The sequence below is a fragment of the Streptomyces fulvoviolaceus genome, assembly GCF_000718165.1.
In the GTDB taxonomy this organism is placed as follows: domain Bacteria; phylum Actinomycetota; class Actinomycetes; order Streptomycetales; family Streptomycetaceae; genus Streptomyces; species Streptomyces fulvoviolaceus.
On record NZ_JOEY01000042.1, the window covers coordinates 1 to 56,867 of the forward strand.

At 71.4% G+C, this 56,867-nt stretch carries 50 protein-coding genes, 1 pseudogene and 1 riboswitch (1 of these 52 running past the window's edge); of the genes and pseudogenes, 30 read left to right on the plus strand and 21 right to left on the minus strand.

The annotated features are described in order from the left end of the window. Positions 1–117 precede the first annotated feature (117 nt). Positions 118–1,329, minus strand: a complete 1,212-nt coding sequence (locus tag IG08_RS0136960; RefSeq protein WP_030613265.1) for an MFS transporter — start codon at positions 1,327–1,329, stop codon at positions 118–120. A 121-nt stretch (positions 1,330–1,450) separates the two neighbouring features. Between IG08_RS0136960 and IG08_RS0136965 the strand changes: the two genes are divergently transcribed. After that, positions 1,451–2,629 carry an ROK family transcriptional regulator gene (locus tag IG08_RS0136965; RefSeq protein ID WP_030613268.1) on the plus strand — a complete coding sequence of 393 codons (1,179 nt, stop codon included), beginning with the start codon at positions 1,451–1,453 and terminating at the stop codon, positions 2,627–2,629. Here the strand turns inward: IG08_RS0136965 and IG08_RS0136970 are convergent. Further along, on the minus strand, positions 2,596–3,372 hold the full coding sequence (locus tag IG08_RS0136970) for an SDR family oxidoreductase (protein ID WP_030613271.1): 777 nt from the start codon (positions 3,370–3,372) through the stop codon (positions 2,596–2,598). The two genes, IG08_RS0136965 and IG08_RS0136970, sit on opposite strands and share 34 nt — an antisense overlap. 88 nt (positions 3,373–3,460) lie before the next feature. Next, positions 3,461–4,299 (minus strand): annotated as a pseudogene (locus IG08_RS63140) (sigma factor). Positions 4,300–4,440: 141 nt separating this feature from the next. Next, positions 4,441–4,571, plus strand: a riboswitch (FMN riboswitch). Positions 4,572–4,716: 145 nt separating this feature from the next. Between IG08_RS63140 and IG08_RS0136980 the strand changes: the two are divergent. The 9 genes from IG08_RS0136980 (at position 4,717) to IG08_RS0137020 (ending at position 12,083) form a co-directional block, all read left to right on the plus strand. Beyond that, positions 4,717–5,322 (plus strand): riboflavin synthase, encoded by a 606-nt coding sequence (locus IG08_RS0136980; protein ID WP_030613274.1) that lies wholly within the window; start codon positions 4,717–4,719, stop codon positions 5,320–5,322. Next, positions 5,319–5,960 carry a nicotinamide mononucleotide transporter family protein gene (locus IG08_RS0136985; RefSeq protein WP_030613278.1) on the plus strand — a complete coding sequence of 214 codons (642 nt, stop codon included), beginning with the start codon at positions 5,319–5,321 and terminating at the stop codon, positions 5,958–5,960. The genes IG08_RS0136980 and IG08_RS0136985 overlap by 4 nt, the downstream gene beginning before the upstream one ends. Then, positions 5,957–7,255, plus strand: a complete 1,299-nt coding sequence (locus IG08_RS0136990) for a bifunctional 3,4-dihydroxy-2-butanone-4-phosphate synthase/GTP cyclohydrolase II (RefSeq protein ID WP_030613281.1) — start codon at positions 5,957–5,959, stop codon at positions 7,253–7,255. Before IG08_RS0136985 ends, IG08_RS0136990 begins: the two co-directional genes overlap by 4 nt. Positions 7,256–7,276: 21 nt before the next feature. Beyond that, complete coding sequence (gene ribH / locus IG08_RS0136995) at positions 7,277–7,762, plus strand: 6,7-dimethyl-8-ribityllumazine synthase (protein WP_030613284.1); 486 nt, start codon at positions 7,277–7,279, stop codon at positions 7,760–7,762. 34 nt (positions 7,763–7,796) lie between these two features. Beyond that, positions 7,797–8,069, plus strand: coding sequence for a phosphoribosyl-ATP diphosphatase (locus IG08_RS0137000; RefSeq protein ID WP_018534786.1), 273 nt, complete (start codon positions 7,797–7,799; stop codon positions 8,067–8,069). Between the two features lie 54 nt (positions 8,070–8,123). Continuing rightward, positions 8,124–8,972, plus strand: coding sequence for an ATP phosphoribosyltransferase (gene hisG, locus IG08_RS0137005; protein WP_030613287.1), 849 nt, complete (start codon positions 8,124–8,126; stop codon positions 8,970–8,972). Between the two features lie 14 nt (positions 8,973–8,986). Further along, positions 8,987–9,442, plus strand: a complete 456-nt coding sequence (locus IG08_RS0137010; protein WP_030613290.1) for a PH domain-containing protein — start codon at positions 8,987–8,989, stop codon at positions 9,440–9,442. A 224-nt stretch (positions 9,443–9,666) separates the two neighbouring features. Beyond that, a complete protein-coding gene (locus IG08_RS0137015) occupies positions 9,667–11,001 on the plus strand; it encodes a hemolysin family protein (RefSeq protein ID WP_030613293.1) in 1,335 nt (444 codons plus the stop codon). Beyond that, positions 10,998–12,083, plus strand: a complete 1,086-nt coding sequence (locus tag IG08_RS0137020) for a hemolysin family protein (protein ID WP_030613295.1) — start codon at positions 10,998–11,000, stop codon at positions 12,081–12,083. Before IG08_RS0137015 ends, IG08_RS0137020 begins: the two co-directional genes overlap by 4 nt. A 64-nt stretch (positions 12,084–12,147) precedes the next feature. On the opposite strand, the gene IG08_RS0137025 is transcribed toward IG08_RS0137020, so the two are convergent. After that, positions 12,148–14,013 (minus strand): AAA family ATPase, encoded by a 1,866-nt coding sequence (locus IG08_RS0137025; RefSeq protein WP_030613298.1) that lies wholly within the window; start codon positions 14,011–14,013, stop codon positions 12,148–12,150. Positions 14,014–14,445: 432 nt separating this feature from the next. Next, positions 14,446–15,066, minus strand: coding sequence for a uridine kinase family protein (locus tag IG08_RS0137030; RefSeq protein WP_078655886.1), 621 nt, complete (start codon positions 15,064–15,066; stop codon positions 14,446–14,448). Between the two features lie 206 nt (positions 15,067–15,272). On the opposite strand from IG08_RS0137030, the gene IG08_RS0137035 reads away from it, so the two are divergent. From IG08_RS0137035 to IG08_RS0137045, 3 genes are all read left to right on the plus strand, one after another. Next, positions 15,273–16,622: a peptidase C39 family protein gene (locus tag IG08_RS0137035; protein WP_030613305.1), complete on the plus strand. Its 1,350-nt coding sequence runs from the start codon at positions 15,273–15,275 to the stop codon at positions 16,620–16,622. A 129-nt stretch (positions 16,623–16,751) separates the two neighbouring features. Beyond that, the gene (locus IG08_RS59395) at positions 16,752–16,898 is read left to right on the plus strand and encodes an SCO1431 family membrane protein (RefSeq protein WP_106981100.1); all 147 of its coding nucleotides are present in this window, start codon (positions 16,752–16,754) and stop codon (positions 16,896–16,898) included. Positions 16,899–16,961: 63 nt separating this feature from the next. Beyond that, positions 16,962–17,624: a TetR/AcrR family transcriptional regulator gene (locus IG08_RS0137045; protein ID WP_030613308.1), complete on the plus strand. Its 663-nt coding sequence runs from the start codon at positions 16,962–16,964 to the stop codon at positions 17,622–17,624. A 70-nt stretch (positions 17,625–17,694) separates the two neighbouring features. Here IG08_RS0137045 and IG08_RS0137050 read toward each other — a convergent pair whose 3' ends face one another. Continuing rightward, a complete protein-coding gene (locus IG08_RS0137050) occupies positions 17,695–18,948 on the minus strand; it encodes a glycoside hydrolase family 18 protein (RefSeq protein WP_030613311.1) in 1,254 nt (417 codons plus the stop codon). Between the two features lie 332 nt (positions 18,949–19,280). Between IG08_RS0137050 and IG08_RS0137055 the strand changes: the two genes are divergently transcribed. From IG08_RS0137055 to IG08_RS0137065, 3 genes are all read left to right on the plus strand, one after another. Beyond that, positions 19,281–20,453: an acyl-CoA dehydrogenase family protein gene (locus IG08_RS0137055; RefSeq protein ID WP_030613314.1), complete on the plus strand. Its 1,173-nt coding sequence runs from the start codon at positions 19,281–19,283 to the stop codon at positions 20,451–20,453. 388 nt (positions 20,454–20,841) lie between these two features. Continuing rightward, complete coding sequence (locus IG08_RS0137060) at positions 20,842–21,960, plus strand: Rv3169 family protein (protein WP_030613317.1); 1,119 nt, start codon at positions 20,842–20,844, stop codon at positions 21,958–21,960. A 13-nt stretch (positions 21,961–21,973) separates the two neighbouring features. Continuing rightward, a complete protein-coding gene (locus IG08_RS0137065) occupies positions 21,974–23,068 on the plus strand; it encodes a phosphotransferase family protein (RefSeq protein WP_030613320.1) in 1,095 nt (364 codons plus the stop codon). Between the two features lie 10 nt (positions 23,069–23,078). Here the strand turns inward: IG08_RS0137065 and IG08_RS0137070 are convergent, their stop codons facing one another. After that, positions 23,079–23,513, minus strand: coding sequence for a hypothetical protein (locus tag IG08_RS0137070; RefSeq protein WP_030613323.1), 435 nt, complete (start codon positions 23,511–23,513; stop codon positions 23,079–23,081). A 270-nt stretch (positions 23,514–23,783) separates the two neighbouring features. Here IG08_RS0137070 and IG08_RS0137075 point away from each other — a divergent pair, with 270 nt between their 5' ends. The 4 genes from IG08_RS0137075 to fxsA all read left to right on the plus strand — a co-directional run bounded on the left by IG08_RS0137075 (position 23,784) and on the right by fxsA (position 27,992). Continuing rightward, positions 23,784–24,224 carry an Lrp/AsnC family transcriptional regulator gene (locus IG08_RS0137075; protein ID WP_015661871.1) on the plus strand — a complete coding sequence of 147 codons (441 nt, stop codon included), beginning with the start codon at positions 23,784–23,786 and terminating at the stop codon, positions 24,222–24,224. 161 nt (positions 24,225–24,385) lie between these two features. After that, complete coding sequence (locus tag IG08_RS0137080; RefSeq protein ID WP_030613327.1) at positions 24,386–25,984, plus strand: amidohydrolase; 1,599 nt, start codon at positions 24,386–24,388, stop codon at positions 25,982–25,984. A 547-nt stretch (positions 25,985–26,531) separates the two neighbouring features. Then, positions 26,532–27,332 (plus strand): polyprenol monophosphomannose synthase, encoded by an 801-nt coding sequence (locus IG08_RS0137085; RefSeq protein WP_030613330.1) that lies wholly within the window; start codon positions 26,532–26,534, stop codon positions 27,330–27,332. A gap of 99 nt (positions 27,333–27,431) precedes the next feature. Further along, positions 27,432–27,992 carry an FxsA family membrane protein gene (fxsA, locus tag IG08_RS0137090; protein ID WP_030613333.1) on the plus strand — a complete coding sequence of 187 codons (561 nt, stop codon included), beginning with the start codon at positions 27,432–27,434 and terminating at the stop codon, positions 27,990–27,992. A gap of 110 nt (positions 27,993–28,102) precedes the next feature. On the opposite strand, the gene IG08_RS0137095 is transcribed toward fxsA, so the two are convergent. The 4 genes from IG08_RS0137095 to yczE all read right to left on the minus strand — a co-directional run bounded on the left by IG08_RS0137095 (position 28,103) and on the right by yczE (position 31,611). Next, positions 28,103–28,477, minus strand: a complete 375-nt coding sequence (locus IG08_RS0137095) for an RNA polymerase-binding protein RbpA (RefSeq protein WP_003977404.1) — start codon at positions 28,475–28,477, stop codon at positions 28,103–28,105. 268 nt (positions 28,478–28,745) lie between these two features. Then, a complete protein-coding gene (locus IG08_RS0137100) occupies positions 28,746–30,101 on the minus strand; it encodes an MFS transporter (RefSeq protein ID WP_030613336.1) in 1,356 nt (451 codons plus the stop codon). A 56-nt stretch (positions 30,102–30,157) separates the two neighbouring features. Then, on the minus strand, positions 30,158–30,925 hold the full coding sequence (locus IG08_RS0137105) for a glycerophosphodiester phosphodiesterase family protein (RefSeq protein WP_030613339.1): 768 nt from the start codon (positions 30,923–30,925) through the stop codon (positions 30,158–30,160). Next, positions 30,922–31,611 (minus strand): membrane protein YczE, encoded by a 690-nt coding sequence (gene yczE / locus IG08_RS0137110; protein WP_199820973.1) that lies wholly within the window; start codon positions 31,609–31,611, stop codon positions 30,922–30,924. Before yczE ends, IG08_RS0137105 begins: the two co-directional genes overlap by 4 nt. A 64-nt stretch (positions 31,612–31,675) precedes the next feature. On the opposite strand from yczE, the gene IG08_RS0137115 reads away from it, so the two are divergent. After that, positions 31,676–33,175 (plus strand): SCO1417 family PLP biosynthesis transcription factor, encoded by a 1,500-nt coding sequence (locus tag IG08_RS0137115; protein ID WP_030613343.1) that lies wholly within the window; start codon positions 31,676–31,678, stop codon positions 33,173–33,175. Between the two features lie 135 nt (positions 33,176–33,310). Here the strand turns inward: IG08_RS0137115 and IG08_RS0137120 are convergent, their stop codons facing one another. Both IG08_RS0137120 and IG08_RS0137125 read right to left on the minus strand, forming a co-directional pair. Further along, the gene (locus IG08_RS0137120; protein ID WP_030613346.1) at positions 33,311–34,879 is read right to left on the minus strand and encodes a P-loop NTPase family protein; all 1,569 of its coding nucleotides are present in this window, start codon (positions 34,877–34,879) and stop codon (positions 33,311–33,313) included. A 40-nt stretch (positions 34,880–34,919) separates the two neighbouring features. Then, a complete protein-coding gene (locus IG08_RS0137125; protein WP_030613349.1) occupies positions 34,920–35,114 on the minus strand; it encodes a hypothetical protein in 195 nt (64 codons plus the stop codon). A 258-nt stretch (positions 35,115–35,372) separates the two neighbouring features. Here IG08_RS0137125 and IG08_RS0137130 point away from each other — a divergent pair, with 258 nt between their 5' ends. From IG08_RS0137130 to IG08_RS0137150, 5 genes are all read left to right on the plus strand, one after another. After that, positions 35,373–35,765, plus strand: a complete 393-nt coding sequence (locus tag IG08_RS0137130; RefSeq protein ID WP_030613352.1) for an ankyrin repeat domain-containing protein — start codon at positions 35,373–35,375, stop codon at positions 35,763–35,765. Positions 35,766–36,065: 300 nt separating this feature from the next. Then, on the plus strand, positions 36,066–37,484 hold the full coding sequence (locus IG08_RS0137135) for a HEAT repeat domain-containing protein (protein ID WP_030613355.1): 1,419 nt from the start codon (positions 36,066–36,068) through the stop codon (positions 37,482–37,484). Between the two features lie 139 nt (positions 37,485–37,623). Beyond that, positions 37,624–38,757: a glycosyltransferase family 4 protein gene (locus IG08_RS0137140; RefSeq protein WP_030613358.1), complete on the plus strand. Its 1,134-nt coding sequence runs from the start codon at positions 37,624–37,626 to the stop codon at positions 38,755–38,757. Next, on the plus strand, positions 38,754–39,911 hold the full coding sequence (locus IG08_RS0137145) for a glycosyltransferase (RefSeq protein WP_030613361.1): 1,158 nt from the start codon (positions 38,754–38,756) through the stop codon (positions 39,909–39,911). Before IG08_RS0137140 ends, IG08_RS0137145 begins: the two co-directional genes overlap by 4 nt. Next, positions 39,908–40,765, plus strand: coding sequence for an SGNH/GDSL hydrolase family protein (locus IG08_RS0137150; protein WP_030613363.1), 858 nt, complete (start codon positions 39,908–39,910; stop codon positions 40,763–40,765). The genes IG08_RS0137145 and IG08_RS0137150 overlap by 4 nt, the downstream gene beginning before the upstream one ends. 66 nt (positions 40,766–40,831) lie before the next feature. Here IG08_RS0137150 and IG08_RS0137155 read toward each other — a convergent pair whose 3' ends face one another. From IG08_RS0137155 to IG08_RS0137175, 5 genes are read right to left on the minus strand one after another with little or no spacing between them, the layout of a single operon-like run. Then, positions 40,832–41,701 (minus strand): 5-oxoprolinase subunit C family protein, encoded by an 870-nt coding sequence (locus IG08_RS0137155; protein ID WP_030613365.1) that lies wholly within the window; start codon positions 41,699–41,701, stop codon positions 40,832–40,834. Then, positions 41,698–42,315 carry a 5-oxoprolinase subunit PxpB gene (pxpB, locus tag IG08_RS0137160; protein ID WP_030613369.1) on the minus strand — a complete coding sequence of 206 codons (618 nt, stop codon included), beginning with the start codon at positions 42,313–42,315 and terminating at the stop codon, positions 41,698–41,700. Before pxpB ends, IG08_RS0137155 begins: the two co-directional genes overlap by 4 nt. Then, positions 42,312–43,070 (minus strand): LamB/YcsF family protein, encoded by a 759-nt coding sequence (locus tag IG08_RS0137165; RefSeq protein ID WP_030613372.1) that lies wholly within the window; start codon positions 43,068–43,070, stop codon positions 42,312–42,314. Before IG08_RS0137165 ends, pxpB begins: the two co-directional genes overlap by 4 nt. Positions 43,071–43,090: 20 nt before the next feature. Beyond that, positions 43,091–43,912, minus strand: a complete 822-nt coding sequence (locus IG08_RS0137170; RefSeq protein WP_030613375.1) for a putative hydro-lyase — start codon at positions 43,910–43,912, stop codon at positions 43,091–43,093. Further along, entirely contained in the window at positions 43,909–45,210 is a 1,302-nt protein-coding gene (locus IG08_RS0137175) for an MFS transporter (protein WP_030613378.1), read from the minus strand. Before IG08_RS0137175 ends, IG08_RS0137170 begins: the two co-directional genes overlap by 4 nt. A gap of 130 nt (positions 45,211–45,340) precedes the next feature. On the opposite strand from IG08_RS0137175, the gene IG08_RS0137180 reads away from it, so the two are divergent. The 4 genes from IG08_RS0137180 (at position 45,341) to IG08_RS0137195 (ending at position 53,391) form a co-directional block, all read left to right on the plus strand. After that, a complete protein-coding gene (locus IG08_RS0137180; protein ID WP_030613380.1) occupies positions 45,341–46,042 on the plus strand; it encodes a GntR family transcriptional regulator in 702 nt (233 codons plus the stop codon). 159 nt (positions 46,043–46,201) lie between these two features. Then, on the plus strand, positions 46,202–47,728 hold the full coding sequence (locus tag IG08_RS0137185; protein ID WP_030613382.1) for a hypothetical protein: 1,527 nt from the start codon (positions 46,202–46,204) through the stop codon (positions 47,726–47,728). A gap of 109 nt (positions 47,729–47,837) precedes the next feature. Next, positions 47,838–48,728, plus strand: coding sequence for a hypothetical protein (locus IG08_RS0137190; protein ID WP_030613385.1), 891 nt, complete (start codon positions 47,838–47,840; stop codon positions 48,726–48,728). Between the two features lie 37 nt (positions 48,729–48,765). After that, the gene (locus IG08_RS0137195; protein WP_030613388.1) at positions 48,766–53,391 is read left to right on the plus strand and encodes a hypothetical protein; all 4,626 of its coding nucleotides are present in this window, start codon (positions 48,766–48,768) and stop codon (positions 53,389–53,391) included. Here IG08_RS0137195 and IG08_RS0137200 read toward each other — a convergent pair whose 3' ends face one another. The 3 genes from IG08_RS0137200 to IG08_RS0137210 all read right to left on the minus strand — a co-directional run. Then, on the minus strand, positions 53,392–54,942 hold the full coding sequence (locus tag IG08_RS0137200) for a GMC family oxidoreductase (RefSeq protein ID WP_030613391.1): 1,551 nt from the start codon (positions 54,940–54,942) through the stop codon (positions 53,392–53,394). Positions 54,943–54,992: 50 nt separating this feature from the next. Further along, positions 54,993–56,555, minus strand: a complete 1,563-nt coding sequence (locus IG08_RS0137205) for an APC family permease (RefSeq protein ID WP_030613395.1) — start codon at positions 56,553–56,555, stop codon at positions 54,993–54,995. A 145-nt stretch (positions 56,556–56,700) separates the two neighbouring features. Further along, positions 56,701–56,867, minus strand: the 3' portion of a protein-coding gene (locus IG08_RS0137210) for an aldehyde dehydrogenase family protein (RefSeq protein ID WP_030613398.1). It continues 1,300 nt past the right edge of the window; the window shows 167 of its 1,467 coding nt (coding positions 1,301–1,467); its start codon lies beyond the right edge, outside the window; the stop codon is at positions 56,701–56,703.

Below are 56,867 nucleotides of genomic sequence, written 5' to 3' on the forward strand. Positions count from 1 at the left end.
TCAGCGGATCAACGTGCTGTTCGCGATGCTCCGCGACGGCACCTTCTACGAACCCCGAACCCCACGCCTCGCTTGACGAAAGACATAGAGGCACCCCCCGCGACCTGGAGCGGGGTTTCAGGGCTGCCGGTCGGGAACCGCTGCGGCCGGCGGGCTGAGCTTCGGCCGGTCGCGGTCGCCCGCGCGCAGGACCCCCGCGAAGGCCACGAGCCCGCACGCGAGCACCGTCACGAGGCCGAACGACACCACCAGGCTGGTCGCCTGGGCCACCCCGCCGAGGAGACTGGGCGCGATCAGGCCCGAGGTGTACGTGATGGTCGCGACGCCCGCGATGGCCTGACTGGGGTTCGGGCCGCTGCGGCCTGCCGCCGCGAAGCACAGCGGTACGACCACGGCGATGCCCAGGCCCATCAGTGCGAACCCGCCCATCGCCACCGCCGGATGGCCCGCCACGACGATCAGCAGTCCGCCCGCCGCGGCGAGGACGCCTCCGGCGCGGACCGTGCCGACCGAGCCGAAGCGGTTCACCACCGCGTCGCCCGCGAGTCGGGCCACCGCCATGGTCAGCATGAAACCGGTCGTGCAGGCCGCGGCGAGCCCCGCCGAGCTGTCGAGCTGGTCGCGCAGATAGACCGCGGACCAGTCCAGGCTCGCGCCCTCCGCGAACACCGCGCAGAACCCGACCGCGCCGATGAGCAGCGCCGACTTGGGCGGCAGCGCGAACCTCGGCGGCGGCTCCTCGTCCTCGGCCGGCTGCAGGTCCAGTACCCAGCTGCAGGCCAGGATGCCGAGGAAGGTGAGGGTCGCCGCCGCCAGCGCGAAGTGCAGTCGGGCGTCCGCGCCGAGATGCGCGGCGAGCGTGCCGCCCGCCGAGCCGACCAGCGCACCCGCGCTCCACATGCCGTGCAGTGAGGACATGATCGACTTGCCCAGCAGGTTCTCGATCTCGACGCCCAGCGCGTTCATGACGACGTCGGCCATGCCGGCGCTGGCTCCGTACACGAACATCGCCAGGCACAGGGTGTACAGGTTCGGCGCGAGGGACGGCAGGACGAGGGACAGCGTCCACAGCGTGATCAGTCCGCGCAGGGCCGTACGGCTGCCGAAGCGGTGGCTGATCCGGGCGGCCAGCGGCATGGAGCAGGAGGCGCCGAACGCCGTGAAGGCCAGTGCGAGTCCCAGCTGCCCCGCACTCAGCGAGGCATGGTCCTGGATCCACGGCACGCGTGTCGCGAACGAACCGGTGACGGCGCCGTGCACGGCGAAGACGGCCGCCACGGCGTACCGGGCGCGCCGCACCTGCCCCTGCTCGTACTGCACTTCGCTCATTCTCCCGCCCCTTCGCGGTCTCCGGTCCCCACCGGCGACGTAAACTATCAGGAACCCTGCCTGATAGATAGACGATTAAAGGCCGCCCGGGTGCGGCTCGCTGATCTGGGAGGATCCCGGCATGCCCGCATCCCCGAGCACCGCCCGGGCCATCAACGACCGGCTCGCCCTGCGTCTGCTCCAGCAGGAGGGCCCGTTGACGGCAGGGCAGTTGAAGCAGCTCACCGGCCTGTCCCGGCCGTCCGTCGCCGACCTCGTCGAACGCCTCACCGCCGCCGGTCTGATCGCGATGGTCGGGGAGTCGGGCGAACAGCGGCGCGGCCCGAACGCGAAGCTGTACGGCATCGTCGCCGATCGGGCGTACCTGGCCGCACTCGACGTACGCATGGAGGGTGTCTCGGTCGTCGTGTCCGACCTGTTGGGGCGGGTGCTCGCCGAGTCGTCGGTACCGATCGGCGGTGACACGGGGACGGGACCGGCGGTCGAGCAGGCGGTGACCCTGGTCGAACGGGTGGCCAAGGAGGCGGGCGCCGACCGCCTCCACACCGTCGGCATCGGCGCCCCCGGCCTCATCGACCCGGCCACCGGCGAACTCCGTGACTCCTCGGGCCTGCCCGAATGGCACCGCCGTCTGGTCGCAACCCTCCAGGAACGCCTTCCGGAGGCCCGGGTCCACGTCGAGAACGAGACGAACCTCGCCGCGCTGGCGGAGCAGCGGGACGGGGCGGCGCGGGACCGGGACACGTTCGTGCTGCTGTGGCTGGGGCATGGCACGGGCGCGGCGGTGGTGCTCGACGGTTCGTTGCGGCGGGGGGCTTCCGGCGGGACCGGGGAGATCGGGTTCCTGCCGGTGCCGGGGACGGCGGGCCTGCCCTCGGCGACAGCGTGCGACGGGGGGTTCCACTCCCTCGCGGGGTCGGCGGCGATCGCGGAGCTGGCGGGGGAGTACGGCGTGGTTGCCGTTGCCGCCGGGCCTGAGCCGGTCGCTGCGGCGCTGGTGGGGGCGGCGGTGACCGAGGGCGCGGACGGCTTCCTGGACGTGCTGGCTGATCGGCTTGCCGTGGGTGTGTCTTCCGTCGTCGCGATCCTGGACCCGGGCTGCGTGGTCCTCGGCGGCGAGGTCGGGCAGGCGGGCGGGGACGAGCTCGCCGCGCGGGTGGAGCAGCGAGTCCGCCGTATGTCGCCCTTGCCGACCGAGGTGCGCCCGAGCGCCCTCGGTGGCGGTGCCGTGCTGCGAGGCGCGCTGCTCACAGCCCGGGACCGTGCTCAGGACGAGCTGTTCGCGCCGCCCGAGCGCTGACGCTTCCCGAACCGCCGGGCCAGGTACTCCTCGAACGTCCCCTTCCCCACAGCCCGTTCCGGCGTCAGATGCCCACCCGCCCGGAACTGCCGAAACGCCTTGCCCCACAGCCGTACGTTCACCACGGCCCGCCGACGCCCCGTCGCCTTCAGATACACGCGAGCCAGCGACTCGAACGTCCGCACCTCGGGCCCGCCCATGTCGTCCACCCGCCCCGCGGGCTCGGCCGCGGCCAACTCGGCCAGCCGATCCGCGACTTCGGCCACCTCGATCGGCTGATCGCTCACACCCGAGGGCAGCGGCATGACCGGCGGCTTGGACATCGCGTTGAAGAACATGACCAGCAGATCGTGGAACTGGGTCGTCCGCAGCACGGTCCACCTCAGCCCCGACTCCTCGATCTGCTTCTCCACGGCGAGCTTGATCCGGTAGTACGGGAACGGCACTTGGTCGACGCCGACGATCGAGATGTAGACCAGGTGACCCACCCCCGCCCGGCGCGCCGCCGCGATCAGGTTCGCGGCCGCCTTCTCGTCCCCGCCGGTCTGCGTGGTCGCGCAGTGCACGATCGTGTCCACGCCCTCGACGGCAGCGTCCAGAGCGGCGCCGCCCTCGCGCAGATCGACGGCGTACGGCTGGGACTGCCGGCTGAGCACCCGCACCTCGTGCCCGTCCGCGCGCAGCCGCTCGGTGACGAGCCGGCCGAGCGTTCCGGTACCGCCGGTCACCAGGATCGTGGTCATGCTGTCAGCCCCTTCGGACGCCGGACGCTCCCGGACGGAGCGCCCTCCATCAGCTGAGACCGAGTAGCCCCCGCGGAACGTGACAGACCTACGACCGCACGAGCTGCCGGTGCACGAAACCGAGCTTGTCCGGGTTCAGCACGGCCCGCACCTCGGAGATCAGACCGTCCCGCAGTTCGACCGTGATCACGGTGATGAGCGTGTCGCCGGCCCACGCGGCGAGCGCGCTCCCGCCGTTGACCTCCGCCGCCGTGAACCGCAGGCCCGCGCCCCAGCGCTCGAACGCGCCCACGGCGAAGCGGACGACCTTCTCGCGCCCCTCGATCGGCCGCCGGGCCGCGGTGACCTTGCCGCCGCCGTCGCTCCACCAGGTCGCGTCGGCCGCGAGCAGCTTCTCCAGCCCGGCGAGGTCGCCCTCGCGCGCCGCCGTGACGAACGACGCGACCAGCTCCTCCCACCGCTCGGGCGCGGGCGCGAAACGCGACTCGGGCTCACCGACCCGTCGGGTAGCCCTCCGGTACAGCTGACGGCAGTTGGCCTCGGTGAGATCCAGTACGCCGGCGATCTCCCGGTAGCCGTACGCGAAGGCCTCCCGCAGCACGTACACGGCCCTCCCCCACGCCCTTAAGGCAGTGGGGGAGGGCCGAGCGTCCCGTCGGAGGTGACGACCGGCTCCGGCAGCCAGGTCCCGACGTACTGCTCGCGCCGGACCTTGGCCGAGGTCAGCCGGGTGAGACAGAGGTTGGTGACGACCTTGGCGAGCCAGGCCGCGAGATGCTCGATCTCCGCGCGGTCGGCCCCGCTGAGGCGCAGATACGCGTCCTGGACCATGGCCTCGGCCTCGTCGGCGGAACCGAGCATGCGGTACGCCAGCCCGAACAGCCGGGGACGGTGGCTCTCGAACTCGTCGGCGATCGTGCTGCTCATGCCCCTCACCCTGCCAGAGCCGGACGGGCCCGGAACCGAGGGGTGAGACGAGAAGTCCAGCGACGCCCCTTGTGAGCCACCCCACACCGTTCGCCCGTATGGAGGTCGATCAGGCGTGGCACACTGGCCGTGTACCAGAAGCAGCGCACTCCGGGGTCGGTGAAAGTCCGAACCGGCGGTTACAGTCCGCGACCCGGTCGCTTCCAGCGGCCGGTTGACCAGGTGAAATTCCTGGACCGACGGTTAAAGTCCGGATGGGAGGCAGTGCGCGGCGGGCGGGCATTCGTGCGCGCCGCCGTATCGACTCGTCCTTCGGGACGGGTGCGTCCGGCGTCGCCCCCGGTGTTCCTGCTCGTACATTCTGTCGTCATCGACAGCCCCGGAGTCCGTGCCCGAAGAGGCAGGAGGACCCGGGAAGTGTTCACCGGAATCGTCGAAGAGCTGGGCGAGATCACCGCCGTCGAGAACCTTGGCGACGCCTGTCGTTTCCGGCTGCGCGGCCCCGTCGTGACCGAGGGCGCGAAGCACGGCGACTCGATCGCCGTCAACGGTGTCTGCCTCACGGTCGTCGACCACGAAGGCGACGAGTTCACCGCCGACGTCATGGCGGAGACCCTGAACCGCTCCAGCCTCGGCGCCCTCGCCGTCGGTTCCCGCGTCAACCTCGAACGCCCCACCGCCGTGGGCGCACGCCTCGGCGGGCACATCGTGCAGGGCCATGTCGACGGCACCGGTGAGGTTCTGGAGCGCAAGCCCTCCGAGAACTGGGAGATCGTCAAGGTCTCCCTCCCCGCCGACCTCACCCGGTACGTCGTCGAGAAGGGCTCCATCACGGTCGACGGCATCAGCCTCACCGTGGTCGACGCCGGCCCCGACTACTTCACCGTCAGCCTCATCCCCACCACCCTCGCCCTGACCACGCTCGGCCTCAAGCAGCCCGGCGACCCGGTCAACCTCGAGGTGGACATCGTCGCCAAGTACGTCGAGCGCCTGCTCGCCACCACTCAGGGGGCGGCGAAGTGAACTGGCTGAACTCCGAGGCCTTCGTCGCCTTCGACCAGCACATCCTCTGGTCGGACATGATCGGCAACATCCTCGGCCTGATCGCCCTGGCCCTCGGCTGGCGGCGCAACCTGTGGAGCTGGCCGGTGCAGTTCGCCTCCGGCCTCATCCTCTTCGGCGCCTTCTTCGGCCACCTCACCGGCAGCGCGGGCAAGCAGGCGGTCGTCATGGCCGTCGCCCTGTACGGCTGGTGGCAGTGGAACCGCAACAAGGGCCAGGCAGAGGACGGTCACATCGCCCCGCGCTTCGCCACCTGGCGCGAACGCGCCGCGATGGTCGGCGCGGCCGCTGTCGGCACGGTCGCGGTGGCCCTGCTCTTCAAGGCCTACCCGACCCTGTCCTGGGACCCCTGGCCGGACGCCTACATCTTCGTCGGCACCATCGTCGCCATGTACGCCCAGGCGCGCGGCATGGTCGAGTTCTGGTTCGCCTGGCTGCTGGTCGACCTGGTCGGCGTCCCGCTGAACTTCGCCAACGGCTACGCCTTCTCCGGTTTCGTCTACGTCATCTACGGCGCGCTCGTCCTGTGGGGCATGCGCGACTGGTGGCTGCGCTCCCGCAGGGCCGCGCAGCCCGCCCTGGAAGGAGCGCCGGCATGAGCGCCGCACCCATCCTGTACAGCACCGACGGCTTCGAGGACTTCGCGCTCGACCCGATCGAGCAGGCCGTCGCCGACATCGCGGCCGGCCGCCCGATCGTGGTCGTCGACGACGAGGACCGCGAGAACGAGGGCGACCTCGTCGTCGCGGCGGAGAAGGTCACGCCCGAGATCGTGGCCTTCATGATGAGCGAGTGCCGCGGTCTGATCTGCGCCCCCATGGAGGGGGAGGAGCTGGAGCGGCTGCGGCTCCCGCAGATGGTCGACGACAACACCGAGTCGATGAAAACCGCGTTCACCGTCTCCGTGGACGCATCGGGCGCTCACGGTGTGAGCACCGGCATCTCGGCTTCGGACCGTGCCACGACGCTTCAGCTGCTGGCGAGCGGCACCGCGCAGGCCGACGACTTCGTCCGCCCCGGCCATATCTTCCCGCTGCGCGCCAAGTCCGGCGGGGTACTCGTCCGCAACGGCCACACCGAAGCGGCCGTCGACCTCGCCCGCCTCGCGGGCCTGCGTCCGGCCGGCGCGATCGTCGAGATCGCCGGCGAGGACGGCCGTATGCTCCGGCTGCCCGAGCTGATCCCGTTCGCCCGCAAGCACGGCCTGACGATCATCTCCATCGAGGACCTGATCGCCTACCGCCGGACCTCGGAGCCCACGGTCCGCCGCGAGGCCGAGACCCGGCTGCCCACCGCCCACGGCACCTTCACGGCGTACGGCTACCGCTCCACCGTCGACGGCGTCGAGCACGTCGCCCTCGTGCACGGCGAGATCGGCGACGGCGAGGATGTCCTCGTCCGCGTCCACTCCGAGTGCCTCACCGGCGACATCTTCGGTTCCCAGCGCTGCGACTGCGGCCCCCAGCTCGACGCCTCCCTGGAGCGCATCCAGGCCGAGGGCAGGGGAGTGGTGGTCTACCTGCGCGGCCACGAGGGGCGCGGCATCGGCCTGCTGTCCAAGCTCAGGGCGTACGAACTCCAGGAGCAGGGCCACGACACCCTCGACGCCAACCTCGAACTCGGCCTGCCCGCCGACGCCCGGGACTACGGCGCCGGCGCGCAGATCCTCCAGGACCTCGGTGTCCGCAGCCTGCGGCTGATGACCAACAACCCCGACAAGACCGACGCGCTGGTCCGCCACGGCCTCAAGGTCACCGGCCGCGAGCCGATGCCGATACAGGCGGGCGAGCACAACCTCCGCTACCTGCGCACCAAGCGGGACCGGATGGGGCACGACCTGCCCTGGCTGGAGACGGCCCCCGTGGCACCCGTCTCCACCTGCGGCAACCAGTAAGCAAGAACACCAAGGAGAGACGTGAGCGGCAAGGGTGCACCGGAACTGTCCGTACGCAATGTGGGTGACCTGCGGGTCGCCGTCATCGCGGCACAGTGGCACGAGAAGGTGATGGACGGTCTGGTGGACGGCGCCCTGCGCGCCCTGCACGACCTGGGCATCGACGAGCCGACCCTCCTGAGGGTCCCCGGCAGCTGGGAACTCCCGGTCGTCGCCAAGGTCCTCGCGGGCCGCGGCTACGACGCGATCGTCGCCCTCGGTGTCGTCATCCGCGGCGGCACCCCGCACTTCGAGTACGTGTGCCAGGGCGTCACCCAGGGTCTGACCCAGGTCTCGGTCGAGACCGGAGTCCCCGTCGGCATGGGCGTCCTCACCTGCGACACCGAGGAGCAGGCCCTGGACCGGGCCGGCATCGAGGGCTCCAACGAGGACAAGGGGCACGAGGCGGTGACGGCGGCGGTGGCGACCGCGGCCACCCTCCGCTCAGTATCTGAACCATGGCGCTAGGGCGGGCGGCACACCGCGTAAAGTGAGCGCCACCATGTCCAATAAGACGTTCGAGGAGCTCTTCACCGAGCTCCAGCAGAAGGCCGCCACCGGCGACCCCGCCACTTCCCGCACCGCAGAACTGGTCGGCAAGGGCGTCCATGCCATCGGCAAGAAGGTCGTCGAAGAGGCCGCCGAGGTGTGGATGGCCGCCGAGTACGAGGGCAAGGAGGCGGCTGCCGAGGAGATCTCGCAGCTGCTCTACCACGTCCAGGTGATGATGGTCGCCCGCGGCATCTCCCTGGACGACGTCTACGCCCACCTCTGAGCCGCAACCCCCCGCACCCCAACACCGTACGCACGAACAAAGGAAGCCGACCTCATGCTGCGCATCGCCGTCCCCAACAAGGGTTCCCTGTCAGGCCCTGCGGCGGAGATGCTGCATGAGGCCGGCTACCAGCAGCGCCGCGAGTCCAAGGAACTGCGGATCGTCGACCCGGTCAACGAGGTCGAGTTCTTCTACCTCCGCCCCCGCGACATCGCGATCTACGTCTCCTCCGGCCGCCTCGACATCGGCATCACCGGCCGCGACCTGCTGATCGACTCCGGCGCCAACGCCGAGGAGATCCTCCCGCTCGGCTTCGCCCGCTCCACCTTCCGCTTCGCCTCCAAGCCGGGCACGGCGAACGCCGTCGAGGACCTCAAGGGCAAGACGGTCGCCACGTCCTACGAGGGCATCGTCGCCAAGCACCTGGCCGACCAGGGGATCGACGCCTCCGTCGTCCACCTCGACGGCGCTGTCGAGACCGCCATCGAGCTCGGTGTCGCCGAGGTCATCGCGGACGTCGTCGAGACCGGCACCTCGCTGCGCAACGCGGGCCTGGAGGTCTTCGGCGAGCCGATCATGAAGTCCGAGGCCGTCGTGATCCGCCGCACCGGCGCGGACGGCGAGGAGCCCAAGGTGCAGCAGTTCCTGCGCCGCCTCCAGGGCGTCCTGGTGGCCCGGACGTACGTGATGATGGACTACGACTGCCGTGTCGAGCAGCTGGAGAAGGCTGTCGCCCTCACGCCCGGCCTGGAGTCCCCGACCGTGTCCCCGCTGCACAACGAGGGCTGGGTCGCCGTCCGTGCGATGGTCCCCGCCAAGGAAGCCCAGCGGATCATGGACGACCTGTACGACATCGGCGCCCGGGCCATCCTGACCACGGCCATCCACGCCTGCCGTCTCTGAAGGACCACGGAAAGATGTCCGACCTGCCTGCCCTCCCCGTCACGTTCCGGCCGGCCCGCACTCGTGCCGTCCTGCTCACCGCAGCCGTCGCGATCTTCGTGGTCATCACGGTGGTCGCGCTGCTGCTGGATCAGCTCGGCCCCGGCGAACGCCTCAGCTTCGTCTTCACTGCGGCACTCATCTCCTGGGTGCTGGCCCGGCTCGGGCGCGTGAAGGTGGTCGCCGACGAGTCCGGTGTCACCGTGGTCAACTTCGCCGGAGAACGCCGTCTGGACTGGGCCGAGATCATCCAGGTGAACCTCCGGCCCGGCGACCCCTGGGTGTTCCTGAACCTCAGCGACGGCACCAGCCTGCCCGCGCTGGGCATCCAGCCGGGCATCGCCAGAGAGCGCGCGATCGCCGACGCGCGTGCCCTGCGGGCGCTCGCCGAGGCCCGCTCCACAGCCCGGCCCGAGGAACATCAGGGCTGACTCAGGGCCTTCCACCCTGCCGCACGGGCCCATGTCTTGATTAATCTGTTGGTGGAGGCGTTTTTCGCTGCGCCCCGCCCCTGCGTGCCACCCGGCGCCCAGGGGTTCCTGCTACGCGAGGAGTGACCCTCTCCGGCGATGGACGGATCGTCCTGTAGTACCTGCGCCGCCCCCTCTCGACATACCGCGGACCCGGTCCGCGTGTACGCGGAGGCGGCGGCATCATGACCATCCCCCTGCTGCTCCTCGGAGCGGCGTTCCTCCTGATTCTCGCCAACGGCTTCTTCGTGGCGGCCGAGTTCGGCCTCGTCACGGTCGAGGCCACCGACGCCGAGAAGGCCGCCGCCGAGGGCGACAAGCGGGCCCACCGGGTCGCCGAGTCCCTCAAGGAGCTGTCTTTCCAGCTCTCCGGCACCCAGCTCGGTATCACCATCACCTCCCTCGTCGTCGGCATGCTCGCCGAACCGGCGCTCGCGGAGCTGCTGAACGGTCCCATCACCGCGATCGGCATCCCCGAGGGAGCCGTCTCCGGAGTGGCCGTCGTCATCGGCATGCTGGCGGCCTCGGCCGTGCAGATGGTGATCGGCGAACTCGTACCCAAGAACTGGGCGGTCTCCAAGCCGATGCAGGTCGCGCGCTTCGTCGCCGGCCCGCAGCACGCCTTCGCCCGGGTGTTCCGCCCGGTGATCGCGGGGCTGAACGCCGTCGCCAACCGGCTGGTGCGCGCCCTCGGCATCGAGCCCGCCGAGGAGCTGGCCTCCGCCCGCACCCCCGGCGAACTCGTCTCCCTGGCCCGGCACTCGGCCCAGGCCGGCGCCCTCGAACAGGACACCGCGGACCTGTTCGTACGGACCCTGTCGCTGGGCGAGCTGACCGCGCAGCACGTCATGACCCCGCGCGTGAAGGTCAGCGCGCTGCAGTCGTCGGCGACCGCCGAGGACGTCGTCAACCTGACCCGCGCCACCGGCCTCTCCCGCTTCCCCGTCTACCGCGAGAAGATCGACGAGATCGTCGGCATGGTCCACCTCAAGGACGCCCTGGCGATCCCGTCGCACGACCGCCTGCGCACCCCCGTGGTGCGCATCGCGCGGCCCGCGCTGCTGGTGCCCGAGACGCTGCCGGTCCAGCCCCTGCTGGCCCAGCTGCGCAGCGAGCAGCCCATCGCCGTCGTCGTCGACGAGTACGGCGGCACGGCCGGCGTGGTCACCCTGGAGGACATCGTCGAGGAGATCGTCGGCGAGGTCCGCGACGAGCACGACGGGCAGGACGTCCCCGAACTCGCCGCCGCCCCGGCGGAGGACGGCAAGCTCGCCTGGGACGCCGACGGCAGCTGCCGTGTCGACATCCTGCAGCGCATAGGCCTAGACGTGCCCGAGGGTCCGTACGAAACGGTCGCGGGCCTGGTCGCCGACCTGCTCGGCCGTATCCCGGCCGTCGGCGACAAGGCCGAACTGCCCGGCTGGCGGCTGTCCGTGCGCCAGGTCGGGCACTACCGCGCGGAGCGGGTCCGGCTGGTCCGGACGACTCCCGCGGTGAACGTCATGGAGGCCGTGCGATGACCGTGCTCCAACTCCTCTTCGCGGCCCTGCTCGTCCTGGCCAACGGCTTCTTCGTCGGCGCCGAGTTCGCGCTCGTCTCCGTGCGCCGCAGCCAGATCGAACCGCTCGGCACGGCCCGGTCCCGGCAGGTCCTGTACGGCCTGGAACGGCTTCCGCAGATGATGGCGGCCGCGCAGTTCGGCATCACCATCTGCTCGCTGACCCTGGGCGCGGTCGCCGAGCCCACCGTGGCCAAGCTGCTGGAGCCCCTCTTCGAGTGGATCCACCTGCCGCACGGCATGATCCACCCGCTCGGCTACGTCATCGCGCTCGCCGCCGTGGTCTTCTTCCACCTCGTCATCGGCGAGATGGTCCCGAAGAACCTCGCGATGGCCGCCCCGGAGAAGGTCGCGCTGTGGCTCAGCCCGGGCCTGGTCGCCTTCGCCCGCCTCTGCAGGCCGATCACCGTGGCCCTCGGTGCCTGCGCCCGGGCCATCCTGCGGCTCTTCGGTGTCGAGCCCAAGGACGAGGTCGAGGCGGTGTTCACGAGTGAACAGCTGAACCGGCTCGTCGAGGACTCCGGCCAGGCGGGCCTTCTCGACCCCGAGGAGCAGGAACGCCTGGAGGACGCCCTGGAGCTGGGCTCCCGCCCGGTGACGGACGTGCTGCTTTCGCGCGAGTCGCTGGTGACGGTCAGCCCGTCCGTCACCCCGGGCCAGATCGTCCGGCTCACCGCCCGCACCGGGTACTCCCGCTTCCCGGTCGCCGCGGAGAACGGCGCCTTCATGGGCTACCTGCACGTGAAGGACGTACTGGATCTGGAGGAGTCCGAGCGGGCGGTACCCCAGCAGATCTGGCGTCCGATGACCACGCTCAGGTCCGAACTGCCGCTCGACGACGCCCTGACCGTGATGCGCCGGGCCGCCACGCACCTGGCCCAGGTGGCCGACGCGTCCGGCAAGGTGCTCGGACTCGTCGCGCTGGAGGACGTACTCGAGCTGCTGGTCGGCGAGGTCCGCGACCCCGCGCACCGCGAGGTGCCGCAGGTACGGGTGACGGAGCCGAGGGCGAGCGGCGAGCCGGAGGAAGCACTGGCCAGCTAGGCGGTCGGCGGAGTGGGGGCTGGTCGGGGGAGTGACCAGCCCCCATCCAGCCGCAGCCGAACGACTACATCGCCGACGGATCCTGCGGTCCTCGCCCCGACAGCACTTCCCCATACGCCTGCATCAAGTCCGGCAACCGCAACGTCGACAAGTCATCCCGGGACAACATCCCCGGATACACCGACAACCGCAGATCCCGGTACGCACAGCTCTTCTCGTACAGGGTGCGCAGGAACCGTCCGTTGCCCAGCTCGTCGATCCACCCCTGGTCCACCACGTGCCCGGCGATCGACCGCAGCTCGTCGAGCGCCTCCTCGTCCCACACGTCACCGTTCTCCGCGGCCAGCACCTCGCCGATGGAGGTGAGTTCGAGGGGGCGGTAGGAGGGGAAGTCGACGCGGGTCGTGAAGCGGGAGGACAGCCCGGGGTTGGCGGCCAGGAGACGGTCCATGCCCTCCGGGTAGCCGGCGAGTATCACCACGAGGTGGTCGCGGTTGTCCTCGGCCCGCTTCAGCAGCACCTGCAGGGCCTCGTCGCCGTACGCGTCGCCCTTGCCGTAACCGGAGTTGGAGAGCGAGTACGCCTCGTCGACGAAGAGCACACCGCCGAGCGCGGAGTCGATCAGCTCGTTGGCCTTCACGGCCGTCTGGCCGAGGTACTCGCCGACCAGGTCGGCCCGCTGGGCCTCCACGAGATGGTCGCCCCCGAGGAGGCCGAGGGCGTAGAAGACGCGGCCCAGGATGCGGGCCACGGTGGTCTTGCCGGTGCCGGAGGGGCCGGAGAAGACGAAGTGACGTTTGGGCGGCTGGACCGGCAGGCCCTGCCCGGTGCGGAGACGCGCCATGTTCAACTGGGCGGAGAGCGCTTTGACCTGGCGCTTCACCGGCTCCAGGCCCACCATGCGCTCGAGCTCGGCGAGCGCCTCCTCCAGTAGTGCCGGGTCGGTGGGTCCGGCGGGCAGTGCCTGCGCGGGCACCCCGCCCTTCTCGCGCACCGCCGGATCGGCCACCGAAGGCGGCAGACCGATGGGCGACAGATCGGGCTCCGAGAGTTTCAGGTCCCGCCCCTCGGGGCCGAAGAGCGGGTCGAGACCCTCGGGCCCCTCCAGCGCGTCCTGGCCGAGCCCGGTGAGCGTGATCGCGGCGAGGTCGGCGGCGTCCTCGTATCCGTCGCCCTCGGCGATCGCGGCGAGCCGGGCCGAGGTGTCCATGAAGGCGGGGTCGACACGGTGCACGGCGCGGTACAGAGGCATCGCCGCCGCGCTGCGGCCCGTGCCCTCGTGGGCCCGCGCCAGCCAGTAGCGCAGCTCCTTGCGCTGCGGCTGTTCGCTGCGACAGCGCATCAGAGCCGCCGACAGCAGCGGTTCGGCCTGTCCGTACATCTCGAGGCGGACCCGGGCCATGCCGCCGAAGAGGCCGGCCTCGATGCCGAGCATGGGGTCGTCGATCAGCGGGTCGGTGTGCCGGACCAGCTGCTCCCAGTCCTTGACGAGGTAGGCGCGACAGGCGTGCAGGAAGCGGACCTGATGGTCGGTGTCCACGGGCGGCAGGCCCGCGAGGGCCCGGTCCAGCTCGGGGACATGGCGGCCGTCCAGCCAGTGCGAGGCGTGCGCGAGGAGGAGATCACGCGGGCTCTCCAGCACCGGCTGCACCCACCAGCCCAGCCAGTACCAGGAATTGAGGGTCCGCCGGTGCCGGGCGCGTTGTTCGCCGAAGCGCTCGCGGTGCCGGAACATCCTGAGCAGCGCGGTCGTCGTGTCGACGCGCAGCGCGTGCAGTCCGAGCCAGCCGTCGGCCATCCCGGGATCGATCCGCACCGCGGCCCGGAACTCCTCCTCCGCCTGCGGATAGGCGCCCATCGTGTAGGCGTCCACACCTCGCAGCCAGGCGAGGTCGGCCGGGGCCTCGGGGCCCTGCGTGCCGAAATCCATCACGTCCCCCACAAACCGTGCCCCCGTGGTTCACCACCGGGCCGTCGCCAGGTGGCCGCCTTCGTCCAACCGCTGTGCCGCGGACCGGAGTTGCAACGGTGCGCAGAGCAGCTGTCCTCAAGGTCGCACCGAGGGCATCGTACCTGCGCGGGTGTCGCCCACCGAAGGGTGCCGCACAGGCCGTTTGGCGAGGTGGGAGCAGATGGGGCGCATCGCGGATGGTGACCGAGGGTGAGCGAATCACGCCGCTCGGCGTCCGGAAAAGTGGGTTCGGGCAGAACGAAGCCCCCGATCACGGGGGAACAACCGGGGGCTTCGCGACTGCGGGCGGCCTCGAACGGCCGCACATTGAGAACGTAAGACCTGTACGGCCCCTCGGTCAAGCCGAGTTGAGGCACTCCGGCAAGTTCCCACGCGGGGGCCTTCACAAGTTCAGCACATTGCGGATGGCCCGTCACCGTGCGTGACATTCTGGTCCGGTCCAACGGTCCCGGCAGGCCCCGGAATTGTCTCGTACCCCTTCTCGCACTGCCGTACCAGAAGGTCGGCGAAGGGCCGGGAGGGGTCTTCGGTGAAGTGTTCATGTTCCGCCCGGACCCATCCCTCCCAGAACTCCCGCTGCTCCTCGCCGTCCCGGGAACGCCCGCGCGTCCAGGACTCCTCGTGCGGCAGCTCCATCCACAGCAGGTGCGCCAGATGCGGACGCAGCGCCCGACGTCCCGCGCCGACCCCCTCCAGGAGGATCACCGGTTCCGGCGGCAGGGCGCGTGGAGGTCCGAAGCGGCGGGTGTGCCAGTCGTAGGGGGCATAGTGCGCGGTCTCGCCGCGGCCGAGCGGTTCGATCACCTGGGCCAGCAGCCGACCGGTCCAGCCGAACAGCTCGTCGTGGCTGGCGATGTCGTCGAGGTGCAGCACAGGCGCGTCGTCCAGGGCTCGGGCCAGCCGCCCGGCGAATGTGGACTTCCCCGAACCGGCGTGCCCGTCGACGCCGATCAGACGGACCGGGCCGCAGGACGCGGGCAGTCGGCGGAGCCGGGAGGCGAGATCGTGAATGACGGTTCCTGGGGACGAGGAGGCGCGGGTGCGTCCCGCGGAAAAGCTGCAGAAAGGCTCTGGAAAAAACTTTAGTGGACGAGACCAATATTCGTGGGCGCGGCATGGGCCGAAGTGCTGGCAGGAGCATGCCGCCTGCCGCATAGTTGGCGCACAACCACGCATTGGACCTGCCCCGACTCGGAAACCTGGGGGTCTTTCCGCCCATGAGCAGAGCCGAACAGCCGTCCCGCAGAACCGTTCTGGCCGTCGCGGTCGCCGCTGCCGTGGGCGGCAGCGCGGGCCCCGCGGCCGCCGACAGCGAGGGCCCGGCAGTGGCTCCGGCCCTCCCGGTCGACTACCGCGCCTGGACCACGTACACCGACTGGCGCAGCGGTGCCGCGAAGGGCACCCGTGCCGTCCCGGGCGCCCGTCCCGGCGTCGTGATCGGCGCCCCCGCGGGCACCGCCGACTACACCGACCCGCACACCGGCACGACCGCCACCTGGGAGTACGCGACCTGGACCTCCCCGGTCCACAAGCTCGCCGTCCCCTCCACCGAGGCGATCGCCTCCTGGAACGCGCACACCCCGGACGGCACCTGGCTCCAGGTCGAGCTCAAGGGGACGTACTCCGACGGCACGGACACCCCCTGGTACGTGATGGGCCGCTGGGCGGCCGGCGACCAGGACATCAAGCGGACCTCGGTCGACGACCAGACCGACGACAAGAGCACCGTCTGGACGGACACCTTCGCGATCGACGACCCGTCGACCGGGCTGCGCCTGGCGTCGTACCGGCTGCGACTGACCCTGTACCGCAAGCCCGGCACGAAGACCACGCCGATCGTCTGGCGGCTGGGCGCGATGGGCTCCGACATCCCCGACCGCTTCACCGTCCCGGCCACCACGCCAGGTCTCGCGCAGGAGCTGATCGTCCCGCGCTACTCGCAGGAGATCCACGCGGGCCAGTACCCGGAGTACGACAACGGCGGCGAGGCCTGGTGCAGCCCCACCTCCTCGCAGATGATCATCGAGTACTGGGGCGGCAGCCTCACCGAGGAGCAGCTGGCCTGGGTCGACCCGTCCTACGCCGACCCGCAGGTCTGCCACGCGGCCCGGTTCACCTACGACTACCAGTACGCGGGCTGCGGCAACTGGCCGTTCAACGCGGCCTACGCGGCCACCTTCAAGGGCCTGCAGGGCATCGTCACCCGGCTCGGCTCGCTCACCGACCTGGAGACGCTGATCGCGGCCGGCATCCCGGCCATAACGTCCCAGTCGTTCCTCAAGGAGGAGCTGACGGGGGCCGGTTACGGCACCTCCGGCCACCTGATGACCGTCATCGGCTTCACCGCCGACGGCGACGTGATCGCCAACGACCCGGCCTCGCCGAGCGACGCGGCGGTGCGGCGCGTGTACAAGCGGTCCGAGTGGGAGAACATCTGGCTCCGGACCAAGCGGTACAACGCGAGTGGCAAGGTCGTCTCCGGCACCGGCGGCGTCTGCTACCTGTACTTCCCGGCCCATCCGACCGGGCGCCAGCGCAAGGCGCTCGCCGCGGTGGGCGTGCGCTGAACCCGTCCAGGGCCCTGGGGGACCAGGGCCCTGTGACCAACGTCTCGGCCACAAGAGCCCATGTCGGTGGCAAGGTGGACAGATCGGTGGGGGGAGTCCACCCGTTTCATCCGAGATCAGCGAGACGCCATGACCGCACACTCAGCCACCGCCACCCGCACGCGCACCCGCACCGGCGGCCCCAAGGACGACGGCCCGAAGATCTTCGAGCACGTCATGGGCTGGACCCTCGTCGTGGTGATCGCGATGCTCGTGGCCCAGCTCGGCCTGCTGTGACCTGACCCATACCGACCTGCCATACTGCGGATGTCCCGCCGCCCGTTGAGACCAGGGTCGAAATTGAATATCAGCCAACAGCGCGACGCCGCCCGTCCCCGGGCGCGCGGCACCGAACGCTCGGTCGCACGCCGTGCCGAACTCATCGCCATCGGGCGGAAGTTGTTCGCGGACACCTCGTACGACGCGCTCTCCATGGATGACATCGCCAAGCAGGCGCATGTCGCCAAGGGGCTGATCTACTACTACTTCCAGTCCAAGCGCGGCTACTACCTGGCGATCATCCAGGACTCCGTCGCCGACCTGGTCACCTACGCGGCGAGCGGCCTCCAACTGCCCCAGCTGGACCGGGTCCAGCGCACCATCGACAGTTATCTGCGCTACGCCGAGCACAACCAGGCCGCGTACCGCACCGTCGTCAGCGGAGGCGTCGGTTTCGACGCCGAGGTGCATGCCGTCCGGGACGGGGTGCGCGAGGCGATCGTCGCGACCATCGCGGACGGGGCGTACGGCCGTACCGACATCTCCCCGCTGGCCCGCATGGGCCTGTTCGCCTGGGTGTGCAGCGTCGAGGGCGCCACCCTCGACTGGATCGACCGCCCGCCCCAGCTGTCCCGCGACACCATGCGCGAACTGCTGGTGAAGACGCTCGGCGCCACGATGCGCGCGATCGAGGAGCTGGACCCCGACTACCCGGCCCCGGCTCCGGCCCGCCGGGACACCTGACGCAGGCCGACGGGTACGCCCTTGGGGCGGAGGCTCGTGGTCCCCCGCCCCAAGTCCCGCTCGGGACCGGCTAGTTGATCGCCTTGATCAGCTCACCGCCCGAGGTGTCCCCACTGAGTTCCCAGAAGAACGTGCCGCCCAGCCCCTGTTGGTTCTTGTACGCCATCTTCGTCCCGATGGTCGCGGGGGTGTCGTAACTCCACCAGTCGCTCCCGCACTTGGCGTACGCCGTGCCGCCCACCGTGCCGGTCGCCGGGCACTTGGACTTGAGCACCTTGTAGTCCTCGAAGCCCGCCTCGTACGTCCCTGCCGCCGGGCCGGTCGCCGTGCCGCCGGGTGCCGACTGCGTCACGCCGGTCCAGCCGCGGCCGTAGAAGCCGATGCCGAGCAGCAGCTTCGAGGCCGGGATGCCGAGGCCCTTGAGCTTCGCGATGGTCGCCGAGGTGTAGTAACCCGCCTGTGGGATACCGGAGTACGAGTTCAGCGGCGAGTGCGGAGCCGTCGGACCGGTCGCGGCCCAGGCGCCGAAGTAGTCGTACGTCATCGGGTTGTACCAGTCGACGTACTGGGCCGCGCCCGCATAGTCGGCGGCGTCGATCTTGCCGCCGGCAGTGGCGTCCGCCGTGATCGCCGCCGTGACCAGGTTGCTCGAGCCGAACTTCGCCCGCAGCGCCGCCATCAGGTTCTTGAACGCCTCCCGGCCGCTGGTGTCACAGGTGTTGCCGCAGGCGTTCGGGTACTCCCAGTCGATGTCGATGCCGTCGAAGACGTCGGCCCACTGGGAGTTCTCGACCAGGTCGTAGCAGGACTGCGCGAACGCGGCCGGGTTCTGCGCGGCCTCGCCGAAGCCGCTCGACCAGGTCCAACCGCCGAACGACCAGAGGACCTTGAGGCCCGGGTGCTTCTTCTTCAGCTCGCGCAGCTGGTTGAAGTTGCCGCGTAGCGGCTGGTCCACGGTGTCGGCGACCCCGTCCACGGACTCGGCGGCGGTGTACGTCCGGTCGGTCGCCGCGTAGGCGTCGCCCATCGCGCACTTGCCGCCGGTCACGTTGCCGAAGGCGTAGTTGATGTGGGTGAGCCTGGACGCCGAGCCCGACGTCTCGATGTTCTTGACGTAGTACTTGCGGTCGTAGGTGCCCCATTCGGTGAAGTAACCGACGACCTTGGAACCGGCGGCCTTCGGCTTCACGATCGAGGCCTTGGAGGGTGAGGGCTCGGCGGTCGCGCTGCTCGCGCCGGCCAGCAGGCCGGCGCCGAGGAGGGCGCAACACGCGGCGGAGATCAGTGCCCGGAAGCGGGCACGCGGACGGTGGTCATTGTGCATCGGTGTCTCCTCGTGGGGGGTGAGGGGAACGCGTGCCGATTGGCATGAACGCGGTCAAGCGTTGGACGGGAGACTAGGAGGACTAGACCACTTCGGTCAATGGTTCGGACCAATTTCACGTGAGTGAGGATGACAGGGCGGGTATTCTTGAAGTGAGCGGTCGTTAACTGGTGACTCGGTGTCCCCGATCGGGCATACTCACAGCGCACAGCCGCTGGTCAGCAGCTTCCGTGACCCGGAAGGGCAGCGACCGGCACCCGTGAGACCCGGCGGAGGCCACCCCCACCCAGGGCGCCCGTCCGCCAGTGCCCAACAGGGAGGAGAGCGTCGCCATGCCCGACCGCGCCCCGCAGCCGGTGGACCGTCAACTGCCCACGGACGAGGCCCGGGAGCTGATCTCGCTCGTCCGTGACATCGCACGGCACGAGATCGCACCGAAGGCGGCCGAGGAGGAGGACGCCGGACGCTTCCCGCGCGAGGTCTTCACGCTGCTCTCGGAATCCGGACTGCTCGGCCTGCCGTACGACTCCGAGTACGGCGGCGGCGACCAGCCCTACGAGGTCTACCTCCAGGTCCTCGAAGAACTCGCCGCGGCCCGCCTCACCGTCGGCCTCGGCGTCAGCGTGCACACGCTCGCCTCCTACGCGCTCGCCACCTACGGCACGAAGGAACAGCAGGTCGAACACCTGCCCGCGATGCTCGGTGGCGGCCTGCTCGGCGCCTACTGCCTCTCCGAGCCGTCGTCCGGATCCGATGCCGCTTCCCTTCGTACGAAAGCCGTCCGGGACAGCGACCAGTGGGTGATCACCGGCACCAAGGCCTGGATCACGCACGGCGGAGTCGCCGACTTCTACACCGTCATGGCGCGCACCGGCGAAGAGGGCCCGCGCGGGATCACGGCGTTCCTGGTCCCCGCCGACGCGGACGGCCTGAGCGCCGCGCCGCCGGAGAAGAAGATGGGCATGAAGGGCTCACCCACCGCGCAGGTCCACTTCGACGGGGTCCGGGTCGGCGACGGCCGGCGCCTCGGCGACGAGGGGGCGGGCTTCGCGATCGCCCTGTCCGCGCTCGACTCCGGGCGGCTCGGTATTGCGGCCTGCGCGATCGGTGTGGCCCAGGCGGCACTCGACGAGGCGGTCGGGTATGCCACCGGGCGGCAGCAGTTCGGGCGGCCGATCGCCGACTTCCAGGGCCTGCGCTTCATGCTCGCCGACATGGCGACCCAGATCGAGGCAGGGCGGGCGCTGTACCTGACAGCGGCCCGACTGCGCGACGCCGGACGGCCGTTCGCCAAGCAGGCGGCCATGGCCAAGCTGCACTGCACCGACACCGCGATGAAGGTGACCACCGACGCCGTCCAGATCCTCGGCGGGTACGGCTACACCGCGGACTTCCCGGCCGAGCGGTACATGCGCGAGGCCAAGGTCCTGCAGATCGTCGAGGGCACGAACCAGATTCAGCGGATGGTCATCGCCCGTCACCTAGCGGGTCCCGAGACCCGCTGAACTGGCCCCGCGCGACCTGGGGTGCCGCCAGTCGGACCCACTCCGGGTCGTGGTGCCCCGGGAGGGTGCGGCCGCGGTCGGCCCAGGTACGCATCAGGTCGCGGTAGATGGGTGGGTCCTGGGTCGGGGGCGGGGCGAGCGGAACCGATTCTGCGGGTGGAGTGACGTAGGGAGGGGGAACGAACACTCGGCGCTGACGCCCGGTCGTTGAATATGTGGGGGTCATACCAGGGCAACGCGGAGGTCGGTGGACAGGTCACCGGTGTCCGGATTCGGGCGTGAGTTCGCGGACGTCCGGCAGTACGGCTCGTGGACGTCCGGCCGCGCATCTGGCCTCCGGAAGCTGTCTGACGTACCGTCAGCCCAGCCGCCGTGAGGGAGGTTGGCCGTGACCGACGACCGCCCGATACCGCTCGACGAGTACCCCGTGCACCAGGTGCCCCTGTCGATGAAGCACGTGGCGACCGGGGACCGCAACGCCTACGACCGCTGCATCTTCCACGTGTTCGACCACGCGGGACGGGCGCTGCTGATCCTGGGGCTCGGGGTCTACCCGAACCTGGGGGTGATCGACGCGTACGCGACCCTGCGCGTCGGGGACACCCTGCACGCGGTGCGCGCCTCGGACGCGCTGCGGGACGAGACCCGGATGGCGCCGGCCGTCGGCCCCCTGCGCATCCTCGTCGAACGGCCGCTCAGGGACTTCGTCCTGAGCTGCGAGGCGGCCACGGACGACCCGGACGGGCTGTCGTACGAGATCCACTGGTCGGCGGACTTCCCGGCCCTCTGGGAGCCGCACCACGTCCAGCGGCGGGGCGGCCGGCTGACGTTGGAGGGCAAGCGTTTCGTGCAGGCGGGCCACTGCGACGGCTGGATCCGCGTCGGCGGACAGGAGACGCGTGTGGACGCCGGCTCCTGGACCGGGACCCGCGACCGCAGTTGGGGCGTGCGGCCCGTCCCCGGTGAGGAGGGCGGCCGGTTCGCCGAGGAGCACCCGACGCAGGGCTTCCACTGGCTCTGGTGCCCGGTCCGCTTCGAGGACCGCTTCCTGATGGTGATCGTCCAGGAGGACGCCGACGGGTACCGCTCGCTGAACGACGCGACCCTCGTCCGCCCCGGCCACCCCGACCGCCAACTCGGCTGGCCCCAGCCCGAGATCACCTACCGCTCCGGCACCCGCCACCCGGAACGCGCGCTCATCCACCTCGCCGACGTCCGCAAGCCGCTGGAGCTGGACGTGGAGGTCCTCACCTCCTCCCCGCTCGCGATCGGCGCCGGCTACCCGCCCGCCGACGACTGGCAGCACGGCACCTGGCGCGGCCGCGGCTGGACCGATCGCCGTACCTACGACCTCGCACGGCCGCATCCCCTGGCCGCGTACGGCGTCACCGACCACGCCGCCCGCTTCCGGCTGGACGGCCGGGTCGGACACGGCATCTTCGAGCACGGCTCGTTCGGCAGGCACGACCCGAGCGGGTTCACCGGCTTCGACTCGGTTGCGCCATAAGGGGGTTGGCCACATGGCCACGGCACCCCGGCCCCGCACCAGCACCCGCGACCCGGAGGAACTCGCCCACCGCCTCACCGGCTGGCTCGGCACCCGCCTGCCCGGCGCGAAGGCCGTGGGCGTGACCGTCCCCGCGTCGAACGGAATGTCCAGCGAGACCCTGCTCTTCGACATCGAGCACCCCGAACCACCCCTGCGTGCCTGCGCGTTGAGGCTCGCGGCGGACCCGGCGGCGTACACCGTCTTCCCGGTGTACGACATGGTCCGCCAGTACCGCACGATGCGCGTCGTGGGGGAGTGCTCGGACCTCCCGGTGCCGAGGGTGCGGTGGCTGGAGGAGGACCCCGGACCACTCGGAGCGCCGTTCTTCGTCATGGAGCGCGTCGAGGGGCGCGTGCCGCCGGACGTCATGCCCTATACGTACGAGGGCAATTGGCTGCACGCGGCGAGCGACGCGGAGCGCGAGCGCCTGGAGGCGGCCACGATCGGGCTGTTGGCCCGCCTGCACGACCAAGTACCCGTGAAGGAGGCCGAGTTCCTCACGCTTCCGGGTGAAGGCGATGCGCTGCGCCGCCACGTCACCGCCCAACGCGCCTACTACGCCTGGGTGGTTGACGGGCTCGCCCCGTCACCGCTCATCGAGGAGGCCTTCGACCGGCTGGAGGCACTCTGGCCCACGGATCCGGGCATGCCCGTACTCAACTGGGGCGACGCGCGCATCGGGAACGTCGTCTACGACGGCTTCGACCCCGTGGCCGTACTCGACTGGGAGATGGCGGCCCCGGCCCCGCGCGAGGTCGACCTCGGCTGGACCGTCTACCTGCACCGCTTCTTCCAGGACCTGACGGTCGCCTTCGGCCAGCGCGGGCTCCCGGACTTCCTGCGCCGCGACCGGATCGAGACGCGGTACGCCGAACTCACCGGCCACACCCCGCGCGACATGGACTTCTACACGCTGTACGCCGCGCTGCGGCACGCGATCGTCATGCTGCGCGTCGCCTACCGCCAGGCGCACTTCGGCGAAGTGGCCGTCCCGGCGGATCCGGACACACTGATCCTGCACCACGGCAGCCTGCGAGCCATGGTGCAGGGCAACTACTGGGATTGAGCGAGGCGGCTCAGGCGGCCGCGCGGCGCATCACCGGCACGCGCATGGGGCGCGAACCCGGGCCGCCGACGTGCGAGAAGGGCTGCGTCCGCCAGTCGAGCCCCTGAGGGAGCGTCAACAGGAGGGCGGTGTCCTGCTCCTGGGGCTCCGCGGACTCGTCCGCGGACCGGGCGTCGGACGCCTTGCGGCCCGTACCGGCGCAGACCGTGAGCCCGAACGGGTTCCACGGCGAGGCGCACAGCGCGTGCTCCGGCAGGACCTCCTCGTCCGCCAGCAGGGCGATGGGCTGCGCGCAGTCCGGGCAGATCACCCGGTACATCTCGAAGGTGTCGTACGCGTCGAGTTCGTCGTCGAAGGCGTCGGGTTCGACGCCCTCCGGCTCGGGCTCGACGACGGCCTGGAGTCGCTTGGGTGCGGTACGACCAGGGCGCTTAAGACTCTGCATATTGGGTTCTCCCCCTCGGGCTGGGCCGTGACGGCACTGCGGCCTCGACCACAGCAAGCACTTCCCGCCCCGTCTCGGCGGTAATCACGAGAACATCACGGAGGCCCTCACGGGGGTGTGGTCTTCGTCACATGCCACTCGCAGGTGCCCGGCGCGGTCGTTTTGTCCCTCAGACGGCTCACAGGTAGCTCTCGGCCACATCACGAACCGGGCATGACCTGGACCGCTCAGGTATCCGTGGAGATCAGCCGCACTGTAGGTTCTTGCGCCATGGAGGAGCTGGACCGACAAATCGTGCAGCTGCTCGTCAAGGACGGGCGGATGAGCTACACAGACCTGGGCAAGGCCACGGGCCTGTCCACGTCGGCCGTGCACCAGCGGGTGCGGCGGCTGGAGCAGCGTGGCGTCATCCGCGGTTACGCCGCGGTCGTCGACTCCGAGGCGGTGGGGCTGCCCATGACCGCGTTCATCTCGGTGAAGCCGTTCGATCCCAGTGCCCCGGACGACATTGCGGATCGCCTCGCGGGTGTGCCCGAGATCGAGGCCTGCCACAGCGTCGCGGGCGACGAGAACTACATCCTGAAGGTGCGGGTGGCCACGCCGCATGAGCTGGAGGAACTGCTCGCGCGGCTGAGGTCGCTGGCGGGGGTCTCGACGCGGACAACGGTGGTGCTGTCGACGCCGTACGAGGCGCGGCCGCCGCGGATCTGATCGCCGCCGTTCAGATGTCGGTCGGTTCTCGGGCGCGGGCCCGGTGGGGGCTGGTCGCGCCCACGCGGCGGAGCCGCATATTGGTACAGCCCCGCGCTCCTTAGGGCGTTGCCGGTGCCCCCTGTTCGGAGTGGCCCCGGACAGGCGCGAGACTGGTCCCCATGAGTGAGCGTAGCCCCGAGCCCCAGACCGTCCTTCTCCGTCGCGGCGAGGTCCACAGCCCCGCCGACCCCTTCGCCACCGCGATGGTCGTGGAGCGCGGACAAGTCGCCTGGGTCGGCTCGGAAGGTGCCGCGGACGCCTTCGCGGACGGCGTCGACGAAGTGCTCGACCTCGACGGCGCGCTGGTCACCCCCGCGTTCACCGACGCCCACGTGCACACCACGTCCACCGGCCTCGCCCTCACCGGCCTCGACCTGTCCGACGCGCCCTCCCTGGACGCGGCCCTGGCCCTCGTACGGGACTTCACGGCCGCCCGCCCGAACGACCGTGTGCTGCTCGGCCACGGCTGGGACGCCTCCCGCTGGGCGGGAGGCCGCCCCCCGACGCGCGCCGAGCTCGACGAGGCCACCGGCGGCCGCCCGCTGTACCTGAGCCGTATCGACGTGCACTCGGCGGTCGTCACGACGGCCCTGCTCGACATGGCGTCCCTGGGGCCCGTGGACGGCCCGCTCACCGCCGACGTCCATCACGCGGTACGTGCCACCGCCCTGGGCTCCGTCGCGCCCGCCCAGCGCGTCGAGGCCCAGCGCGCCGCTCTCGCCCATGCCGCCTCCCTCGGCATCGGCACCGTCCACGAGTGCGCGGGCCCCGAGATCTCCTCCGAGGACGACTTCACCGGGCTGCTGCGGCTGTCCGGTGAGGAACCGGGTCCGCGCGTCGTCGGGTACTGGGCCGAACAGGATGTCGAGAAGGCACGGGAGCTCGGCGCCGTCGGCGCGGCCGGCGACCTCTTCGTCGACGGCGCCCTCGGCTCGCACACCGCTTGCCTGCACCAGCCCTACACCGACGCGGGCCACACCGGCACCGCCTACCTGGACGCCGCGGCCGTCGCCGCCCACGTCGTCGCCTGCACCGAGGCGGGCCTCCAGGCGGGCTTCCACGCCATCGGAGACGCCGCGGTGACCACCGTGGTCGACGGCGTCCGCGCAGCCGCCGAGAAGCTCGGCCTCGCCCGCGTCCGCGCCGCCCGCCACCGTGTCGAGCACGCCGAGATGCTCACGCCCGAGACGATCGCGGCCTTCGCCGAGCTGGGCCTGACCGCGTCCGTCCAGCCCGCCTTCGACGCGCTGTGGGGCGGCGAGGAGGGCATGTACGCCCAGCGCCTGGGCGTGGACCGGGCGCGCTCCCTGAACCCCTTCGCGGCCCTGCTCCGCGCCGGCGTCCCGCTCGCCTTCGGCTCGGACAGCCCGGTCACGCCCCTCGACCCCTGGGGCACGGTCCGTGCCGCGGCCTTCCACCACACTCCCGAGCACCGCGTCTCCGCGCGCGCCGCGTTCACGGCGCATACGCGCGGCGGCTGGCGGGCCGTCGGCCGGGACGACGCGGGTGTCCTGGTGCCCGGCGCCCCCGCGGACTACGCCGTGTGGCGCACCGACGAGCTCGTCGTCCAGGCCCCCGACGACCGGGTCGCCCGCTGGTCGACCGACCCCCGCTCCGGCACTCCGGGTCTGCCCGACCTGACGCCGGGCCACGACCTCCCCGTCTGCCTGCGCACCGTGGTGGGCGGCCGGACGGTCTTCGTACGGCCGGGCGAGTGATCTCCGGGGGTGGCGCGGCCCCGATCGGCCGCCCCGTACCGTCGCGCGACCTGCGTATCCTCCGCACTGACCAGCGCATTGACGGAAGACCCGCAGGTCAAACGGCTGTTGACAGGCAATAGCAGGGGGCCGGTAGGTTCGGCCGAGTCCACCACCGGACGCCCGACCGGGAACCTCCGCCTCTTCGTCGCAGCGCCGCTGGGTCAGGGACGGTGTGCCGCACCGGCGCACCGCCACTGGGAGCCAGGCTCAGCGCCCGCGCCACGGCGACGGAACGTTCCGGCCGGTCGGGAAGGTGTGACCCGGGTGGGGCCCGGGCGCTCAGTAGACAACGGCTTTCGGTCGATCCGCAGCCAGCGGGTCCCAGGTCGGCCCGAAGGGCGCCGGGCCCCCATCCGCAGCACACAGCTCCTGAGACACAGGTACCGAAAAGCGCAGTCTTACCCCACTCTTGTGGAAACGACACCACCATACGAACGGCTTGTCGCGTCATAGCAGGCGGCGGCCACTATGGTGGACCCCTGCGTACGGACTTGAAGGGGCAGCAGTGAACGACGGCGACGGGACCCTCGCGGCACAAAATCCGGGGAGGAAATTCGGCCCGCTCGGCACGGCGTTGGTGATCATCCCGACCTACAACGAGGCGGAGAACATCAAGGCCATCGTCGGCCGCGTTCGCAAGGCCGTCCCCGAGGCGCACGTGCTCGTGGCCGACGACAACAGCCCTGACGGCACCGGCAAGCTCGCCGACGAACTGGCCGTCGACGACGACCAGGTCCAGGTCCTGCACCGCAAGGGCAAGGAGGGCCTCGGCGCCGCCTACCTCGCGGGCTTCCGCTGGGGCATGGAGCACGGCTACGGCGTCCTGATCGAGATGGACGCCGACGGGTCCCACCAGCCCGAGGAACTGCCCCGCCTGCTGACCGCGCTCAAGGGCGCCGACCTGGTCCTCGGCTCCCGCTGGGTACCCGGCGGCCGGGTCGTGAACTGGCCCAAGTCCCGCGAGTTCATCTCCCGCGGCGGCAGCCTCTACTCCCGTATCGCCCTCGACCTCCCCCTCCGCGACATCACGGGCGGCTACCGCGCCTTCCGCACCGAGACCCTCCAAGGCCTCGGCCTCGACGAGGTCGCCTCCCAGGGCTACTGCTTCCAGGTCGACCTGGCCCGCCGCGCGGTCAAGGCCGGCTACCACGTCGTAGAGGTCCCCATCACCTTCGTCGAGCGCGAGCACGGCGACTCCAAGATGAGCCGCGACATCCTTGTGGAGGCCCTGTGGCGGGTCACCACGTGGGGCGTGGGGGAGCGGGTCGGCAAGATCGTGGGCCGGGGCAGGCCTTCACAGCAGTAGTGACGGGGAGAGCCCTCACAGTCGTAGCACCACGACTTCACAGTCGCGGTTGATCATTCCCTTATCCCGTGCTGAGCCGGTCCCAGGCACACTGGAAGCATGACGACTGGCGCTCCGACTCCCACGTATCCCGCCCGGCCCCGGCGTTCCCGGTTGCGCACCTTCCTGCCGCTGGGCATCGCCGCCTGGCTGGTGCTGGAGATCTGGCTGCTGACCGTGGTCGCGGGCGCGACCGGCGGTTTCACGGTGTTCCTGCTGCTGCTCGCCGGCTTCGTGCTCGGCTCGGTGGTCATCAAGCGGGCCGGCAGGCGCGCCTTCCAGAACCTCAACGAGGCGGTGCAGCGGGGCGGGGCCCCGTCGACCGCGAACGGCAGCGGCAATGGGCTGATGATGCTGGGCGGCCTGCTCCTCATGATCCCCGGCCTGGTCTCCGACGCGGTGGGCCTGCTCCTGCTGCTCCCGCCGGTCCAGAAGGCCATCGGCCGCTTCGCGGAACGTACGGTCGAGCGCAAGCTGCGCGAGGCCGCCCCGGGCACCCTGGGCGATGCCTTCCAGCAGGCCCGTATGCACCGTCCCGACGGCAAGGTGGTCCCGGGCGAGGTCGTCCGGGACGAGCCCGGAGACGGCCCGCAGGAGCCGAGGCCGCCGCTGACGCGCTGAGCCTGGCGGTCGCCCCAAGCACAAAACCGCGGGCGCCGTACGTGAGTGACTCACGTACGGCGCCCGCGGTACTTGCGTGCGGTGTTTGTTCCGCTCCGGCCTGGCCGGGACTAGGCCGACTTCCGGCTGTCCCGGGGATGAACAGCGATGTTCATCGCACCGGAGCGCAGTACGGCCAGACGCTCCTCGAGGACCTCTTCGAGTTCCTCTCGGGTGCGTCGTTCCATCAGCATGTCCCAATGCGTACGCGCGGGCTTGGCCTTCTTCTCTTCAGGGCCGTCGCCGTCCACGAGGAGTGCCTGGGCCCCGCAGACCTTGCACTCCCACTCCGGCGGGATCTCCGCCTCGACCGAGAAGGGCATCTCAAAGCGATGTCCCTTCTCGCATGCGTACTCCACGGCCTGGCGCGGGGCCAGGTCGATGCCGCGGTCCGTCTCGTAGCTGGTCACCACGAGGCGCGTGCCGCGAAGAGCTCGCTCACTCATGAATCGTGCCTCCCGGGCTTGTCGCCCACAGGACAGGTGTCGCTGTCGTCGTCATCCGGTCAACGTCCGGTCGGCGGTAAAGATTCCCGTTCCGGGTCCCGTTCCGGGTCATGCGTCGCCCGTCGTAGCCGCCCCTTGTTGTACCCACCGGCGCCCGGTTTGTCACATCTGCTAGCAGATGTCACCCAGCGTTTCGGCATCTTTGACGCGCAGTAACGGTACGCCTGGCAGGCCAAACGCGTACACTACAGCGCTTTCGTGCTGAACGCTAAATCCTCTGCGGAACCGGATTGCCCGCGTCGCTGATCGCCTGCCGCACCGGAACCCGTGCGAGCAGCACGAATCCGATGACGAAGAAGGCCACCAGCGAGATGATCGCGTCGCGATAACTTCCGGTTAGCTGGTAGGTGATCCCGAACAGCAGCGGTCCCAGCCAGCTCATGCCCCGGTCGCTCATCTCGTATGCCGAGAAGTATTCGGCCTCCTTGCCGGGCGGCACGAGATGCGAGAACAGGGAGCGGGATAGGGCCTGGCTGCCGCCGAGGACGAGCCCGATGCCGGAGGCCAGCACGAAGAACCACACGGGCGCGCCGGCGGGCAGGAAGTACCCGGCCCCCAGCGTCACCGTCCACGCGACCAGCGAGCCGAGGATCGTGCGCTTGGCGCCGTACGTGCGGGCCAGCCGGCCCAGCGCCAGTGCCCCCACCACCGCCAGCACCTGGACGAGCAGCACCGCCGCGATGAGTGTCGACTGGCCGAGTCCCAGCTCCTCGGAGCCGTAGAGCGAGGCCTGGGAGATCACGGTCTGGATGCCGTCGTTGTAGATGAGGTACGCCAGCAGGAAGGCGAGCGTCAGGGGGTGGCGGCGCATGTCGCGGACGGTCGCGGCCAGCTGTCGGAAGCCGGGAGCCGTCGGCTTCCCCGTGGCCTTCGCCTCGGCGCGGCGGTCGCGCAGCCGTCGTAGCGGAATCAGGGCGAAGGCGCCCCACCACAGCCCGGCGGAGGCCAGGCAGATGCGGACCGCCGCGCTCTCCGAGAGTCCGAAGGAGTCGTGGCCGCTGTAGAGGACGAGATTCGCGACCAGCACCAGCGCGCCCGCCGCGTATCCGAAGGCCCAGCCCCGCGAGGAGACCGCGTCACGCTCCTCGGGCGAGGAGATCTGCGGGAGGTAGGAGTTGTAGAGCATCATCGCCACGGACTGGGCGGCGTTCGCGACGATCAGCAGGAAGCCGCCCAGCAGATAGCGGTCGCCGTCGAGGAAGAACATGCCCGTCGTCGCCGCGGCCCCGGTGTAGGCGGCCGCCGCCAGGAGTGGCTTCTTGCGGCCGGTGCGGTCGGCGGCGGCGCCCACCAGGGGCATCACCAGCACGGCCACGATCACCGACAGGGACACCGAGTACGCGAAGAACGATCCGGCGCGCACCGGGATGCCCAGGGGATGCACGAAGCCGTCCGCGTCCGCCGCCGACTCGGCGACCGACGTCAGATAGGGGCCCAGGAACACGGTGAGCACGCTCGTCGAGTAGACGGAGCAGGCCCAGTCGTAGAAGTACCAGCCGCGCTGTTCGCGCCGGCGCTCGGCGGCCTCGTCCGCCGAACCCGTCCGCACGGTGTCGGTGCCCACCCGTGCCCTCGCTTCCCCCGTGAAGGTGCCGTGCGCGGGTTGGCGGGTCGGCCGGGTCAGACCCAGACGCCGCGGTCCTCCATGACCTTGCGCAGTGTGTCGATGTGATCGGTCATGATGCCATCGACTCCCAGGTCCAGGAGCCGGTGCATGCGATCGGGTTCGTTGATGGTCCACACGTGTACCTGCAGCCCGCGCGCGTGGGCGGTGCGCAGGAAGCGGCGGTCCACCACCTGGATGCCCGACTGGGCCTCGGGCACCTGGGCGGCGACGGCGGAGCGGCGGAGCGCGGCCGGGACGCCCCACGAGCGCAGCCGCAGGTTGAGCACGCCCCGGGTGCCGTACGACGTCGCCAGGCGCGGCCCGGCCAGCCGCTGGGCGCGCACGACCCGCGCCTCGGAGAAGGAGCCGATGCAGATCCGGTCCCAGGTGCCCGTGCGCTCGATCAGCTCCAGGAGCGGGTGGAGCGCCGGCTCCGCCTTGAGGTCGACGTTCCAGCGTGCCTCGGGGAAGGTCTCCAGGAGTTCCTCGAAGAGCGGCACCGGCTCCTTGCCCGCCACGCGCGCGTGCCGTACGTCCGCCCAGGGCAGGTCCGCGATCCGGCCCGCGCCGTCGGTCACCCGGTCCAGGGTCGCGTCGTGGAAGGCGACCAGCTTGCCGTCCGCCGTGGCGTGGACGTCGGTCTCGAGGTACCGGTAGCCGGCCTCGATCGCCCGCCGGAACTGCAGCGCGGTGTTCTCCAGGCCGGCGGCCGCTCCGCCCCGGTGGGCGAAGGGGATCGGGCCGGGATGGTCGAGGTAGGGGTGGCGTATCCGCGAGGTCACGGTCGCAGTATCGCCCGCTGCGGTTGCCCCTTGGCAACGACCGTGCTGCCGTCGGATGCCGACGGAACGGCGAAAACCCGCAGGAACAGTTGCGCGAGTGGGCCGATGGACACGGCGTACAGAACGGTGCCGATGCCGATCGTGCCGCCCAGGACGAAGCCGGTCGCGACGACGGCCACCTCGACGGCCGTGCGCATCAGGCGGATCGAGCGGCCCGTGCGCTGGTGGAGCCCGGTCATCAGCCCGTCCCGGGGGCCCGGTCCGAAACGGGCGGCTATGTAGAGGCCGGTGGCGACTCCGTTGAGCACGATGCCGGCCACGAGAAGAGGAATCTGTACGGCCAGGGTGTGTGCCTCCGGGAGCGCGGCGAGGGTGCCGTCCATGGCGATGCCGACCACGAAGACGTTGGAGACCGTGCCGAGGCCCGGCCGCTGACGCAGGGGGATCCACAGGAGCAGCACCGCTGCGCCGACGAAGATCGACACGACGCCGATCGTCAGGCCGGTGAGCTCGGCGAGGCCCTGGTGCAGCACGTTCCAGGGCTCGAGGCCCAGGCCCGCCTGGACGAGAAGCGCCGAACTCGCCCCGTACAGCGCGAGACCGATGTACAGCTGGATCAACCGTCGCCCGAGACGGTTCTTCGTGGACAAGAAGTGCCCCCCTGTGGTGGTAGTGGCCTGATGCATGACACCCTGTGGCTTGGGTGGAAGCATCATCCATGGCCAATTCGGGGAAGGTGGACTGATTTACATGGCGCAGTGGACCTCGGCGATGGGGGCCGCGCAGCTCGCCCGGCTGCTCAACTCCCAGCAGGACCGCCCGGCGGGCCCCGGCACGCGCCGTCCGCCCGCCTATCGCGCGCTCGCCGACGGCATCCGGTTGCTGGTGCTGGAGGGCCGGGTGCCGGTCGCCGCCAGGCTGCCCGCCGAGCGGGAGCTCGCCCTGTCCCTGTCCGTCAGTCGTACGACGGTCGCGGCGGCCTACGAGGCCCTGCGCACCGAGGGATTCCTGGAGTCGCGGCGCGGCGCCGGCAGTTGGACCGCCGTGCCGGCCGGCAACCCGCTGCCCGCGCGCGGGCTGGAGCCGCTGCCGCCCGAGGCCCTCGGCTCGATCATCGACCTGGGGTGCGCGGCGCTGCCCGCCCCCGAGCCCTGGCTGACCCGTGCCGTGCAGGGCGCCCTGGAGGAACTGCCGCCGTACGCCCATACGCACGGCGACTATCCGGCCGGGCTGCCCGCGCTGCGGTCGATGATCGCCGAGCGGTACAGCGCCCACGGGATCCCGACCATGCCCGAGCAGATCATGGTGACGACGGGTGCGATGGGCGCGATCGACGCGATCTGTCACCTGTTCGCCGGTCGTGGCGAGCGCATCGCCGTCGAGTCGCCCTCCTACGCCAACATCCTCCAGCTGATGCGGGCGGCGGGCGCCCGGCTCGTGCCCGTGGCGATGGCCGAGGGGCTGACCGGCTGGGACATGGACCGCTGGCGGCAGGTGCTGCGGGACGCCGCGCCGAGGATCGCCTACGTCGTCGCCGACTTCCACAACCCGACCGGCGCGCTCGCCGGCGAGGACCAGCGGCGGCAGCTGGTGGAGGCGGCCCGCTCGGCGGGGACCGTGCTCGTGGCCGACGAGACGATGAGCGAGCTGTGGCTGGACCCGGAGGTCGAGATGCCGCGGCCTGTGTGTTCCTTCGATCCGGCGGGGTCGACCGTGGTCACCGTCGGGTCGGCCAGCAAGGCCTTCTGGGCGGGGATGCGCATCGGGTGGGTCCGGGCGGCACCGGACGTGATCCGCAGCCTGGTTTCCGCGCGGGCGTACGCCGATCTGGGCACGCCCGTGGTGGAGCAACTGGCCGTGAACTGGCTGTTCAGCACCGGGGGGTGGGCGCAGGCCGTGGAACTGCGGCGCGATCAGGCCCGGGAGAACCGGGACGCCCTGGTGGCGGCGGTGCGCAGGGAGTTGCCGACGTGGGAGTTCGAAGTGCCCAAGGGCGGGCTGACCCTGTGGGTGCGGGCCGGGGGGCTCTCGGGGTCGCGGCTTGCCGAGGCGGGGGAGCGGGTGGGCCTGCGGGTGCCGTCCGGGCCCCGCTTCGGGGTCGACGGGGCCTTCGAGGGGTATGTGCGGTTGCCGTTCACCGTGGGGGGCGCCGTGGCGGACGAGGCCGCGGCACGGTTGGCCGCGGCGGCGCGGATCGTGGAGAGCGGGGGGTCCGGGGGTGGAGAGGCGCCTCGGACGTTCGTGGCATGAACGGTGGTGGGGTTGGGCGGGGGCGGGTGTCGCTCGACTGCAACCAGGGGGGCGCCATACGGCTGAGGGCAGCTGTGCCTGCCTAAGGGGCGCGGGGAACTGCGCGACCAGCCCCCACCGGCCCGCATCCGGACGTCATGGCGCTTCGGCAGCCACCGTTTCCGCTTCCAGGGGGACCGTCTCCGCGTCCGCCGGGGTGGTCCGCGCCGGTAGCAGCGCCAGTACGGCCTGTCGGTCCGCGTCGCTCGTCGCCTCGTCGTAGGGGTCCGGCGTCGCCGGCACCTGAAGGCGATGGACCGGCCCCGTGCCCAGACGGGCGTACCCACGGCCGGGCGGAACCTGCGCGACCGGAGTCGTGTGCGGGGGCGTGCCCAGAACGGCTTCCAACTGGTCCGGCGTCGCCGGGCCGAGGACGACACGCGCGCGCGTGTGCTGTCGTACGGGCTCGCTCAGAGCCTCCGCGCTGTCGAACTGGTCGGCCACGACCACCGTGACGTTCGCCGCGCGGCCGTGCCGCAGGGGCACCTGAAGCAGGGACTGCGGGTCCTTGCGGTCGTCGGCGGCGGCGAGGTGGGCGAAGGCGCTCGGGCGGTCGAGCAGGATCCACAGCGGGCGCTTGGTGTCCTCCGGCGACGGGAGGCCCGCCTGACGGGCGCGGTTCGTGGAGATCAGGCGCCGCTCCGTCTCGGTGGCCGCCCATTCCAGGCTCGCCAGCGCGCCGGTCAGTCCGCACTCGACGGCCAGGACGCCGTCCCGGCCGGTCAGGCAGGCGTACTCGCCGGTGCCGCCGCCCTCGACGATCACCACGTCGCCGTACTGGAGTGCCTGCAGTGCGATCGAGCGCAGCAGGGTCGAGGTGCCGCTGCCCGGCTGGCCCAGGACCAGGAGGTGGGGCTCGGTGGAACGGATGCCGGTGCGCCAGACGACCGGCGGGACGTCGCGCTGCTCCTCCCCGTGGGTGAGGGGGAGCGTGCGCTGGACCTGGGTGGGGTCGGTGAAGCCGAGGACCGTCTCGCCGGGTGCGGTGACGAAGCGCTGGGCGGCGATGTCGGTGGGCAGCGGGGCGAGGACGACGACCGTGAGCTGGTTGCCCTCCTCGTCCCAGGTGAAGTGGTACTCGCGGCCGCGGCCCGACTTGGCGTGCAGCAGCTGCTCGATCCGGGCGCGGCAGTCGGCCTCGCCGTCGGTGAAGTACGCCGGATAGCGGATCACCAGGTGCGTGATGCGGCCGGTGCCGTCGAAGTCGTACGCGGGGAAGGCGTCCCCCCACTCGCCCCCGTGGGCGTACAGCGGGGCCGGGTCCTCGGCGGTCGAGAAGTACGGGACCAGCGCTTCGTACAGCGACTGGAGGCGCTGTGTCTGCGACTCGTCGGGTCCCTCGGGCGCCGACGGTGTGCGGTCCCGGCCCTGCCATGCTGCCGCCGCCATCAGGCTGATGACGGCGAGCAGCGGGCCGTACGGAACGAGCGCCACGACCAGGACCACCGAGGCCACCAGGAAAAGCAGCGGCCCGCGCTTGTCCTTGGGCGTGTCAGCCCACTTGCGCCGCCCGGCCGATGCCAGCCGGCGCAGACCTCGGGTGATCGTGATCAGCGGGTGGAGGACGTCGGTGGCGCTGTCGGCCGCCGTCCGGGCCAGCTCCCGGCTCCTGGCGATCTGTGCGCTGCCGTTGCTCAGAATGCGGGGGAGGGGGCGCCGGGCCACTGCTGTCTCCTGAAGGTGCGTACGGACGGGAGGAACGGCGTCAGAACGTGATGCCGCCGAGGAGGCTCGCCAGGCTCTCGCCGCCGGCCTTGATGCTCGGGGCGATGGCCGTGCTCGCGAGGTAGAAGCCGAACAGGGCCGAGACCAGGGCGTGGGACGCCTTGAGTCCGTCCTTGCGGAAGAAGAGGAAGACGATGATGCCGAGCAGCACCACACCTGAGATGGACAGGATCATTTGAGTTCTCCTGGTTCGTGGGGACAGTCACCATGAGTACTTCCAGGATCACAGGATGTATCCATACGATAAAAGGTGCAACTGGGTGAATTCCCGTGGATTTCACCCTGGTGGAGGAGTGTTGAGCGCCTCCTGAGCAGGCCGTTGCCCCGGGTGGAGTCGTGGTGATCTTTGCCTGGCGGGTGTCCGGTCATGTGTGGCGGAAGCCAGTACCCTTGCGATTCACCTGAACGGTTGTAACGAGAGGCGGACCGGCCGATGACTGAAGCCCCCGACCCCGAGGTCGTGGAGCTGGCGACCAAGATCTTCGATCTGGCCCGGCAGGGGCAGACCGAGGCGCTCGTGGCGTACGTCGACGCGGGCGTTCCGGCCAACCTCACCAACGACCGTGGTGACTCCCTGGTGATGCTCGCCGCCTACCACGGCCACGCCGACGCCGTGCGCGCGCTGCTCACCCGGGGTGCCGAGGCGGACCGGATCAATGACCGGGGTCAGACCCCGCTCGCCGGGGCCGTCTTCAAGGGTGCTGAAGACGTCATCAAGGCGCTTCTGGAGAGCGGTGCCGACCCGGCCGCGGGGACCCCGTCGGCCGTCGACACCGCTCGGATGTTCGGCAAGACGAATCTGCTTGAATTGTTCGGCGCACACTGATCCGGATGCTCTGACCAGGTAAAACACGGAAAACGGGGGAGGCGGTAACTGGCCGCCGAAATTTCGGTCGCGGCAGATGGAACTGCCGAGTCATCATGACGTCGTGGTTCACGGACGTGATGGCTGGGCAGATGTTGCCGCACCGCGCGGACCGTGATGCGGTCCGCATGGGCCACCGACGAGAGGCAGAGGAAGATGGCTTACAGCAAGCAGGAAACGGCGGGCGCCCCGACGTGTTGGCACGCGGCCAGGTAATGCACGTCCCCGGTTGCGTCGACGCTTGATGTGAGGCTGTTTCCCATGTTCGATCCGGTCATAGCGCCCAGCGGTACGCTGCTCGGCCTGCTTCAGCGGGGCCGCGGCGACGGCACACTGCACGCGCTCACCGCCCCGCGCGCCGAGGCGCTCGCGGCGCTCAACCACTGCGTGCTGCGCGACCCCCGCCACGACTGGCAGGTGGAGAACCGCTCGCTGTACTACGCCCGTCTCTACCTCGACCTGAACGGCGAGCTGGACGAGATCGAGGCGCATCTCTTCGACGTCGAGGACGTCTTCGACACCGAGGAGTCCCGCACGGGGCTCGCCCTCGCGGTCCTCGGTCACCTCGCCTCCTACGGCAGGCGCGACGCGCTCGAACTGCTGCGCAGGTACGCCGCCTCCGGCGCCAACTGGGCCTGGGCGCTGGACGAACTGGCGCTGCGCGACGACGACGCCGGGCTGCGTGCCCTGGCGGCGCCCGTGCTGGCCCGCTTCGCGACCGACGCCGAGGGCGAGGCCGAGCTGGCCACCGTCGTGCGCGACGCCTTCGAACCCCGGCCCTGGCGGCTGTGGGCCGACGATCCGCGCGAATCGATCGCCACGCGCGTGCGTGCCGCTCAGGAGACCGGCTGCTTCGACCGCTGGCAGCGGCAGATGCGACCTACCGGGCCCCGTCCGGGGTGGAGCGTGCAGGCCGTCTTCGAGTGGGCTCAGCAGGGTATGGACCGTGGCGCCGCGCTGCATGTGCCCGCCGCCCGCTGCCTCACGGCCGTCGCCGGCCCCGAGGACCGGCCCGAGATCCTCGCCGCCGCCAAGGACGGCACCGACGGAGCCCGCTGTACCGCTCTGCGCTATCTCGCCGACAGCAATGATCCGGGTGCCCTCGACCTGATCGAGGCTGCCGTGGTCACCGGCTCGACAGCCGTCGTGGAGGCCGCCGTCGACGCCTTCGAGCGCATGCGCAGCGTCGCCGCCGTCGACCGGGCGCGCGGCTGGGCCCGCCGGCCCGACCCGCTGGGCGCCGCCGCCGGACGCATGCTCTCCTGCCGGGGCGCGGCCCAGGACAAGGACCTCGTCCTCGCGGCACTCCGGGAGGCCGTGCGGGGCGAAGGCCCCGACGCACCGACCCTGTGGACCCTCGTCGACGGCACCGGGCGGCTCGGCATCGCCTGCGCTGCACCCGTGCTCCGCCATATCTACCGAGAGACGGCCTCGTCCCATCTCCGCGGCCGCGCAGCCCGCGCGCTCGCCGCAACCGACCCCTCCTTCGCCACCGGCTTCGCCGTCGAGTGCCTCTGGGACTGCGAGGAGACCACCCGCGAGATCGCCGCCCGGCACGCCGAGACCGGTGACGCCAGGGTCGTCGAGCGGCTCCGCCGGCTCGCTGCGGATCCGGCCGAGGAGGCCGAGGTCCAGACGGCCGTTCGTAGCCGGATCGGGCCCGATTCCTCGGCTGTGTGAACACGGGGTGACCCGCGGGTCAGGCGCGCATGGACGTGGCCTGACCTGCCCGGGTGTGCAGCGGAACGCTCATGGGACGTTCCTCCTTCGGAAAGATCCACGTTGACGCGGGCACGTCCAGTACGGCGACAACACGGGTATGCGTGTCGTCATCGTGACCGAATCCTTTCCCCCCGATGTGAACGGCGTGGCCCACTGCGCGCTCCAGACCGCCCGGCACCTCGTAGATCGCGGTCACTCTCCGCTCGTCGTCGCACCGGCCACCGCGGCCGGTACCGGGCCCGGGGCCGATGCCCTGGCGCCGTGCCCTGTCGTCCGTGTCCCCTCCCTACCGCTCCCGGGCTACCCCCAGGTCCGCGTCGCCCTCCCCAGCCGGCGCGTGGCCGCGGCGATCGTCGAGCACCGTGCCGACGTCGTCCACCTGGCCAGCCCCTTCATCCTCGGCGTCCGCGGCATGGCGGCCGCCGCCCGGCTCGGCATCCCCGCCGTGGCCGTCTACCAGACCGACCTCGCCGGATACGCCCGCACCTACGTCCACGCGGGCGAGGCGGCAGCCTGGCGCCGCATCCGCTCCGTCCACGCCGCCGCCGACCTCACCCTCGCCCCGTCCAGCGCCGCCCTGCACGACCTGGAGACGCACGGTGTGCCCCGGGTGAAGCTGTGGGCGCGCGGCGTCGACACCGCCCGCTTCCGTCCCGAACTGCGGGACGAGACGCTGCGCCGTGAACTCGCCCCGAACGGCGAGCTGATCGTCGGCTACGTCGGCCGGCTCGCCCCCGAGAAGCAGGTCGAGCTCCTGGCGGACGCCTCCCGCCTGGAGGGCGTCCGGGTCGTGGTGGTGGGCGACGGGCCGAGCCAGCCCAACCTTGAGCAGGCCATGCCGGGCGCGGTCTTCCTGGGCCGCCGCACCGGCGACGAACTCGCCCGGATCTTCGCCTCGTTGGACCTCTTCGTGCACACCGGTCCCTTCGAGACCTTCTGCCAGACCGTGCAGGAGGCCATGGCGAGCGGCGTGCCCGTCGTCGCCCCCGCCGCCGGCGGCCCGCTCGACCTGGTCGCCCATGGGCGCACCGGGCTCCTGGTCCCGCCGCGCGACGCGGCCGCCGTACGGGACGCCGTCTGGTCCCTGTCCGCCGATCCCGGGCTGCGGGCCGCCTACGGCACCGCCGCGCGGGCGATGGTCGAGGGGCGCACCTGGGCCGCAGTCGGCGACCAGCTGATCGGGCACTACGCGTCCGTGCTCGCCACGCGGAATACGGTGATGGCGGCATGAGCGCCTTGCGAATAGTGCGGCTGGCCAACTTCGTCGCACCGGCCTCCGGCGGACTGCGCACCGCCCTGCGCGAGCTCGGCAAGGGCTTCAAGGCCGCCGGCCACGACCCCGTGCTCATCGTGCCCGGCGAGCGCGTGAGCGACCGTGAGACCGAGCAGGGACGGGTGATCACCCTGCCCGGCCCGCTGTTGCCCGGCACCGGCGGCTACCGCGTCCTCGCCGACAAGCGGCGGGTGGCCCGGCTGCTGGAGGAACTGGCGCCCGACCGGCTGGAGGTCTCCGACCGCACGACGCTCAGGTGGACCGGCAAGTGGGCGCGACGGGCCCGGGTGCCCGCCGTGATGGTCTCCCACGAGACCGCCGACGGTGTGCTCCGCACCTGGGGTCTGCCGGAGGAGGCGGCCCGGCGTGCCGCCGACGCCCTCAACACCCGTACGGCGCACACGTACGCGCGCGTGGTGTGCACCACGGAGTTCGCCGAGCGGGAGTTCGTGCGGATCGGGGCACGCAACGTCGTACGGGCGCCGCTGGGCGTCGACCTGGTGGCGCGGCACCCCGCGCTGCGCGCCCCCGGGCTGCGGGCCGTCCACGCGCGCGAGGACGAGGCGCTGCTCGTCATGTGCTCCCGGCTGTCCGTCGAGAAGCGGCCCGGCACCGCGCTGGACGCCCTGGAGGCGTTGGTACGGCGCGGTCGGCGGGCGGTGCTGGTGGTGGCAGGGGACGGGCCGCTGCGGGCGCGGCTGGAACAGCGGGCGCGCGAGCGCGGGTTGCCGGTCACTTTCCTCGGGCACGTCTCCGACCGTGGGCTGCTCGGCGCGCTCCAGGCCTCCGCCGACGTGTGCCTGGCGCCGGGGCCCGCCGAGACGTTCGGGCTCGCGGCCCTGGAGGCGATGGCCTGCGGTACGCCCGTGGTGGCGAGTGCGTCCTCCGCGCTCTCGGAGGTGATCGGCTCCGCCGGGGCCGTCGCCGCGGACCACGGCGAGGCCTTCGCGGACGCCGTGGACATGCTCCTCGACCGTCCCGCGGCCCAGCGCCGGGAGTCCGCACGCGCGCGTGCGGAGTGCTTCGGGTGGGGAACGGCGGTCGAGGCGTTCCTCGCCGCGCACGACGCGGTGACGGCCGTACGGCCCGGGGTGCCTGGGGGCGTCGCATGAGAGCCCCGCGTTTCGTCGCCCTCGGCGACTCGCTGACCGAAGGCGTGGGCGATCCCGTCGGCGAGGGGTGGCGCGGCTGGGCCGCACTGCTCGCCGGCGGGCTCGGCGAGGGGGAGGTGGCCTTCACCAACCTCGCGGTGAGCGGATCGCAGACGCGGGATGTCCTGGAACGGCAGCTGCCCGCGGCGCTCGCCCTGCGGCCGGACATCGCGTCCGTCGTCGTCGGCGTCAACGACACCCTGCGCTGCACGTTCGACATCCATGCCGTGGCCGCGCGGCTCGACCGCGTGTACGCGGCCTTCGCTGAACAGGGCGCCGTCCTGCTCACGGCATGCCTGCCCGACCCCGGCACGATGCTCGGGCTGCCGGGCGCGCTGGCGCGTCCGCTGGCCCGGCGGCAGCGGGCGGTCAACACCGTGGTGCACGCGCTGTCCGAGCGGTACGGGGCCGTGCATTTGCATGCGGCCGAGGGGACTTGGACCACTGACCGTGCGATGTGGAGCGCGGATCGGTTGCATCCCAGCGAACGGGGGCACCGGCAACTGGCCGCGCGGGCTCATGCGTTGCTGGCGGAGCGGGGGCTTGCGACGGGGACGGCTCCCTCGCCCGAGCCCGAGTTTCCGGTGCCCACCAAGTCGGCGAGCCTGTTGTGGCTGGCCACGGCGGGTACGGGGTGGGTGGTGCGGCGTTGTACCGATCTGCTGCCGCAGTTGCTGACGCTTGCCGCGGATGAGATGCGGCATCGCGCGCGGGGGACTAGTGCGCGGCTTGATCTGCGGGCCTCCGCGGCGGTGTCTGCGGCACTCGCCGCGCTGTCGGTGGCGTCGGGGGAGCAGCAGGTGGAGGCGGCTTGAGGGGTCGTTGGCGGGTGCGGGTGCGTGGGGGCTGGTCGCGCAGTTCCCCGCGCCCCTATGAGGGCGTTAGCGGCTGCGTACCTTGATGAAGCGCACCGGGGTTCCCGGTACCGCCTGGGCCGCTGCCGGCAGGTCTGGCTCGCGGACTACCCCGATCACCGGATAGCCCCCAGTGGTCGGGTGGTCCGCCAGGAAGACGACGGGTCTGCCGTCCGGCGGGACCTGAACCGCGCCCAGCACCATGCCCTCGCTGGGGAGTTCGCCCTTGAGCGTCCTCTCCAGGGCCGGGCCTGCCGTGCGTAGTCCGATGCGGTTGCTCGCTGAGGACACTCGGAACGTGCGGGTGGTGAAGGTGCGTACCGCCTCGGGTGCGAACCAGTCGTCTCGGGGGCCGAGTGTGACGCGTAGGACGAGTTCGGTCGGGGGCGCCGGCTGCGGAGCGACGTCCACGCGTGCGTGGAGCTCGTCCGGGGTGCCCAGGGGCAACACCGTGCCGTCCGTGAGCGGTGCCGGGCCGAGGCCTGACAGCAGGTCCGTGGAGCGGCTGCCGAGGACCGGCTCGACGGCGATTCCTCCGGAGACGGCCACGTAGCTGCGTAGCCCTGAGAGGGACGGTCCGACATCCAGGAGTGACCCGGCAGGCACGCGCACCGGTGCGGCCCAGGCTGCCGGACGGCCGTCCACCGTGACCGGGCAGGGCGCGCCCGCGACAGCCACGGTGACCGTCGAACGCGGGCGTACTGCACAGCCGTTGAGCGTGGTCTCCAGGACGGCCGCCTCGGACCGGTTGCCGACCAGGCGGTTGGCGAGGGCGGCCGCGGGTCCGTCCAGAGCCCCGGAGCGGGGTACGCCGAGGTGGGCGTGCCCGGGGCGCCCTTGATCCTGGACGGTGGTCAGCGCCCCGGACCGTACGACGGCGAGCGCGCGGTCGGTCACGCCGCCCCCACCGGCACGAAGCGCACGCGCGTGCCCGGCGAAAGGAGTGCGGCCGGTACGCGCGCGTGGTCCCACAACACCGTGTCGGTGGTGCCGATCAGCTGCCAGCCGCCCGGCGAGGAGCGTGGGTAGACGCCGGTGTACGGGCCCGCCAGGCCCACCGACCCGGCCGGGACAGCCGTGCGCGGGGTTGCCCGGCGCGGGATGTCGAAGCGCGTCGGCAGACCGGTGAGGTAGCCGAAACCCGGGGCGAATCCGCAGAAGGCGACGGTGAATTCGGTGTCCGCGTGGATGCGAGCCACCTCCTCCTCGCGGATACCCCAGTGGGCGGCGACATCGGCCAGGTCCGGGCCGTCGTAGCGCACCGGGAGCTCGACGACGTCACGCGCGCGTGGGGGAGCGGGCGGTACGTCGGAGGCGGTCAGTTCGGATGCCAGACGGGCCGGATCGTCGAGGCCGTCGAGGAGGACCGTGCGGGCCGCGGGCACGATCTCGCGGACCGACAGCGAGCCCTCCGCGCGGCGGCGCACCAACTCGGCGTGCAGGGCCTGGGCCTCGTCGCCCGAGGCCACCTCGACGAGCAGGGCACCGTCACCGACCGGCAGCGCCCTCATACGAAGGCCTCCACCCGGACGCCCGACGCCTCCAGCCGCTCCCGGACCCGGCGGGCCAGCTCCACGGCCCCCGGGGTGTCCCCGTGCACGCACAGGGAACGCGCTGTGACCTCGATGCGGGAGCCGGAGTGGGAGGCGACCGCACCGTCCCGGGCCAGGCCAAGCGAGCGCTCCACCACCGCCTCCGGGTCGGTGACCACGGCGCCGTCCTGTCCGCGCGGCACCAGAGTGCCCTCCTCGGTGTACGCGCGGTCCGCGAACGCCTCCGTGACGGTCGGCAGCCCCGCCTTCCCGGCCACGTCCAGCAGGCGCGAACCGGGCAGCCCGAGCACGGGCAGCGTGGCGTCCGCGAGGAGCACGCCGTCGACGACCGCGCCGGCCTGCTCCTCGTCGTGCACGACCCGGTTGTAGAGCGCGCCGTGCGGCTTGACGTACGACACGCGCGTGCCCGCCGCCCGCGCGAAGACCTCCAGGGCACCGATCTGGTAGGCCACCTCGGCCGCCAGTTCGGCGGGCGGCACGTCCATCGCGCGCCGCCCGAACCCCGCCAGGTCCCGGTAGGAGACCTGGGCGCCGATCCGTACCCCGCGCCCGGCCGCCAGCTCGCACACCCGCCGCATGGTGGCCGCGTCCCCGGCGTGGAACCCGCAGGCCACGTTGGCGCTGGTGACGACGGACAGCAACTGCTCGTCGTCGGTCAGCCGCCAGTGGCCGAAGCCCTCGCCGAGGTCGGCGTTGAGATCGATGGAGGTCATGGATCCTTCGTGTCTCCTTCTCAGGCCACGCGGTACTGCTCGTCGCGGGCGTCGGTGAGGAACATCTGCCCCGGTGCATGGGTGATGGCGAACGGCGGGCGTGAGGCCATCACCGCGGCCTGCGGGGTCACTCCGCAGGCCCAGAACACCGGGATGTCGTCGGGTTCGGCGTCCACCGGATCGCCGAAGTCGGGGCGGCCGAGGTCGTCGATGCCCAGCCCCGAGGGATCGCCGCAGTGTACGGGGCTGCCGTGCACCGCCGGGAGCAGACTGCTCTCCCGGATCGCGGCCGCCAGATGCTCCGGCGGCACCGGCCGCATGGACACCACGAGGGGGCCGTGCAGCCGCCCCGCCGGGCGGCACTCGCGGCCGGTGACGTACATCGGGACGTTGCGGCCCTGCTCGATGTGGCGGATCGGGACGCCCGCCCCGGACAGGGCCCACTCGAAGGTGAAACTGCAGCCGATCAGGAACGACACCAGGTCGCCGCGCCAGTGCGCGCGCACGTCCGTCGGCTCGTCCACCAGCTCGCCGTTCTCCCACACCCGGTAGCGCGGCAGATCGGTGCGCAGGTCCGCGCCGTCCGCGAGGACGGTCGTGAAGGAGCCGGCGTCCGTGACGTCGAGCACCGGGCAGGGCTTGGGGTTGCGCTGGCAGAACAGCAGCATGTCGTACGCCCAGTCGGCGGGCACCGAGATCAGGTTGACCTGGGTGTGGCCGGCCGCGACCCCGGCGGTGGGGCCCGCCAGACCCGCGCGGAAGCGGAAGCGGGCGTCTTCCGGGCTCCACGCGTGCGCGTACTCGTCGACGAGGGGCAGGGGGCGGTCTTCCGTACGGTTCACGTGAGCTCCTTGCCGCGTGTCTCGGGCAGGCCGAGGAGGGCCAGCGCCGCGATGCCGTAGCCGATCGCGCCGAAGACCAGCGCGCCGCCCACGCCCCAGCTGTCGGCCAGGAAGCCGACCGTCGTGGGGAAGATGGCGCCCACCGCGCGGCCGGTGTTGTAGGTGAAGCCCTGGCCCGTGCCCCGCACCGCCGTCGGGTACAGCTCGCTCAGGTAGGACCCGAAGCCGCTGAAGATCGCCGACATGCAGAACCCGAGCGGGAAACCGAGCACCAGGAGCAGGGTGTTGGCCCCGCTCGGGATGTTCGCGTACGCCAGGATGCAGACCGCCGACAGCAGGGCGAAGAGCCAGATGTTGCGCCGGCGGCCCAGCCGGTCGGTGAGGTAGCCGCCGGTCAGGTAGCCGAGAAAGGCGCCGGAGATGAGGAACGTCAGATAGCCGCCGGTGCCGACGACCGACAAGCCGCGCTCGCTCTTCAGGTAGGTCGGAACCCAGGTGGCGAGGGTGTAGTAGCCGCCCTGGACACCGGTGGAGAGCAGCCCCGCGAAGATCGTCGTACGTAGGAGGCCGGGCTTGAAGATCGCCGTGAACGAGCCCTTCTGGGAACTCTGTTCGCGTACGGCGACCGCCTCGGGAGCGTCCTGTACCCGGCGCCGCATCCAGACGACGAGCAGCGCGGGCAGCGCGCCGGTCCAGAACATCACGCGCCAGGCCAGGTCGTCGTCCAGGAACGAGAACACCAGCGTGTACATGATCGCGGCCAGCGCCCAGCCCACGGCCCACGAACTCTGGATGGCGCCGAGGGTGCGGCCGCGGTGCTTGGAGCTCGCGTACTCGGCGACCAGCATCGCGCCGACCGCCCACTCGCCGCCGAACCCGAGGCCCTGGAGGGCCCGGAAGACCAGCAGCGTCTCGTAGTTGGGCGCGAAGCCGCAGGCCACGGTGAAGACGGCGTAGGTGATCACCGTGATCATCAGCGCCTTGACCCGGCCGACCCGGTCCGCGAACACGCCCGCCAGGGCGCCGCCGACGGCGGAGACCACCAGCGTGACGGTCGTGAAGAGGCCGGTCTGGCCGCTGTCCAGGCCGAAGTACGCGGCCAGCGCGACCATGCTCAGCGGCAGGGTGAAGTAGTCGTAGGAGTCCAGGGCGTAGCCGCCGAACGCGCCGGCGAAGGCGCGGCGGCCGCGCGGACCGAGGGCCCGGAACCAGCCCAACGCCCCGTCATCGGCGGGGCGTTCGGTCGTCGAGGGGTGTGCGTCGGTGGTCAGGGCCTGCGGTGGAGGGGTCGTGCTCATGGGCACCTCGCAGTGGGAGGACGGAGGGTGCGGAGCAGAGCCGTGCGGTGAACAGCAAGGTAGAGGATCGTTCAACGATCCTTCAATACCCCTGTTGTTTCGTTCTCGTGTCTGCGGTTGAATTCCGGGCATGGCAGAGCAGCTGAGCGGACTGGCCGACGACCGCGCCCTCCTGAGTCGTACGAGCACGGCCGAACGGGTCTCGGACATCCTCAGAAGCCGCATCGCCGAGGGCTACTTCCCGCCCGGGACACGGCTGTCGGAGGACAGCATCGGCGGCGCGCTCGGCGTCTCCCGCAACACACTGCGCGAGGCGTTCCGGCTGCTCACGCACGAACGCCTGCTCGTCCACGAGCTCAACCGGGGCGTGTTCGTGCGGGTCCTGACCGTGGAGGACGTCGAGGACATCTACCGCACTCGCGGTCTCGTGGAGTGCGCGGTGGTGCGGGGGCTGGGCGAGCCGCCGTACGCGCTGGACGGGCTCGCCGAGGTCGTGGCGGAGGGCCGGCGGGCAGCGCACGAAGGTGACTGGAAAGTGGTGGGTACGGCCAATATCCACTTCCACCGGGAGCTGGTCGCGCTCGCGGGCAGCGACCGCACCAACGAGCTGATGCGCAGCGTCTTCGCCGAGCTGCGCCTCGCCTTCCACGTCGCGGACGACCCCAAGGCCTTGCATGAGCCGTACCTCGCCCGAAACCAGCAGATCCTCCAGGCGCTGGAGGCGGGGGACCGGCAGGAGGCCGAGAATCTGCTGGGGGTCTACCTGGAGGACTCGCTGGAGCGTGTGGTCGAGGTGTACAGGCGAAGGGTGGGGGACGAAAACGCCCTTTAGGGGCGCGGGGCTGTGTCCGATATGCGGCTCCGCCGCGTGGGGCGCGACAAGCCCCCACCGGCCCGCAGCTGAAACACAACCGGTAGTCGCCCGCCCGACCGCCGGAGGCGATCCGCGTCGTTTGGGGAGTTGTCAGACCGAGGACCTAGTCTGTGCACCGTGACTTCGCCTGCATCGACGGACAGCGTTCCGCCCCAGCTCAGCGCGGGGCCGCGCCCCGCACCGGGCCCGGCCGCCGACGAAGGGCTGGCGCGGCGGCTGCGCGCGCTCGCCTGCACCGCGCCGCTGCACGACCTCGATGCGCGCAAGGCCAACCTCGCGGGCGAGTACTCGGTGTACGGCATGGCGGAGGTGGCCCTCTCCGCCATCGACCTGGTCACCCTGAACATGGACTTCGACACGGGCGCGGATCACGACCAGATAGTGGCCAGGCTCATCCCGCGCATCGCCGCCCAGGCCCCGCAGCGGCCGGTCACCGAGCATGAGCGCGTGGCCCGCTGGGTTCTGGAGAACCTGATCAACGTCGGCAGCGTCGACCGTGGCTTCCGCGCGGTGTACGGCACGTTCGCCACGGACGGCACGTATGTCCGCCGTGACTACGACTTCAAGCTGATCGAGGAGGTGCCCGGACCCGGCGGCTCCGTGTACCTCCGTACGACGGACGAGGCGGTCAACGTCCTCGTCGGCGCCCTCGACACCGACGTCACCAGCGCGCAGATTGCCGCCGAGGTCAAGCTGGAGGTGCTGATCAGCCGAGGGCGGCTGGCCGACGCCCAGCTGGCCGCCGAGCAGGCCCGGTACCGGACCGTGCAGTACTCGGAGACCCTGCGCAGGGCGCTGGACGCGACCCGGCGCAATGTCCGGGCCGTGGACTGGCTCAACGCCGTGCCCGACATGATCACCGAGGCGCTCGACCACGTCGCCGACCGGTACCGCCACGAGAACGCGATCCTCACGAACATTCGTAGAGCGCGGGACGAGTCGGAGGACCCGGAGCAGAAGCGGCGGGCCGCCGAGCTGGTCGACATCGTCAAGGACTGCATCCGGCGGCACACGCAGCTGCAGTCGCGGTTGCTGGAGGCGGGTCCGCTGTTCCGTGCGGAGCAGGACCGGCAGGCCTTCGCCACGCCCATGACGACGTCCGGGATAGATCTGTACGGGCATCTGGTCGCGCCCGTTCTGCCGTTGCCGCTGGAGCAGGCGGCCCGGGTCACCGACGCGTTCTTCGCTCGCGGGACCGGGTTGCGTACGCCGGTGTCGGTGCGGGTGGGTGACCTTGTCGACATACTGCTGACGCCGCCGTTGGAGCGGGAGCATCTGGGGGCGGAGATGCCGGAGCCGGATCTCATCGCCACGCCGGACGACAGTCGGTTCAGTGAGGAACAGCTGGCGGCGGCGACGGAGCTCCTTGATCTGCCCGCGGATGCGCCGCGACGGCTTTCGGGGTTGCTGGCCGAGGCTCGTCGGCGGGATCCCGAGTTGCCGTATCTCGTTGCTTTGTTGGCTGTTCACGCAGCCAGTCCGGCGGTGGGGACTGCCTACCGGCAGGGCGAGGAGAAGCTGGTGTTCGCCGTGGATGACGGGACCGAGCTTGATGATCCCGAGTTCGGTGGGGCCGACCTGATTGTGGGGACGGCGTTGCTGGATGCGGTGGGGATGGCTGCGGATCGGGCGGAGGCGGCGTGATGTTTGTGCCGGTGGGCGGCTGCGGGTCCGCTGTGGCTGGTCGCGCAGTTCCCCGCGCCCCTAGGTGGGCAAGCTGCTCCCCCGTTTTCAAGTTCGAGGAGATTGAGTCGTGAGCGAGCACGTCGAGTGGAGTGACGCGGAGGCCCCCGCCCCTTCGGCGCCCGCTGCCGTCACGCCCGCCGACGCCGCCGACGCGGCTCGGCTTGTCGCCTTTGGGCTGCAGCCCAAGCTGCAGCCCGCGCGGGACCAGGAGTACACCGAGTTGCTGCGGCGGTATCGGGAGGACCCGCCGTTCGCGCGGCTCGCCGATGCCGTGGCCGCCGGGCTCGGGCTCGTCGTCCTTGAGGTGTCCCCACGCGCGGGGATGGCCGTGACCGCCGCCGAGGACTCGGTGTTCGCCGTGCGCATGGGCGACTACGCGCGCCGGACGTCCGCCGACTCCGGGGACCGGTTCCTGCACGGGCTGGCCCATCTCGCCGTCGCCGCGATGGCGTTTCCGCGACCCGAGGACCTTGCCGACGACGGGTACATCGGGCGCGTCTCGGTCAACGGCGTCGACGCGTTCGTACGGCAGGCATGTCGGCGGCTGGAGGAGCGGGCCGAGGAGGTGGGGGAGAACACCGACCCGGCGACCGACGCACCCGGTCTCGAGGCCGCCTGGCGGATCTGGGCGAGACGCAGCGCGACCGGTGCCACCAAGGACGCGCGTCGGCTCGCCGGGTCGACGACCGGCATCGTCGGCAAGGCCGCCGCCTTCCTCACCGACTCCGGATTCCTGCAGCGCACCGGTGACGACAACGGCGGTACGTATCGGACGACCGCCCGCTACCAGCTCCAGGTGCGGGACATGGCGGGCAGTGCCGCCATGGCCGAGCTCCTCGAGCTGGGCGTCGTCCCGGTCACCGACGGCACACCCACCCTGCTGCCCGCCGAGGACAGCGAAGACCTGGGGCTGGTGGCCGACGCCGGACTGCCGTTCCACGCGTCGACCTCCTCCTGAACTCCCCCCACCTGCCGAAGACTTACGAGAGTCCGCCATGTACGAGCTGTCCCGGGTCCGCCTCTACTCCATCGGTCCCGCCGGTGCGCGCTACGCCGACACCGTGCTTGACCTGCGCGGTGTGGGCGCGGAAGTGCCCGACCCCGCGCCCACCCAGGCGGAGTTCTTCGAGGAGGAGCCCGTCGGTCCGCCGAGGCGCCCGGCGCCCGCCGGTGTGCTCTTCCTGGAGAACGGCGGCGGCAAGTCCGTCCTGCTCAAGCTGATCTTCTCCGTGATGCTGCCCGGCCATCGCAACACCCTCGGTGGTGCGAGTTCGGGTGTGCTGCGGAAGTTCCTGCTCGCCGACGACTGCGGGCACGTGGCGCTGGAGTGGCAGCACGTGCTGACCGGCGAGTGCATTGTCGTCGGCAAGGCCAGTGAGTGGCGGGGACGTCAGGTCTCCAACGACCCGCGGAAGTTCGCCGAGGCCTGGTACTCCTTCCGGCCCGGGCCCGGGCTGAGCCTCGACAACCTGCCGGTCGCCGAGTCCACCGCCGTACGGCCGTCCGTCGAGGGGCAGTCGGGCGCGCAGGGGCGCCGGCGGACCATGAAGGGCTTCAGGGATGCCCTCACCGAGGCGGGCAAGGCGTATCCGCATCTGGAGGTGCACTGGGAGGAGATCCACGACCGGTGGATCGAGCACCTCGGCGACCTGGGCCTCGACCCCGAACTCTTCCGCTACCAGCGGGAGATGAACGCCGACGAGGGCGAGGCCGCCGGCCTCTTCGCGGTGAAGAAGGACTCCGACTTCACCGACCTGCTGCTGCGCGCCGTGACCGACACGCGCGACACCGACGGTCTCGCCGACCTCGTCAGCGGCTTCGGCAACAAGCTGGGGCGCCGGGCGGAGCTGATCGCCGAACGGGACTTCACCGCCGGGTCGGTCGACCTGCTCGGCCGGATCGTCGAGGCCGCCGAGGCCCGCTCCCGCGCGCGGGACATCCACGCCGGGGCCGAGCGCCGGACGCGGTCCCTCGCGCGGCGGCTGTCCGCGCGGGGCGCCCAGGAGCGAGTGCGGGCGGCCGACCTCGCACAGCGGGTCACCGCCGCCGCGTACGCCGCCACGCACTCCGAGGCGGGTCGGGAGCGCAGCGCGCTGATCGCCGCCGAACTCGCCTACCGGCACGCCTCGTTGGCGCTCGCCGCCACCGAGAAGTCGGCCGCCGCGCAGAAGCGCGAGCTCGCCGACGCGCGCACGCTGCACTCCGCCTGGCAGGCCGCAGAGGCCGTACTGCGTCACCGCGCCGCCGCCGACCGGGTCGCGCGCGTGGCCGTCGCGATCCAGGAGGCGGAACGCGACGCGGCCCCCGCGCTGGCCGCCCGCGCCAAGGCCGCCGTCGATCTCGTACGGGCCCTGCACGCGGCCGCCGAAGGCGCCGAGACCCTCGCCAACGAAGGGGAGGAGCGGTCCGCCGCACTCCAGGAGATCGGCGAGTCCGCCCACCGGGACTCCACCGCCGCCGCCACCGAGGCACAGCGCGCCCGCAGCGAGGTCGGTCACCTTCGCCAGCGGCTGAGCGAGGTCGAGCAGGAGACCGCCGAGGCCGTGCGCGCGGGCTGGCTCGACGACAGCGCACCCGATGCCGACCCGGCACGGGCCGCGCTCGCCGCCAGCGATGCCGAGAAGACGGCCGTCGCCGCGTGGGACACCACGCGTGAGGCCTCGCGGCGGGCCACCGAGCACGCGCGCGAAGCGGGCGGTGCGGAGTCCCGTGCCGAGCTGACCGCGGCCCGCGCGGCGGACGCGGCCACGGCGGCCGAGCGGTCGTACGGTGCCGAGCGCCGCCTCGCCGAGGCCCTGGCGGCGGAGCCGCGGCTGGCGGAGCTGCTGAGTCTGAGCGGCGGCGACGCCCGTTCCGTGGTCCCGCAGCCCCGGCACGACACGGACGCCGGCGACCAGGGGGCGCTCACCCCCGAGGACCTGGACCGTTTCGCCGACGAGCTGCGCGAACTGCTCGACGACACCGTCTCCTCGGCCGAACGCCAGCTCTTCGAACTGCGTACCGCCGCCGCCGACGACTCCCGGATCCTCGGCGCGCTCGGCGACGGCGGGCTGCTGCCGCCCGGCCCGGACGTGCTGGCCACCGTCGAGTTCCTCGGCGAGCACGGCATCCCCGCGCTGCCCGGCTGGCGCTACCTCGCCCAGGCCGTCGACCCCGCCGACCACGCGCGCGTGCTGGCCGCCCGGCCCGAGCTGGTCGACGGCGTGATCATCACCGACCCGGCCACGCACGCGCGTGCCCGCGAGGCGCTGAGCGAGGCGGCACTGCTGCCACGGTCCGCCGTCGCCGTCGGTACGGCCGCCGCCCTGCTCGCACCGACCCCGGCGCCCGACTCGGACAACGGGGACGTCTTCCTCGTACCGCCGAACCCCGCCATGCACGACGAGCACGCCGCCGACGAGGAACGGCAGGCGCTGCGTGCGCGGGCGACCGAGCGCGACGAGGAGATCCGGTCGCTCGCGGCCCGGCTCGGCAAGGACCGGGAGCTGGCGGCGCGGCTGTCCTCCTGGCGCACCGGCTGCCCGGCCGGGCGGCTCGTCGAGCTGGCGCAGGCCGCGCAGGACACGCGGGTGTTCGCCGAGGAGTCCGAGGCCGAGCTGGCCGAGGCCCGGACCGTCCGCGCCGAGGCCGACGAAGCCGCCGCCGAGGCAGCACAAGCGCGGGACGAGCGGCAGGAGGCCGCGCAGAAGGCCCGGCGCGCCGCCGACGCCCTCGCCGGGCTTGCCTACCGTCTGCGCGAGCGGGCCGGCTGGCAGGTCAAGCTGCGCGAACTCGCCGACGAGGCCACCGAGTCGGAGGCCCGCGCCCAGACGTGCCTGGAGCGCGCCCGCGCCGCCGACGAGGACCGGCGCGCCGCCCAGCGCGGCGCCGACGACGCCCGCCGCACCGCCCGCGCGCTGCGCGCCGAGCGCGCCGAGATCGCGGGCGCCCCCGACGACGTACCGGCGGACGACGCGGACGCGTCCAAGGCGTCCCTGCCTGCCCTGCGCGAGGCCTACCGGGCCGCGTCCCAGCTGTACGAGAAGGTCGGCGTCGGCGCCGACCTGCGCGCCGAGCAGGCCCGTGCGGAGAGCGACGAGAGCGCGGCGCGCGCCGAGCTGGACCGGCTCAGCAACAAGGTCCGCACACGCGCGGAGCAGCTGCTCCAGTCGCCCGACGGCTCCGACGGGCCCTCCCGACAGGCCGCCGTCGCCCGCGCCGACGAGCTGGTGCAGCTCCTGGAGACCCGGATGTCGACCGCGAGCGAGCAGCTCGGCCGGCTGCGCGGCGAGGCCGAGCGGCACGCGCCCGAGGACGGCGAGGCGCACACCGAGCTGTCGGAGGAACTCCAGCCGCGCGACGCCGAGCACGCCCAGGCGCTGCTGCGCACGGCGACCGCCGAACTCGCCTCCCGTACCGAGGCGTTGAACCAGGCGCGGGAGGCGCACGCCGAGCTCCTCGACACCCACCGTGCCGCTGAGGACGCGGCCGGCGGATTCGACGAGATCGCCGCGATGCTCCGCGACCTGATGCGTGAGCACGCCTCGGAGGAGGAGCAGGAGGAGCCGGAGCCGTACCCGGGCAGCCCGGAGGAGGCCCGGCAGTCCGCCGCCGAGGCGCGCCGGTCGCTGCGCGGCTGCGCCGCCGACCTGTCCGCCGCCGAGTCCGCCGTACGCGAGGCGAGCGACGTGCTCGTCCGGCACGCCAACTCCACGCGCTACGAACAGGTTCGGACCCCGGCGCGGCAGCAGATCCGTGAGCTGCCCGCCTCGGCGCTGCCCGAGCACGCGCAGAAGTGGGCCGACGCGTTCGCGCCCCGACTCCGGGTCCTCACCGACGAGTTGGCGCAGCTGGAGCGGAACCGGGACTCGATCGTGGACCGGCTGCGGGGGCTCGTAGAGTCGGCCCTCGCCACGCTCAGGTCCGCCCAGCGGCTGTCCCGGCTGCCGGAAGGCCTCGGTGAGTGGTCCGGGCAGGAGTTCCTGCGCATCCGCTTCGAGGAGCCCGACCAGGCGACTTTGACCGAGCGGCTGGGCGAGGTCATCGACGAGGCGACCCGGGCGGCCGTGAAGAAGAACTCCGACATGCGGCGGGACGGCATGTCGCTGCTGCTGCGGGGTGTGGGCGCGGCCCTTGAGCCCAAGGGGGTCGCCGTCGAGATCCTCAAGCCGGATGCCGTGCTGAGGGCCGAGCGCGTGCCCGTCGGGCAGATGGGCGACGTGTTCTCCGGTGGGCAGTTGCTCACGGCGGCCATCGCGCTGTACTGCACAATGGCGGCGCTCCGCAGCAATGACCGGGGACGGGACAAGCACCGGCATGCCGGCACGCTGTTCCTCGACAACCCGATCGGGCGGGCCAACGCGACCTATCTGCTGGAACTCCAGCGCGCGGTGTCGGATGCCCTGGGCGTCCAACTCCTCTACACCACCGGCCTGTTCGACACGACCGCGCTCGCCGAGTTCCCGCTCGTCATCCGGCTGCGGAACGACGCGGACCTGCGGGCCGGGTTGAAGTACATCAGCGTGGAGGAACACCTCCGGCCGGGACTGCCGCAGCAGGCCCCGGCCGGAGAAGGTGAAGCGGTACACAGCGAGATCACGGCGACGCGGATGTTCAAACGGCCCGCGCCGACCGCCGGTTGATCAGGCGTCCTCCTTCAGGAGATCCGCGCACTTCTCGCCGATCATCATCGTCGTGATGCACGGATTGACGGTGACGAGATCCGGCATCACCGAACCGTCGGCCACCCGCAGACCCTCGACCCCCTTGACCCGCAGCCGCGCGTCGAGCGGGGCCGAGGTGTCGTCGTCCGCGCCCATCTTCACGGTGCAGGACGGGTGGTAGACGGTGTTGTGGGTCTTGTGGATGTAGTCGAGCAGCTCCTCGTCGGTCTGGACGTCCGGGCCGGGGGCCAACTCGGCTCCCGCCCAGCCGCTCAGCGCCGGCTGCGAGGCGATGCGGCGGGCCAGCTTCAGCCCGTACGTCATCACCCGCACGTCGTGCTCGTGGGTGAAGTACCGCGGATCCACCATCGGCTTGTCCCGGTAGTCCCGCGTCCGCAGCCGCACCGTCCCCCGTGACTTCGCGCGCGTCACGTTGGGGGTGAGGCAGAACGCGTTCTCCGACGTGGGGTAGCCCCACCGCGCGGTGTTCATGTCGAACGGCACCGAGCCGTAGTGGAACATCAGGTCGGGCCGGTCCAGGCCCTCCTCGGTGTCGTAGAAGATGCCCGCCTCCCACCACTGGCTGGACGTGGTGGTCATGGGCTGCTTGGCCTCCCACATGATCACGCCCTCGGGGTGGTCCTGGAGGTTCTCGCCGACGCCCGCCGAGTCGACCACGACCTCGATACCGACCTCGCGCAGATGCGCGGCCGGTCCGATGCCGGACAGCATCAGCAGCTTCGGGGTGTCGATCGCCCCGCAGGAGACGATCACCTCGCGTCGGGCCCGTACCGTCCGGGTGTGGATCAGGTCCGGGTCCAGGTACTCGGCGCCCACGCAGCGCCGACCGTCGAGCACGAGCTTCTTGGCGCGTACGCCCGTGCGCACCTCCAGGTTCGGCCGCTTGCCCATGACCGGGTGGAGGTAGGCCACGGAGGACGACTGGCGGATGTTGTTCTCGTCGGAGTTGATCTGGAACCAGTTGGCGCCCCGGACCACCGTCGAGCCGGTGTTGAAGGGCGTCGTCGGGATCCCGGCCTGCGCGCACGCCTCCAACAGGGCCGTACCGCACGGGTCGTCGCTCTTCAGCGTGCGCAGCTTCACCGGGCCGGTGCGGCCGTGGTGGTCGCCGGGAGCGTCGTTGTTCTCCAGCCGCTGGTAGAGCGGGAAGAGATCGGCGGCGCTCCAGCCCGTACAGCCGCCGGCGGCCCAGGCGTCGAGGTCCTCCGCCGGGGCCCAGAAGGCGATACAGGAGTTGTGCGAGGAACAGCCGCCCAGCACCTTCGCCCGGGCGTGCCGCATGAAGCTGTTGCCGCTGGCCTGCGGCTCGACCGGGTAGTCCCAGTCGTAGCCGGACTCCAGCAGGCCCATCCAGCGTTCGAGTTTGAGGATGTCGTCGTCGCCGACGTCGCTGGGCCCCGCCTCCAGGACGCACACGGTGACCGAGGGGTCCTCGGACAGCCGGGCCGCCACCGCGTTGCCCGCGGTGCCGCCGCCGACCACGACGTAGTCGAACTCATCGGTGTTCATGAGTGTTGACCTCCTTGTAGCCGCATACACAGCCGCATCGCAGCCTGAACTCAGTCGGCCGCCGGGGTGGCGAAGGGAGCGGCCGGCGCCGTCTCCTCGAGCTTGTGCTCGGCGAGCACACCGGTCCGGTGCCGCTGGATGAACCAGTAGTAGGCGAAGCCGCCGCCCATGATCACTCCGACGAACAGGACCGCGCCCCACTGGAGGTACCAGTGGAAGGGGGCGGTCGCGTTGTAGACGGAGGCACGCGGCCAGAGCAGGTTGATCGTCATGCCCGCGCCCCACAGCACGGCCACGATGTTGACGAGCAGGCCCCAACGGCCCAGCGAGAACTTGCCGTCGCCGGCCGGCTGCCACTTGCCGCGCAGCCGCGCCACCAGCATGGGCCCGGTGACGCCCAGGTAGGCGAGGTAGATCATGATGATGCCGATGCTGGTGACGACCGTGAAGATCTGCGGCTGGCGGATGTTGACCACCAGGATCGCCAGCGCCAGGATGCCGATGATCACGGCCGGCAGCACCGGGGTCTGGAAACGCGGGCTGACCTTGGCCATCAGCGAGGACGCGGGCAGGTTGTTGTCCCGGGACATCGCGAACGCCAGCCGGATCGCCGCCGTGTGCACGGCGAGCGCGCAGACGGTGACCGCGATCAGCACGCACCACAGCATCGCCTTGCCGGCCGTGGAGCCGAGCACGTCGAGGACGATGTACTGGAGACCGTCCGTGGACAACTCCCCGCTCTTCAGGCTGGAGACGCTCATCAGCGCGAGCAGCAGGATCAGTCCGCCCAGGACGAAAGAGGCGACGATCGCCCGGATGATCGCGCGGGGCGCGTTCCGGGACGGGTCCACGGACTCCTCACCCAGCGAGGCGGCCGTGTCGAAGCCGTACATGACGTACGCCGAGGCCAGCGAGGCCACCAGGAACGCGCCCAGGTAGCCGGCGCCGTACCCCGCCCCGGTGCCGTTGGTCTCCGTGACGACCTGCGGGCCGCGCGTTATGTGCACGGCGAACAGGACGATCAGTACGACGGTGGCGATCAGCTCGATGAACACGCCCGCCGAGTTGATCGTGGCCATCAGCTTGACGCCGAAGGCGTTCACGAGGGTCGTGAACAGGATCAACACCGCGGCCAGGATGACCGCGTTGGTCGCCACGTCGTACTTGCCGGTGCCGTCGCCGACGATCTGGAACACGTCGGAGATCTGCGGCAGCGTCAGCTGGTAGGCGAGTGCCACGGCCGAGATCGACACGATCGACGCGATCAGCATCGTCCAGCCGGCCAGCCAACCCAGATGCGGATTGCCTACCTTCTTCGACCAGTTGTAGACCGAGCCCGCGACGGGGTAGCGGGCCGCCAGCTCGGCGAAGCACAGGGCCACCATGAACTGGCCGACGAAGACCATCGGCCACGACCACCAGTACGCGGGGCCGCCGCTGCCGTAGCCGAAGTAGAACAGCTGGAACGTACCGGTCAGGATCGAGATGTAGCTGATGCCGGCGGCGAAGGTGTGGAAGTTGCCGAGCGTGCGCTTGAGCTCGGGCTTGTAACCGAACTCGGCGAGTTCGGCGTCGTCGGTCTGTGGTCCTGTTGGTTGCTCGGTTGTCGTCATGAGCGGACTCCTGAGGGGCCGGAGGAGGGGAGGGGAGCGGCTCGTGCGGGGGCCGGGATCGGTGAGGGGGGTAGGTATACGTGGGGGTGATGTGCTGCTTGTTACGGGTGGGTTTAGGCCAACGCCCCATTGGATCAGGGAAGTTCTAGTCGAACCACCCCTGCGGCACCGGTGCGGTGTTGCGCCAGACGTGCTTCGCCTCGCGGTACTCGGCGAGCCCCGAGGGCCCGAGCTCGCGGCCGAAGCCCGACTGCTTGAAACCGCCCCACTCCGCCTGCGGCACATAGGGGTGGTAGTCGTTGATCCAGACCG

Coding starts and splice junctions, on each gene's coding strand:
- IG08_RS0137050 (WP_030613311.1), bottom strand. CDS start 18,948: ATGCACAATGACCACCGTCCGCGTGCCCGCTTCCGGGCACTGATCTCC.
- IG08_RS0136970 (WP_030613271.1), bottom strand. CDS start 3,372: ATGACCACGATCCTGGTGACCGGCGGTACCGGAACGCTCGGCCGGCTC.
- IG08_RS0137125 (WP_030613349.1), bottom strand. CDS start 35,114: ATGATCCTGTCCATCTCAGGTGTGGTGCTGCTCGGCATCATCGTCTTC.
- IG08_RS0137000 (WP_018534786.1), top strand. CDS start 7,797: ATGTCCAATAAGACGTTCGAGGAGCTCTTCACCGAGCTCCAGCAGAAG.
- yczE (WP_199820973.1), bottom strand. CDS start 31,611: ATGCATCAGGCCACTACCACCACAGGGGGGCACTTCTTGTCCACGAAG.
- IG08_RS0137020 (WP_030613295.1), top strand. CDS start 10,998: ATGACCGTGCTCCAACTCCTCTTCGCGGCCCTGCTCGTCCTGGCCAAC.
- IG08_RS0137115 (WP_030613343.1), top strand. CDS start 31,676: ATGGCGCAGTGGACCTCGGCGATGGGGGCCGCGCAGCTCGCCCGGCTG.
- IG08_RS0137130 (WP_030613352.1), top strand. CDS start 35,373: ATGACTGAAGCCCCCGACCCCGAGGTCGTGGAGCTGGCGACCAAGATC.
- IG08_RS0137145 (WP_030613361.1), top strand. CDS start 38,754: ATGAGCGCCTTGCGAATAGTGCGGCTGGCCAACTTCGTCGCACCGGCC.
- IG08_RS0137180 (WP_030613380.1), top strand. CDS start 45,341: ATGGCAGAGCAGCTGAGCGGACTGGCCGACGACCGCGCCCTCCTGAGT.
- IG08_RS0137095 (WP_003977404.1), bottom strand. CDS start 28,477: ATGAGTGAGCGAGCTCTTCGCGGCACGCGCCTCGTGGTGACCAGCTAC.
- IG08_RS0137025 (WP_030613298.1), bottom strand. CDS start 14,013: ATGGATTTCGGCACGCAGGGCCCCGAGGCCCCGGCCGACCTCGCCTGG.
- IG08_RS0136960 (WP_030613265.1), bottom strand. CDS start 1,329: ATGAGCGAAGTGCAGTACGAGCAGGGGCAGGTGCGGCGCGCCCGGTAC.
- hisG (WP_030613287.1), top strand. CDS start 8,124: ATGCTGCGCATCGCCGTCCCCAACAAGGGTTCCCTGTCAGGCCCTGCG.
- IG08_RS0137075 (WP_015661871.1), top strand. CDS start 23,784: ATGGAGGAGCTGGACCGACAAATCGTGCAGCTGCTCGTCAAGGACGGG.
- IG08_RS0137055 (WP_030613314.1), top strand. CDS start 19,281: ATGCCCGACCGCGCCCCGCAGCCGGTGGACCGTCAACTGCCCACGGAC.
- IG08_RS0137195 (WP_030613388.1), top strand. CDS start 48,766: ATGTACGAGCTGTCCCGGGTCCGCCTCTACTCCATCGGTCCCGCCGGT.
- IG08_RS0136990 (WP_030613281.1), top strand. CDS start 5,957: ATGAGCGCCGCACCCATCCTGTACAGCACCGACGGCTTCGAGGACTTC.
- IG08_RS0137200 (WP_030613391.1), bottom strand. CDS start 54,942: ATGAACACCGATGAGTTCGACTACGTCGTGGTCGGCGGCGGCACCGCG.
- IG08_RS0137175 (WP_030613378.1), bottom strand. CDS start 45,210: ATGAGCACGACCCCTCCACCGCAGGCCCTGACCACCGACGCACACCCC.
- IG08_RS0137065 (WP_030613320.1), top strand. CDS start 21,974: ATGGCCACGGCACCCCGGCCCCGCACCAGCACCCGCGACCCGGAGGAA.
- IG08_RS0137135 (WP_030613355.1), top strand. CDS start 36,066: ATGTTCGATCCGGTCATAGCGCCCAGCGGTACGCTGCTCGGCCTGCTT.
- IG08_RS0137070 (WP_030613323.1), bottom strand. CDS start 23,513: ATGCAGAGTCTTAAGCGCCCTGGTCGTACCGCACCCAAGCGACTCCAG.
- fxsA (WP_030613333.1), top strand. CDS start 27,432: ATGACGACTGGCGCTCCGACTCCCACGTATCCCGCCCGGCCCCGGCGT.
- IG08_RS0137035 (WP_030613305.1), top strand. CDS start 15,273: ATGAGCAGAGCCGAACAGCCGTCCCGCAGAACCGTTCTGGCCGTCGCG.
- IG08_RS0137165 (WP_030613372.1), bottom strand. CDS start 43,070: ATGACCTCCATCGATCTCAACGCCGACCTCGGCGAGGGCTTCGGCCAC.
- IG08_RS0137150 (WP_030613363.1), top strand. CDS start 39,908: ATGAGAGCCCCGCGTTTCGTCGCCCTCGGCGACTCGCTGACCGAAGGC.
- IG08_RS0137140 (WP_030613358.1), top strand. CDS start 37,624: ATGCGTGTCGTCATCGTGACCGAATCCTTTCCCCCCGATGTGAACGGC.
- IG08_RS0137015 (WP_030613293.1), top strand. CDS start 9,667: ATGACCATCCCCCTGCTGCTCCTCGGAGCGGCGTTCCTCCTGATTCTC.
- IG08_RS0136965 (WP_030613268.1), top strand. CDS start 1,451: ATGCCCGCATCCCCGAGCACCGCCCGGGCCATCAACGACCGGCTCGCC.
- IG08_RS0137205 (WP_030613395.1), bottom strand. CDS start 56,555: ATGACGACAACCGAGCAACCAACAGGACCACAGACCGACGACGCCGAA.
- IG08_RS59395 (WP_106981100.1), top strand. CDS start 16,752: ATGACCGCACACTCAGCCACCGCCACCCGCACGCGCACCCGCACCGGC.
- pxpB (WP_030613369.1), bottom strand. CDS start 42,315: ATGAGGGCGCTGCCGGTCGGTGACGGTGCCCTGCTCGTCGAGGTGGCC.
- IG08_RS0137080 (WP_030613327.1), top strand. CDS start 24,386: ATGAGTGAGCGTAGCCCCGAGCCCCAGACCGTCCTTCTCCGTCGCGGC.
- IG08_RS0137010 (WP_030613290.1), top strand. CDS start 8,987: ATGTCCGACCTGCCTGCCCTCCCCGTCACGTTCCGGCCGGCCCGCACT.